This window comes from Desulfotomaculum sp. (genome assembly GCA_003513005.1).
Classification (GTDB): Bacteria; Bacillota; Desulfotomaculia; order Desulfotomaculales; family Nap2-2B; genus 46-80.
Genome location: DOTD01000087.1, coordinates 57,672 through 100,912, shown reverse-complemented (window position 1 = coordinate 100,912; position 43,241 = coordinate 57,672). Strand labels below are relative to the sequence as shown.

General features: G+C 44.9%; 43 protein-coding genes, 1 tRNA gene and 5 pseudogenes (1 of these 49 only partly in view). 19 read left to right on the top strand and 30 right to left on the bottom strand.

What is annotated here, in order from left to right:
• Nucleotides 1–4: 4 nt before the first annotated feature.
• The 9 genes and pseudogenes from DEH07_11475 to DEH07_11435 all read left to right on the top strand — a co-directional run bounded on the left by DEH07_11475 (nt 5) and on the right by DEH07_11435 (nt 7,628).
• Complete coding sequence (locus DEH07_11475) at nt 5–193, top strand: hypothetical protein (protein HBY05103.1); 189 nt, start codon at nt 5–7, stop codon at nt 191–193.
• 18 nt (nt 194–211) lie between these two features.
• On the top strand, nt 212–1,999 hold the full coding sequence (locus tag DEH07_11470; GenBank protein HBY05102.1) for a hypothetical protein: 1,788 nt from the start codon (nt 212–214) through the stop codon (nt 1,997–1,999).
• Between the two features lie 137 nt (nt 2,000–2,136).
• On the top strand, nt 2,137–3,390 hold the full coding sequence (locus DEH07_11465) for an aminoacetone oxidase family FAD-binding enzyme (protein HBY05101.1): 1,254 nt from the start codon (nt 2,137–2,139) through the stop codon (nt 3,388–3,390).
• Between the two features lie 73 nt (nt 3,391–3,463).
• Complete coding sequence (locus DEH07_11460) at nt 3,464–4,852, top strand: 23S rRNA (uracil(1939)-C(5))-methyltransferase RlmD (protein HBY05100.1); 1,389 nt, start codon at nt 3,464–3,466, stop codon at nt 4,850–4,852.
• An 87-nt stretch (nt 4,853–4,939) separates the two neighbouring features.
• Entirely contained in the window at nt 4,940–5,266 is a 327-nt protein-coding gene (locus DEH07_11455) for a hypothetical protein (protein HBY05099.1), read from the top strand.
• 263 nt (nt 5,267–5,529) lie between these two features.
• Nucleotides 5,530–6,123 (top strand): abortive phage infection protein, encoded by a 594-nt coding sequence (locus DEH07_11450; protein ID HBY05098.1) that lies wholly within the window; start codon nt 5,530–5,532, stop codon nt 6,121–6,123.
• Between the two features lie 72 nt (nt 6,124–6,195).
• Nucleotides 6,196–6,835 (top strand): annotated as a pseudogene (locus tag DEH07_11445) (abortive phage infection protein).
• A 14-nt stretch (nt 6,836–6,849) separates the two neighbouring features.
• A pseudogene (locus tag DEH07_11440) lies at nt 6,850–7,471 on the top strand (flavodoxin family protein).
• Nucleotides 7,472–7,547: 76 nt separating this feature from the next.
• Nucleotides 7,548–7,628, top strand: a pseudogene (locus tag DEH07_11435) (type II toxin-antitoxin system RelE/ParE family toxin).
• A gap of 62 nt (nt 7,629–7,690) precedes the next feature.
• Here the strand turns inward: DEH07_11435 and DEH07_11430 are convergent.
• Nucleotides 7,691–9,334, bottom strand: a complete 1,644-nt coding sequence (locus tag DEH07_11430) for an FMN-binding glutamate synthase family protein (GenBank protein HBY05097.1) — start codon at nt 9,332–9,334, stop codon at nt 7,691–7,693.
• 278 nt (nt 9,335–9,612) lie between these two features.
• Here DEH07_11430 and DEH07_11425 point away from each other — a divergent pair, with 278 nt between their 5' ends.
• Both DEH07_11425 and DEH07_11420 read left to right on the top strand, forming a co-directional pair.
• Entirely contained in the window at nt 9,613–9,807 is a 195-nt protein-coding gene (locus tag DEH07_11425; GenBank protein HBY05096.1) for a uracil-DNA glycosylase, read from the top strand.
• A gap of 164 nt (nt 9,808–9,971) precedes the next feature.
• Complete coding sequence (locus DEH07_11420; GenBank protein ID HBY05095.1) at nt 9,972–10,961, top strand: alpha/beta hydrolase; 990 nt, start codon at nt 9,972–9,974, stop codon at nt 10,959–10,961.
• 132 nt (nt 10,962–11,093) lie between these two features.
• Here the strand turns inward: DEH07_11420 and DEH07_11415 are convergent, their stop codons facing one another.
• Nucleotides 11,094–12,047: an excisionase gene (locus DEH07_11415; protein HBY05094.1), complete on the bottom strand. Its 954-nt coding sequence runs from the start codon at nt 12,045–12,047 to the stop codon at nt 11,094–11,096.
• Nucleotides 12,048–12,409: 362 nt separating this feature from the next.
• On the opposite strand from DEH07_11415, the gene modA reads away from it, so the two are divergent.
• Genes modA through DEH07_11400 form a run of 3 tightly spaced genes read left to right on the top strand, consistent with a single transcriptional unit; the run spans nt 12,410 to nt 14,986 of the window.
• On the top strand, nt 12,410–13,213 hold the full coding sequence (gene modA / locus DEH07_11410; GenBank protein HBY05093.1) for a molybdate ABC transporter substrate-binding protein: 804 nt from the start codon (nt 12,410–12,412) through the stop codon (nt 13,211–13,213).
• 52 nt (nt 13,214–13,265) lie between these two features.
• A complete protein-coding gene (modB, locus tag DEH07_11405) occupies nt 13,266–13,922 on the top strand; it encodes a molybdate ABC transporter permease subunit (GenBank protein HBY05092.1) in 657 nt (218 codons plus the stop codon).
• On the top strand, nt 13,922–14,986 hold the full coding sequence (locus tag DEH07_11400; GenBank protein ID HBY05091.1) for an ABC transporter: 1,065 nt from the start codon (nt 13,922–13,924) through the stop codon (nt 14,984–14,986). The genes modB and DEH07_11400 overlap by 1 nt, the downstream gene beginning before the upstream one ends.
• 133 nt (nt 14,987–15,119) lie before the next feature.
• On the opposite strand, the gene DEH07_11395 is transcribed toward DEH07_11400, so the two are convergent.
• From DEH07_11395 to DEH07_11380, 4 genes and pseudogenes are all read right to left on the bottom strand, one after another.
• Complete coding sequence (locus DEH07_11395; protein HBY05090.1) at nt 15,120–15,539, bottom strand: hypothetical protein; 420 nt, start codon at nt 15,537–15,539, stop codon at nt 15,120–15,122.
• A gap of 172 nt (nt 15,540–15,711) precedes the next feature.
• Nucleotides 15,712–16,020, bottom strand: coding sequence for a hypothetical protein (locus tag DEH07_11390; protein HBY05089.1), 309 nt, complete (start codon nt 16,018–16,020; stop codon nt 15,712–15,714).
• Between the two features lie 41 nt (nt 16,021–16,061).
• Nucleotides 16,062–16,352 (bottom strand): annotated as a pseudogene (locus DEH07_11385) (multidrug ABC transporter substrate-binding protein).
• 445 nt (nt 16,353–16,797) lie between these two features.
• Nucleotides 16,798–17,100: pseudogene (locus DEH07_11380) on the bottom strand (DNA-binding response regulator).
• A gap of 545 nt (nt 17,101–17,645) precedes the next feature.
• On the opposite strand from DEH07_11380, the gene DEH07_11375 reads away from it, so the two are divergent.
• The 4 genes from DEH07_11375 (at nt 17,646) to DEH07_11360 (ending at nt 20,066) form a co-directional block, all read left to right on the top strand.
• Nucleotides 17,646–18,134 carry a hypothetical protein gene (locus DEH07_11375; GenBank protein ID HBY05088.1) on the top strand — a complete coding sequence of 163 codons (489 nt, stop codon included), beginning with the start codon at nt 17,646–17,648 and terminating at the stop codon, nt 18,132–18,134.
• Between the two features lie 195 nt (nt 18,135–18,329).
• Complete coding sequence (locus tag DEH07_11370; protein HBY05087.1) at nt 18,330–18,968, top strand: hypothetical protein; 639 nt, start codon at nt 18,330–18,332, stop codon at nt 18,966–18,968.
• Entirely contained in the window at nt 18,952–19,449 is a 498-nt protein-coding gene (locus DEH07_11365) for a hypothetical protein (GenBank protein HBY05086.1), read from the top strand. Before DEH07_11370 ends, DEH07_11365 begins: the two co-directional genes overlap by 17 nt.
• Nucleotides 19,450–19,469: 20 nt before the next feature.
• Nucleotides 19,470–20,066: a hypothetical protein gene (locus DEH07_11360; protein HBY05085.1), complete on the top strand. Its 597-nt coding sequence runs from the start codon at nt 19,470–19,472 to the stop codon at nt 20,064–20,066.
• Here DEH07_11360 and DEH07_11355 read toward each other — a convergent pair.
• The 4 genes from DEH07_11355 to DEH07_11340 form a co-directional block, all read right to left on the bottom strand.
• On the bottom strand, nt 20,055–20,453 hold the full coding sequence (locus DEH07_11355; GenBank protein HBY05084.1) for a type II toxin-antitoxin system mRNA interferase toxin, RelE/StbE family: 399 nt from the start codon (nt 20,451–20,453) through the stop codon (nt 20,055–20,057). The two genes, DEH07_11360 and DEH07_11355, sit on opposite strands and share 12 nt — an antisense overlap.
• Nucleotides 20,434–20,709: a prevent-host-death protein gene (locus DEH07_11350; GenBank protein ID HBY05083.1), complete on the bottom strand. Its 276-nt coding sequence runs from the start codon at nt 20,707–20,709 to the stop codon at nt 20,434–20,436. The genes DEH07_11355 and DEH07_11350 overlap by 20 nt, the downstream gene beginning before the upstream one ends.
• A 236-nt stretch (nt 20,710–20,945) precedes the next feature.
• Nucleotides 20,946–21,040, bottom strand: a tRNA-Ser gene (locus tag DEH07_11345).
• Between the two features lie 6 nt (nt 21,041–21,046).
• The gene (locus DEH07_11340) at nt 21,047–21,490 is read right to left on the bottom strand and encodes a tRNA-specific adenosine deaminase (GenBank protein ID HBY05082.1); all 444 of its coding nucleotides are present in this window, start codon (nt 21,488–21,490) and stop codon (nt 21,047–21,049) included.
• A gap of 264 nt (nt 21,491–21,754) precedes the next feature.
• Between DEH07_11340 and DEH07_11335 the strand changes: the two genes are divergently transcribed.
• Nucleotides 21,755–22,237, top strand: a complete 483-nt coding sequence (locus tag DEH07_11335; protein HBY05081.1) for a DUF456 domain-containing protein — start codon at nt 21,755–21,757, stop codon at nt 22,235–22,237.
• Nucleotides 22,238–22,254: 17 nt separating this feature from the next.
• Here the strand turns inward: DEH07_11335 and DEH07_11330 are convergent, their stop codons facing one another.
• The 20 genes from DEH07_11330 to DEH07_11235 all read right to left on the bottom strand — a co-directional run.
• On the bottom strand, nt 22,255–22,983 hold the full coding sequence (locus DEH07_11330; protein ID HBY05080.1) for an RNA polymerase sporulation sigma factor SigE: 729 nt from the start codon (nt 22,981–22,983) through the stop codon (nt 22,255–22,257).
• A gap of 23 nt (nt 22,984–23,006) precedes the next feature.
• Nucleotides 23,007–23,924 carry a sigma-E processing peptidase SpoIIGA gene (gene spoIIGA / locus DEH07_11325; GenBank protein ID HBY05079.1) on the bottom strand — a complete coding sequence of 306 codons (918 nt, stop codon included), beginning with the start codon at nt 23,922–23,924 and terminating at the stop codon, nt 23,007–23,009.
• Between the two features lie 267 nt (nt 23,925–24,191).
• Complete coding sequence (locus DEH07_11320) at nt 24,192–25,247, bottom strand: cell division protein FtsZ (GenBank protein HBY05078.1); 1,056 nt, start codon at nt 25,245–25,247, stop codon at nt 24,192–24,194.
• A gap of 87 nt (nt 25,248–25,334) precedes the next feature.
• A complete protein-coding gene (locus DEH07_11315) occupies nt 25,335–25,673 on the bottom strand; it encodes a DUF1290 domain-containing protein (protein HBY05077.1) in 339 nt (112 codons plus the stop codon).
• A 29-nt stretch (nt 25,674–25,702) separates the two neighbouring features.
• Nucleotides 25,703–26,374 (bottom strand): hypothetical protein, encoded by a 672-nt coding sequence (locus DEH07_11310; protein HBY05076.1) that lies wholly within the window; start codon nt 26,372–26,374, stop codon nt 25,703–25,705.
• Nucleotides 26,371–27,096, bottom strand: a complete 726-nt coding sequence (locus DEH07_11305; protein HBY05075.1) for a hypothetical protein — start codon at nt 27,094–27,096, stop codon at nt 26,371–26,373. The genes DEH07_11310 and DEH07_11305 overlap by 4 nt, the downstream gene beginning before the upstream one ends.
• Nucleotides 27,097–27,120: 24 nt before the next feature.
• On the bottom strand, nt 27,121–27,855 hold the full coding sequence (locus DEH07_11300; GenBank protein ID HBY05074.1) for a cell division protein FtsQ: 735 nt from the start codon (nt 27,853–27,855) through the stop codon (nt 27,121–27,123).
• Between the two features lie 90 nt (nt 27,856–27,945).
• A complete protein-coding gene (gene murA, locus DEH07_11295) occupies nt 27,946–29,199 on the bottom strand; it encodes a UDP-N-acetylglucosamine 1-carboxyvinyltransferase (protein ID HBY05073.1) in 1,254 nt (417 codons plus the stop codon).
• Nucleotides 29,184–30,062 carry a UDP-N-acetylenolpyruvoylglucosamine reductase gene (locus DEH07_11290; protein ID HBY05072.1) on the bottom strand — a complete coding sequence of 293 codons (879 nt, stop codon included), beginning with the start codon at nt 30,060–30,062 and terminating at the stop codon, nt 29,184–29,186. The genes murA and DEH07_11290 overlap by 16 nt, the downstream gene beginning before the upstream one ends.
• Nucleotides 30,063–30,135: 73 nt before the next feature.
• A complete protein-coding gene (locus DEH07_11285) occupies nt 30,136–31,512 on the bottom strand; it encodes a UDP-N-acetylmuramate--L-alanine ligase (protein ID HBY05071.1) in 1,377 nt (458 codons plus the stop codon).
• A gap of 108 nt (nt 31,513–31,620) precedes the next feature.
• Nucleotides 31,621–32,724 carry an undecaprenyldiphospho-muramoylpentapeptide beta-N-acetylglucosaminyltransferase gene (gene murG / locus DEH07_11280; protein HBY05070.1) on the bottom strand — a complete coding sequence of 368 codons (1,104 nt, stop codon included), beginning with the start codon at nt 32,722–32,724 and terminating at the stop codon, nt 31,621–31,623.
• 63 nt (nt 32,725–32,787) lie between these two features.
• Complete coding sequence (gene ftsW, locus DEH07_11275) at nt 32,788–33,891, bottom strand: putative lipid II flippase FtsW (protein HBY05069.1); 1,104 nt, start codon at nt 33,889–33,891, stop codon at nt 32,788–32,790.
• Nucleotides 33,869–35,260: a UDP-N-acetylmuramoyl-L-alanine--D-glutamate ligase gene (locus DEH07_11270; protein HBY05068.1), complete on the bottom strand. Its 1,392-nt coding sequence runs from the start codon at nt 35,258–35,260 to the stop codon at nt 33,869–33,871. Before DEH07_11270 ends, ftsW begins: the two co-directional genes overlap by 23 nt.
• 22 nt (nt 35,261–35,282) lie before the next feature.
• Nucleotides 35,283–36,281 carry a phospho-N-acetylmuramoyl-pentapeptide-transferase gene (locus DEH07_11265; GenBank protein HBY05067.1) on the bottom strand — a complete coding sequence of 333 codons (999 nt, stop codon included), beginning with the start codon at nt 36,279–36,281 and terminating at the stop codon, nt 35,283–35,285.
• Nucleotides 36,282–36,306: 25 nt separating this feature from the next.
• Nucleotides 36,307–37,686, bottom strand: coding sequence for a UDP-N-acetylmuramoyl-tripeptide--D-alanyl-D-alanine ligase (locus tag DEH07_11260; protein HBY05066.1), 1,380 nt, complete (start codon nt 37,684–37,686; stop codon nt 36,307–36,309).
• Entirely contained in the window at nt 37,664–39,145 is a 1,482-nt protein-coding gene (locus tag DEH07_11255) for a UDP-N-acetylmuramoyl-L-alanyl-D-glutamate--2,6-diaminopimelate ligase (protein ID HBY05065.1), read from the bottom strand. Before DEH07_11255 ends, DEH07_11260 begins: the two co-directional genes overlap by 23 nt.
• A 117-nt stretch (nt 39,146–39,262) precedes the next feature.
• Nucleotides 39,263–41,464, bottom strand: coding sequence for a stage V sporulation protein D (locus DEH07_11250; GenBank protein HBY05064.1), 2,202 nt, complete (start codon nt 41,462–41,464; stop codon nt 39,263–39,265).
• A gap of 75 nt (nt 41,465–41,539) precedes the next feature.
• Complete coding sequence (locus DEH07_11245; protein ID HBY05063.1) at nt 41,540–42,064, bottom strand: hypothetical protein; 525 nt, start codon at nt 42,062–42,064, stop codon at nt 41,540–41,542.
• A gap of 19 nt (nt 42,065–42,083) precedes the next feature.
• Nucleotides 42,084–43,052 (bottom strand): 16S rRNA (cytosine(1402)-N(4))-methyltransferase, encoded by a 969-nt coding sequence (locus DEH07_11240; protein ID HBY05062.1) that lies wholly within the window; start codon nt 43,050–43,052, stop codon nt 42,084–42,086.
• Nucleotides 43,053–43,076: 24 nt separating this feature from the next.
• Nucleotides 43,077–43,241, bottom strand: the final stretch of a protein-coding gene (locus DEH07_11235) for a cell division/cell wall cluster transcriptional repressor MraZ (GenBank protein HBY05061.1). It continues 273 nt past the right edge of the window; only the last 165 of its 438 coding nucleotides appear in the window; its start codon lies off the right edge, out of view; its stop codon occupies nt 43,077–43,079.

Here is a 43,241-nt window from a genome sequence, read left to right as displayed (position 1 = left end):
AGAGATCCATCGCTGTAGTACTAGTGAAACAAGCAAAGCTATCTCTGAGGGTTATTCTGCTTTGCGAGTCACCGGGGAAATGACCTGGATACTGAAAAGCAACCTTGGCGTTGAAAAAATATTTGAATATGAAGCAAAACTGAATATTTTTTTTACAGAACACCCTTGCATCGCGATCTACCAGTATAATTAGAAAGATTTTCCAATACAAATGATTGACGAAATAATCTTAACGCACCATGTTTTAATCTGGGAGAACGAAATATATGAAAACAGGTTTTATATTCCCCCTGAAAAATTCCTCAGTGAGAAACGTCAGCAATACAAGTTTCAGGAATTTTTAAACAACTTAAAGAAAGAAGCCAATTTTCGCAAGAAAGCCGAAAATGAGCTGCGTTTATCAGAAAATAATTTTTCCAAGGTATTTAATTTCAATCCTAACCCCATGGTAATAATTACCTTTAAAGACTTAATCTACATAGACATGAATAAAATTTTTGAAGATACCCTGGGCTATAAAAGAAAGGAAGTTGTAGGGAAGACCATAAATGAAATGCCTTTCCTGCATCCGGAAATACAAAATAAAATCAGAAAGATGATCCTTAGAAAGAAAGCTGTAAAGAATATTGATGTTGAATATCATACAAGATCAGGTGTAAGAATAATTGGATTGTTATCCATAGAAATAGTTCAATTCAAAAACCAGAAATGCATTTTGGCAGTTATCAACGACATCACCAAACTTAAAAGAACAGAAAAGGAACTAAAACAGGAACGTGATATTATCCTGAGCATTCTTGATTCTTCCCCTTATGCAATTACGATATCTGAAATAAATCTTACTATTCTTGACTGTAATACCGAAACACTAAAACAACATAACTATTCATCAAAAAGCGAATTAGTCGGGAAAAATATGCTGGAGCTTATTGATCAAAATGAGCACCAAAAAGCTATGGAAAATGCGGAACTGGTTTTTAAAAACGGTTCAATCAAAAATATTGAACACACTATGTTAACCAAAGATAAAAAAACATTTAAAGCGGAACTGTCCGCAAGTGTGGTAGTGGATACGTCAGGTAAACCGATCTTTTTTATTACTGTCACCAACGACATAACAGAACGCAAACAAATGGAAGAATCGCTGCTCCAAAGCGAAAACAAATACCGGCAACTGGTCGAAAATGCCCAGGAAGGAATTTGGTCCATAGACTCTAATGCGATAACAACTTTTGTAAACCAACGCATGGCTGACATCCTAGGGTACACACCCGGGGAAATGCTGGGTAAATCACTTTTTTATTTCATGGACGAAAAAAACATCAATCATGCAATGATAAACTTTAAACGACGTGCTGAAGGAATTAAGGAACAGCATGATTTTGAATTCCTGCATAAAAACGGGTATCCGGTTTATACAAGCCTGGAAACATCACCTATCCAGGATAAGGAAGGCCGTTTTATCGGCGCTCTGGCCTGTGTGGCTGATATTACAGAAAGGAAAAAGGCTGAAGAAAAGCTGACCTTTTTAAGTTTGCATGACCCCCTCACCGGATTATACAACAAGAATTATTTTGAACAGGAGATAAACCGGCTCCAGGAAGGACGTCATTCTTCGGTCGGCATAATAGTTTGTGATATAGACGGTCTTAAACTTGTCAACGACAGTTTTGGTCATGATCAGGGAGATGAACATATAAAGCTGGCCGCTAACTTAATCAAGGGATCATTTCGGGAAGGCGATGTTATATCCAGAACCGGAGGAAACGAATTTGCAGTTTTTCTGCCGGATAGCGCCAACACAGATGTGGAGCAGGCAGTAACAAGAATAAGAAAAGCAGTAGATGAGTATAACTCCAATGGCAAAGAACCGTTATTGAGTATATCTGTCGGATCTGCCGTGGGTTATCGAATCGCTGAGAAACCAATACAAATAAACGAAATTTATAAAGAAGCCAATAACAATATGTATCACGAAAAACTGCTGAAAAGGCAATAATCCGGTTATTCGGGCAGTTTACAGCTTGTCAAGTTTTATTAAACCAGGCGCTTATTCTAATCAAGTTTTTGCCTGGTTTTTATTTATCAGGAATCCGGCTTATAATAGCTTTATTCAGATTAAAGAGGCGCCTAACAATGTATTATGATTTGATTGCTGTAGGCGGCGGTCCGGCGGGTATGATGGGCGCCGCCGCTGCTGCCCAAAAAGGTTTAAAAGTTGTTTTACTGGAAAAAAACGGCAGGCTTGGCAAAAAGCTGTCTATTACCGGAAACGGCAGGTGCAATTTTACCAATCTTTGCGATCCGGAAAGCTTTATGAACAACATTGTGAGCAACGCAAGATTCCTCTATGCTTCGTTGAACAGATTTGATAGCCATAGTCTGGTTTCATTTTTTAACTCTCTGGACGTTGAAACAAAAGTGGAGGATGATAACCGCGTTTTTCCCGCTTCGGATCGGGCGGAAGAAATAATTCAGGCACTGCAAAACTACTTGCTCAAAAGCAGGGTTGAAATAAGGTTCAACTCAGCCGTTAAAAAAGTGCTTGCCGTTGATAACGGCGTTATCGGCGTTATTACGGATGACAACAACAAAATTGCCGGTGAAAATGTGCTCATCGCCACAGGCGGGTTATCCTACGGGCATACCGGGTCCACAGGGGATGGTTTCAGAATTGCCAGAGAGCTTGGACATTTTGTAGAGCCCCCCCGCCCTGCCCTAGTACCCCTGGTTGCCGGAGAAAAATGGGTCAGGCAGCTGCAGGGACTGTCTCTGTCGCATATCAATGTACAGGCGGTACTGGGAGAAAAGGTTGCAGCCGAACAGACCGGCGAGTTGATTTTTACACACTTCGGGATTTCCGGCCCTGTCATCCTCAAGCTGAGCAGCCTGATCAATAAATGCCACCCCTCTTCTCTTGCTTTAAAAATTGATCTTTTTCCGTCAGTTTCTACAGCGCAGCTTGATGCCCAATTATTAGAAATTTTTAAGAAAAGCCACGGTAAATACTTAAAAAATACTTTAGGCGATCTCGTTCCCCAAAAAATGATACCCTTGATTCGGATGTTCACCGGGATTGACATCCTTAAGCAGGTAGACCAGATTACTAAAGAAGAAAGGGAGAAGCTGGCGGTCAGCTTAAAAGGGATTATTCTCACGATAAAAGGCTCCCGTCCGCTAAACGAAGCCATGGTTACGGCAGGAGGTATTGACACGAACGAAATCAATCCTTCCAGTATGGAATCCAAAATAATCAGGGGATTGTTCTTCGCAGGCGAGGTTATTGACGTGGATGCCCTGACAGGAGGATTTAACTTGCAGATTGCCTTTTCCACCGGATATCTGAGCGGTATCAGTGTAAAAGGTGAGCATGGGCACGTAGGCAGTTAACCTCCTCCCTGATGTAAGATTATTTTCAGAATACGATTTAAAGATTGAAGGCTTAACAGTGTCAGAAAAGAGCATGCCTTTTAAAAAAGCGGAGAAAATCAACCTGCAAATAAACGGACTCAACCATGCCGGTGAGGGCGTTGGCCGGTATTGCGGTATTGCCGTTTTTGTTCCCTTCACAATGCCGGGGGATACCGTATTTGCAGAGGTGGTCGATTTAAAAAAGAATTTTGCACGGGCCAGGCTGCTCCGGATTATCGAGCCCTCCCCCGGCCGGCAGATGCCTGAGTGCTCTCTTTTTTCAACCTGCGGCGGCTGCCAGCTTCAGCATATTGATTATCAAGAACAGCTAAGGCTGAAAACCGGACTTGTAAAAGACAGCCTTTCCCGCATTGCCGGATTAAAGGATGTAAAAGTGCTTGATACGTCCGGCATGAATTACCCCTGGCACTATCGAAATAAAGCCGGCTTTCACGCAGATAAGTCCGGCGGGACATATGAGCTGGGTTTTTATGAAAAAAGCTCCCACACACTGTCCAGGTCAGCTATAAAAGCAAACTATGAAAAGCAGGGCTGTCTGCTGGTGGACAATGATTTAAATAATGCCGCGGCAATTATTTCAGGACTTCTCAATAAACACGCCCCTAAAACATACGGGGTGAAACACAAAAGCCATTTCTTTAACAACGTTGTCCTCCGCAAATCCATACACAGCGGCGAAATTATGGCCGTGCTGTTTACCGGGACGGGACAATGGCCGCAGGAAAAAGCATTTGCCAAAGAGCTCATAACTTTGTGCCCCGGGATTGCCTCCGTAATTCGCTATACCAGCGGAGAACAATCAGGTACGGTTATAGGGAATCAGGTAAGATGCCTGGCCGGAAGCGATTATTTAACCGATCGCCTCGGACATCTTGTTTTCCGCATTTCACCGTTCTCCTTCTTCCAGGTCAACCCGTCGCAGACCTTGACTTTGTACAATAAAGTATTGGAATACGCTTCACTTAACGGTTCAGAGGTTATTATAGACGCATACAGCGGCGTGGGCGCGATTGCATTGTATCTGGCGAAAAGAGCAAAAAAAATCTACGGCTTAGAAGAAAATACTCTTGCGGTAAAGGATGCCCGTATAAACGCAGCTTTAAATAAGATCAGCAATACCGAATTTCTGCCTGGAGAAGCAGAAAAGGCCCTTCCCGCCCTGGCCCAAAAGGGTGTCATCCCCGACATTATCATACTGGACCCACCGCGCAGCGGCTGCAGCCGCAAAGTTCTGGATGAGGTATTGAACATGCAGGCGCCTAAAGTTATTTATGTCTCCTGTGATCCCGGCGCCCTGGCCAGGGATCTGGGCTACCTAAACGGTAACGGATACCTTGTGAAAAAAGTGCAGCCGGTTGACATGTTCCCCTGGACAAGACATGTTGAGACCACAATCCTGTTGCAGAGGCCGAACATCTGATGAATACAAGGTTTGCGGGATTGTAAATGAAAATATGTTTTGACGTGAGAGGATATTTTTAATATCATTATAAATTCATACGCAAATTTGATATTCTTTTCCATGATGAAAAAATACGAGAATGAAGTTATCTTGATTCAAGATCTTGATAGAGCGTTAGACATTTTCGAAAACCATCTATTTGTATGGCATTCTAGTTACAGCCGGGCAATGTCAGTATACTTTATTGATATTACGAGGCTATATATGCTCAAGCTGGTTTTAGCCAATCACAAAATCTCATGGGAAAATCGGGAGGAATTAAAAAAGCGCTTGCTAAGTCTGTTTACAGAAGCCAGACACTATGGTGATTACTGGAAATATGCAGAGAGTGAAGCTGATAATATTTTGGATCTCGAAGTGGATACAGTATAGGTATTGGTTGAGATGGAGTGCGGAAGAACGGAGTTCTAAAGCAAATGAATGCGAAACCACATAGTTCATATTTGACAAGAATTACCCTACCGCCAAAGCCCCGCTAAGCCCTGTCGGGTGAAGTATCATGAGCAACATGCGGATGAAAGCCATGTCTTAATTCAACAATAAAATTGACAATTATGCATATATAATATATAATAGTGTGCATAAATGTTAGTATTATGTGTTAATGTTTGAAATCCGATTTGAGGTGAATACCCATGACTTATGCTGAACAGATACTAAAAATTGCATATATGAACAACGGGACGGTGACTTCAGCACAAGTTACTAAGGCGGGAATCAACCGCCAGCACCTGAAGCTTCTTGCTGATAAAGGACTGCTTGAACGCTCGGAGCGTGGCGTATATATTGTTCCTACTAACTTTGATGATGAGATGTTTAATCTACAAAGCCGCTATAAAAGAGGGGTTTTCTCTCATGAGACAGCCTTGTTCCTGATGGATATGACCGACCGGACGCCAATCAAATATTCCATGACATTTCCGCTGAGCTACAATACATCTATTCTGGAAAAAGAAAATATAAAATATTACCGGGTTAAAGAGGAACTGTATGAGCTTGGGATCATTACCGGGAAATCACCAGGTGGTAATGAGGTCAGGTTTTATGATGCGGAAAGAACGCTGTGCGACATTCTGAAGGGCCGCAGCGGAACTGACATTCAGATTGTGACCGAAGCATTCAAAAGGTATGCCAGGCTTGAGGATAAAGATATTCCTCTGCTTTCAAAATATTCCAAACTGTTTAGGGTTGAGAAGAAGCTTCGCTCATATCTGGAGGTTTTACTGTGAATAACCACAATGCAGCTTAAAGCCATGATCAAAAAAATGGCAAAAAGCAAGAACATATCAGCGCAGATCATATTGCAGAATTATATGCTGGAAAGATTGCTGGAGAGGATATCAGTGTCTCCATATCAATCAAATTTCATCTTGAAGGGCGGCTTTCTGATTGTTGCCATGGTAGGGCCTGAATACCAGAGCTACAATGGACATGGATGCCACAATCAAAGGACTGCCGGTGAACGCTGAAAGCATTTCAAATATATTTGAGGAAATTTGTGCCATAGAAATTAATGACGATGTCATATTTTCGCTCAAACGGGTAGAAGAGATACGGGAAATTGCGGACTACAACGGATTTCGAGTTGCTCTCGAAGCTCTGTACCCGCCTATGGCAGTGCCTCTTAAAATCGACATTACCACCGGGGATAAAATCACACCCAGGGAAGTCACCTACGAATTTAGACTGCTCCTGGAACCCAGGAGTATCAAGGTTCTGGCATACAATCTGGAAACCATCGTTGCAGAGAAACTTGAAACCATCATCTCCAGAGGCGATCAGAACACTCGTCCCAGGGATTATTACGATATCTACGTTATACACCAGCTGCAGTGGAAAAATATTGATCAACCAACTTTAATACTGGCGTTCAAAGAAACCTGCCGAAGCAGAGGGACTTTAAGTATTGCTGACGCAACAAATAATCAAACACTAAATTAACTGGAGGAAGAAAAATGAAAGTAATCCTGGTAAATGGTAGTCCCAATGAAAAAGGTTGTACATATACTGCATTACAGGAAGTCGAAAAAACTTTGCGTGAAAATGGCATTGAAACTGAAATATTCCAAGTCGGCAACAAACCCATCAGCGGTTGTATCGGTTTTTTCACTTGTACGAAAAACGGTAAATGCTTTAGAGATGATACGGTGAACGATTTTTTAGAGAAAGCATCTTCCACGAATGGATTTGTTTTTGGATCGCCGGTACATTTTGCAGCCGCCTCGGTCGCTTTGACTCATTCTTAGACAGGGCGTTTGCCGTCAACGGGTACAGTCCGCCAACGGGGAACTGTTCCAATATAAGCCGGGTGCTACCGTAGTAAGCTGCCGCCGTGGAGGGGCAACTGCCACATTTGACCAAATTAACAAATACTTCACTATCAGCAATATGCCGGTCGTATCTTCACGGTATTGGAATCAGGTACATGGAATGACGCCCGAAGAAGTGGCGAAAGATGCGGAGGGTATGTTTGTAATGCGTACTTTAGGACGAAATATGGCGTGGTTATTACATAGCATCGAAGCCGGAAAAGCAGCCGGGATTACGCAACCCAAACAGGAACAGTTCAAAAGATAAAACCGGAAGTCAATTAATCATCTTGACCTTGAGGAGATCGTCCATGTGACTTCTGAGCCTGTGTTTCTAACGAAAATTGAGGGAGTTTCCTTATGCCCACAAACTTTACCGTACGATAAAGACTTTGGAGGAAGATTACCGGATGCTGCCCGTAAAACCGACAAAAGTTCAAGAGGTCAAGTCAAGGATTCCCCAACTTGCCCTCTTCTTTGCTTTTAATTATAAACTCAAAATCTTCTTTGCTAATTCATCGTTTACTTCGGTCATAAATCTGATACCCGTTTCTTTTTCAGTCTCCCTGTTTGCCGAGAACAGATCATCTCTTGATACTTCGGCAACATTGAATTTTCTTGCACCTGCCATCAATTGCTGTAAGCCTGCCGATAGCTTGTCCGAAAGTGTCCAAACAGCGATTGCGCCAAGTGGAATATTTTTCATTTCATCGGCGCCCACTTTTTTCTTCACATCAAAATATCCTGCAAAGATGTTTTCAGATGTTGCTCCGAATTCTTCGGTAATAGTCTTTGGCAAATCATTCCAGTTACCGTTCAAACGTTCTTTTCTTTCAGGATACAATACACCTTCAATGTTTGAACCCAGGAAGCCCGGTATCATAAGAGCCCTTCCCATGCAAATAAGCTTTGTAAAAGGCGCCCCAAGCGCTAGCGCCTTAAAAATATGATCTTCTCTTGCAAAACCGCCGGCAAACGCCATATCCACTACATCGCATCCTTTTGCTGCCAGCAATTGCGCATATTCATATGACTTTGCATGAAGGTGTATTGAAGGAACACCCCAGTTATCCATCATATGCCACGGACTCATGCCTGTACCTCCGCCTGAGCCGTCAATGGTCAGCAGGTCAAGCTTTGAGTCGGTAGCAAATTTGATAGACATGGCAAGGGCTTCCATACCATAGGAACCTGTCTTAAGGGTTATCCTCTCGTAGCCAAGTCCTCTTAAATATTCTACATGCTTTGTGAAGTCTTCTTTAACCTGATAGAAATTATCAAGGTTCGTATATCCCAACCTTGAGTGACGGGCAAAGGATTTAATAGCTCCGTTGTTAAAGGCTTCCTGAACTTCAGGTTTTGTAGGATCAGGGTCAACAATATATCCTCTTTCTTTCAGGAAAATGGCATAATCAAGGTTGGTGACCTGTATTTCGCCACCGATATCTTTTGCTCCCTGCCCCCATTTAAGCTCAATTATTACCTTGTCACCATATTTTTCAATTAAATACTCAGCAACACCATTACGGGTATCTTCCACATTCATTTGAACAATTATAGCCCCATAACCACCAAAATATTTCAGATAGACGTCTATTCTTCTTTCAAGCTCGGGAGCTTTTACAATTCTGCCATTTTCAATAACTGACTGTTTATCAACCCCAACAACATTTTCTCCTACAACAATGGGAAAGCCGACCAGCGCAGCGCCTATAGCGAAAGACTCCCAGTATTTCGCGGCAATGAATGTTGATCCTAACGCGCCTGTCATGAGTGGAACACTGGATTTGGTCTTAACATTCTTTCCAAATTCTGTTTCAAGGCTTACATTTGGAAATATACAGTCATCTGCACTATTTGAAAGGCCTTCCCCAAGGCCAAAAGCACCGTAATTGTAGCCCTGGATTCTTAGATTGTTATAGCATACACCAATGTGATTTACATTTGAGCTTCCTGCAGTTACGGTACCAAAATCTCTTGGGTAAAGCAGTTTTCTTCCCTTCATGCTGGACATCCACGTTTCACACTTCCCCCTGCAGTCTGCACGGCAAAGCGTACACAGCCCGGATTCCGCAGCATTTCCTCTGTTAACAGTGTTTAGAACGTCGTTGTTTTTTGGATACTCAATCATTTTATTACCTCCCTGTAATATCTTGTATGCAACATTACATACAAATTAAAATAAATTTATACATTATCATAACAAAAGATTTCAAACAAAACAATAACTGCTACTTTTAACTATACTTGTATACAAGGGACCGTATACAATGGCAAAACATGGGGATGTTCTTTTTGTTTACTTTGCTTTTTGATATAATGAAGAAAATGATGGATGTGATGATTAGCAAACAAAAAGAACGTCAGGATGTTATACCTCTATTATAAGCTTGAAAGGATGTTTTAACGATCACAAAGCAGAAAACAGGAAAAGGCATTATACCGTCCGTATCAACATATAAGTTAAGAAACAGCGAGATTTATTATGGTGCAATACGAGTATTCCCATCTTATATCATGACCGGCGGCAACATCCTCATCGAAAAGTCAAAATTCGAAATGGCCGCAGAGGATATAAAAAAGATGTTGGAGCTTATTGGATAGATTGAAGTCATCTTTCCTCCCCTCTTTTGCCGCGTGATCGTTCACCAATTTCATACATAATCTTAAATTTTTAAGGCATATGGTAAGATATACCAGAGGACTATTTAAATAAATATCCAAATAATTACTATAAAAAATAGGTTTGTAATAATCCCGGGAGGTGGATGGCGATTAAAGCCGATAGTGTTTTTGAAGGCGGCGGGGTTAAGGGAATTGGCCTGGTCGGCGCGGTTGCCGGAATAGAAGAAGCAGGCTATGTATTTGAGAATATGGCAGGAACTTCAGCGGGGGCGATTGTAGCCGCATTGCTTGCAGTGGATTACAAAACCGAAGAAATTAAAAACGAACTGCTGAAATTGGATTACAAAAAATTCAAGGATGAGGGATTTCTGGACAAGTTCGGTGTTATCGGAAAGGGCCTGAGTACACTTTTTGAGTATGGAATATATGAGGGTAAATACTTTGAATCCTGGCTCGGCGACTTGCTGGAAGCCAAGGGAAAGACCACTTTTGGCCAGATAAGAACCGATTACACTGAAGAAAAATATATGTACAGGCTGCAGGTAATTGCAACGGACATAACTGACCACAGGCTGCTTGTCCTTCCACAGGACCTTAAGGATTTTGGCCATAATCCTGACCAGTTCAGCATTGCCAAAGCTGTGCGAATGAGTATGAGCATTCCTTTGTTTTTTGAGCCCGTAAAGATTGAGGACAACAGCGGAAAGGTACACATCATTGTAGACGGCGGGGTGTTAAGCAACTATCCGATCTGGCTTATGGACGACGGTACCAGCTCACCGCCATGGCCAACATTTGGTTTTAAGCTGATGGAGCCGAATACGAGGGAAATTAAGAAAGGTGATCCTAAAAATACTATACACAATCCTTTAAGTTATTTAATGGCGCTTGTCGGCACAATGATTGGCGCACATGATAATTTTTATATCTCCAAGTCGAAGGGTGATTATGACAGGACAATAGGAATTCCCACGGTAATTAATATTGACGGCATAGAAAAGGAAATAAAGACAACTTACTTTGACATTACCCAGGAAGAAAGCCTGAAACTATATGATAACGGTAAAAAAACGGCTGAAAATTTCCTTAAGACATGGGATTTTGAAGAGTGGAAGAAAAAGTACAGGCAGTAGCAGTCACTTAGCCCATAGAAGGATGCCCAAGGTATAAAACCAGGCGAATCTGCAAATACAGGGGGACGGTTCTCGCGTATATACTTATGTTTTTATACGCTTTAAGAACCGTCCCCCTGTATTTGATTGGCTTCAGGTGACGATCTTTCCTATTTCGTTAATATTATATCCGCCAATTCCAATTATTTCTGATTTATAATCCGGTGATTTTATTATTTCCATAATGGCACGAAAAGGAGCTTTATTAAAATCCTCTTTTTTGATAATCATTTCATATCTTTCCGCCTGTACAGGTATAAAGTCGATACCTTTTACTGAAAGACCGGCAATTTCATTTCCGATACCTAAATCAGCTTCACCACGGTAAATAGCGCTTGCCACAGCCAGATGAGAAGTACATTCACGATTATAGCCATTTAGGGATGAACCGTAGATACCCAGCAGACGCAGATGTTCATCCAATAAAACTCTCGTTCCGCTTCCTTTTTCCCTGTTTATTATCGTAATATCTTTCCTCTTCAGGTCCTCCCAATCTTTTATATTTCTAGGGTTCCCTTTTGCTACATAAAATCCCTGAGTTCTGTAAGCAAGGTGAATGATAACGCAGGGTATGCCGGGCAGCATTCTTTTTACATAAGGAACATTATACTCTCCCGAATCTCCATCCCATAAATGCGCCGTTGCCACGTGAGCGAAACCATTATACAAAGCAAATAATCCATTATAGCTGCCAACATAGGAACGAAGTGTCCTGATACCGTTCGGGTGATTTTCAAGATACCTGGATAGGATATCAAGAAGGGGATCCTGCCCGCAAATAACCAGGTTGCCGGAAGGCAGATTATCGGCAGTAAGATTCAGTCTCTGAAAATAATCCTCCTTCACAATAGTTGATGCTGAATAGACCTTGCTTTTTGTGCGGTTTTTGTATTCTTCAACGTCTTTTAAATCAACCCGGACTTTTTTCCCAACTTTATAGGCGTTTAACTCTCCTCGCTTGATAAGCTCGTACACGGTATTTTTAGCTATTTTAAGTAAATCTGCCACTTCCTGGGGCGTAAGTGTTTCACTGCCGGTATTTGTCATGAACACCACTTCCGTTTCATAAAGAATTAAAACACAACAAAAAGAAACATCACCCAACAGAATGTATTATATCATAAAATTTTATCCATTTGAACAGAAATAATTATCTTTGCTATAATTTTACTTTATCTTAGTGAAGTATCCGGAAGGACAATACCGGGATCCTGTACTAAACCTTCTGGTCAACAAGTTGGCTGATAATTAAAATTATTAAGTTATGTTATGTAATGATTGATTTGTTTATTAGAGATAATTATAATTATATGTATTAAAACGTGATAGAACATAATACCAGGTCACGTTTTATAAATAAATTCTTTAAAGGAGGCACTTTTGTGGTCAGAATTAGGAATTTTGCGGGGATGGTTCTGTTATTACTTGTCGTGATTTTTGCCTTTTCAGCGTGCAGTAAACAGTTGGCTGAAAAAAGCCAGGAAACTCCTAAAACCCAGGTTACGCTGACTGTTTCAGCGGCGGCAAGCTTGAAAGACGCCATGAATGAAATCAAAGATATCTACGCAAAGGAAGTTCCGGATGTTAATGTTACGTATAACTTCGCTTCCTCTGGCTCTCTTCAGCAGCAAATAGAAAATGGAGCCGATGTCGATGTATTTATTTCTGCGGCAAATAAGCAAATGGATGCTTTGGAGACAAAGGGATTGCTGGAGAATGGAACAAAGAAAACACTTTTGGGAAACAGCCTCGTATTGATTATACCCAAAGACAGTTCCCTGGTCTCCAGCTTTGAAGACTTAACCAAGGATACAGTTAAAAAAATTGGTTTGGGTGAATTTAGAACAGTACCAGCCGGCCAGTATGCCGAAGACTTGTTTACTAATATGAAGATTTTAGATAAAATAACAGCAAAGGCTGTTTACGGCAAATCCGTTAAGGAAGTACTGACCTGGGTAGAAACCGGAAATGTTGATGCCGGTGTTGTTTACCTTACAGACGCAAAAGTATCACAAAAAGTTAAGCAAGTTGCAGTTGCTCCGGAAGAAAGCCATAAGCCGATTGTTTATCCTGCAAGTGTGATCAAATCAAGCAAACATATGGCGGAAGCTAAAGCTTTTATGGATTTTCTGTCAGGTGCCAAAGCAAAAAGTGTATTTGAGAAATACGGGTTTACATTCCTGGCGAATGCCCAAGCTAAACCAGCGGCTTAATTTTGAGGTGGACTTTTAGTTGATTGATGATTTTTCTCCATTATGGATTTCAATGAGATCCTCCGCCTGTGCAACATTGATAACTTTAGTTTTTGGAGTAGCGGCTGCATGGTTTGTAGCCGCTTACTCTAAGAAAACAAAGGGCTTTATTGACAGTATTCTTACTCTTCCTATGATTCTGCCTCCTACAGTTGTAGGTTTTTTCTTATTATTAATCTTTGGGAAGAACGGATTTATCGGAGGATTACTTGAAAAATTCAATATCGAAATAATTTTTTCATGGGCGGCAATCGTAATTGCCGCATCTGTTGTTTCATTCCCGCTTATGTACAGAACCGTCAGAGCCGCTTTTGAACAAATAGATTCAAATATTCTAGACGCTGCCAGAGTGCTCGGAGCAAGCGAATTCAGGCTGTTTTATAAAGTAGCGGTACCCGTAGCATGGCCGGGAATTGCAGCAGGCACAATTCTTAGTTTTGCAAGGAGCCTCGGAGAATTTGGGGCCACTTTAATGGTTGCCGGAAATATACCCGGAAGAACACAAACAATACCTGTGGCAATCTTTTTTGCAGCTGAGAGCGGAGAAATGGATAAGGCATATTTATGGGTAGCGTTGATTTTTATTATTTCACTGATCGTAATGGTCTTGATGAATTATTGGTCAGGCTTTCAGGCCAAGCTGCTTTTTCGTCCCAGGGGGAAACTGTAATGGAACTGTATGTGGAAATAAAGAAGAATCTTCCCGGGTTCGTTTTAGATGTAAAGTTCGAAGGCTCAAAGGAAAGGATTGCGCTTTTGGGAGCTTCCGGGTCGGGTAAAACTATGACCTTAAGATGCGTTGCCGGCCTTGTTAAGCCGGATGAAGGGAAGATTATTGTCAATGGAAAAACATTTTTTGATTCGAAAAAGGGAATTAATATTAAACCAAAACATCGTAAGGTAGGCTTTTTGTTTCAAAATTACGCCCTTTTCCCCCATCTGACAGTGAAAGATAATATTGCTTTTGGTATCAGGGGATTATCTGATCAGGAAAGAAACCTTAGAATAAGCAACTTGCTGGAAAGGTTCGGTCTGACTGGTCTGGAGAACAGGTATCCCCGCTTAATCTCAGGAGGCCAGCAGCAGCGCACGGCGCTGGCCAGAACAATAGCCGCCGAACCAGATATAATCCTGTTAGATGAGCCATTTTCCGCGCTTGATGAACACCTGCGGTCCCATATGGCAAGGGAAATACTGGGAATCTTAAAAGAATTCGGCGGAACGACCCTGTTTGTTACGCATAACATTGAAGAAGCATACCGGATGTGTGAAAAAATAGCAGTTTTATGTTCGGGAGATCTTCACGTTTTTGGAAATAAAAAGGATGTATTCGAAAATCCTCAAACAAGTGAAGCGGCCCGGATTACCGGATGTAAAAATATTGTTGAAGCGGTAAGGGTTGATGATGGATATATTGAAATTCCTTCATGGAACATAAGGCTGAAGACAGATTCGAAGACAAAAGCAGAGAAAGGGTATTATGGTGTGAGGGCGAATCATATCCGGTTAAGCAACGGGGACAACTCCGGCAATGTCTTTAAAGCAAGAATTGTCGGGAATATTGAAACGCAGTTCCGTCAAACGGTATACTTAAAATTTGCGGAAGCGCCAAACGGGAACTCCAACTATCATATTCAGTGGGAAGTCAGTAAGGATATCTGGGATAAGATAAGCAAAGAACAGGGGCTTATAAACATCCGTTTACCCCAGGATAAAATGTATTTTGAAAAATGAATAACACAACATTGTCTTTGGCCAATCTGCGCAATCACTCTGCCCGGAAAAAGCCCTTTATATTGTCCGGACTCCCGAACAATTTCTTCAGAAAAACCTAAATTAAACAGTCAGTCATTCATAATTGCCACTTCTAAGGTTTTTTCCAGGTAAGCGCCGCTTCCGATCCGTCTTTTAAGAATGCGCTCAGCGTCATCATGACGCCCTCTAGTTTCACATGCCTGACTACCTGTGTACCCACCCAGTTTGGCAAAAAACTTACATCAGGACGTACAATCAGATCATTGTCAACTACTTCGTATTTCCCGGCATAAAAGATAACATTTGCGGCGTCAATCTTTTCAGCATCCGTCAAGCGGTTGTCCGAGGCGGATTTAGCCCGGTTTCCCGGTGTCAGGCACACATTCGAGTAGCCTTCGTGACTAATAATATAGTAACCTACCGGCTCACTGCCCATTGGCAAGAATACGCCCCCGTCAGGCCTGCGGACCTCATAGGAAACCAGCTTCCAGGCGCCAATCAGCGAACCGGCATCTATGGCTGCTTTGCTCATTACTCATTGCCCCTCCCTTTTTAGCCCAAATATAAAACTGTTTTGATAAATCTGTTGGCAAGCTAAATTATACCCGCGGTATAAGTCATAATCAATCCATAACACCTTAACTATGACCTGTCAACCTGGGTAGACGGAATGAAAATCAAAATCAGCTAATCCCCTCTTTTCATCAAATCTCACTCTCCGCTCTCCGGCTGAATACCCAGAACCGGCTTCCTATAAAGTTCACTATAATAGCAGCACCTGTCACTATGCATTTGCTAATCCACAGATCAAGGTGATTCAAATCGTGTAAGACAGCCAGCAGGCCGAAAGAGGTTAACAAGGAAAATCCGTTCACGATAACGAAATTTGCCGCTTCCAGGATATTTGCTTTGCGTTCGACACGGAATGTCCACTTCCTGTTAAAAAAGAAGCTGTTTGCGACACCCGCCGAGTAGGAAAGCACCTGAGCAACAAGGTATGGCACACCGAACAAGGTTAAAAGAAAAAAAACGGTAAAGTCAACTGCCTACGTGCTTAATAATCGCCTTTAACTTTTATGGAAATTGCCGTAGACCAGTTTGCAAAATATGAAAAAATCTTTGTTCCGGCGAGGCCGAAAACAATTCCAAATAAAGATCCAGCCAGGCTCAGCAGAACGGCTTCAAAAAGAAATTAGTTAAGTATATCCTGCCTTGTAGCTCCGATAGCCATGCGCAAGCCTATTTCCCGGGTACGCTCCGTCACAGAGACAAGCATGATGTTCATAATACCTATCCCTCCGACTATTAAGGAGATCATGGCCACTCCCGCCAGAAAAAGCGTCAAAGAGGAGATAACAATGCTTATACTGGCCGGCATTCCTCCTCTTGGTTTGCTGTAATCGTCAATGGAGATGATCGTGTCATACATCTGCACATTGCTGACTGTAGTGGCGTTGGGCGCCGCTGAGACGAGTTTCCCTGTAAAGGTTTCCGGGATATGTGTCAACTGTGAACGTTGCTTCCAGTCCTGTTATTACATCGCTGATATCCGCCTCGTTAATCTCAGCTTTCAGCTGCAGTTTAGTGGACGAAAGCAAACCTGAATCTCGCCATTTTCGGGATCAGTATGCTGTACGGCATTTTGAAATAAGTTTAGAACAACCTGTTTCATGCTGTCCGCATCATATTTGTTCCGCTGTGTCTACCATGTTGAACAAAGGAACCAGCGTTTTTCTAATAATGGGCAGAAAGCAAAGCAGCCCGAATAACATGGCGACAAAGGAGAGTAATGGCTTAACCATGTAATCATCTGCTCCAAGCGTCAAACCTTTTACCCGGTCATCCACTTCGTCCCTGGCAGTCAGCATAATTACCGCCACGTTATCCGTTTTTTTAATCAGCTGGCATACTTCAAAACCGTCCATCCCGGGCATCATCACATCAAGTATTACTACATGCGGCTGGAAATCCTTAATCAGGTTGACAGCCGTCATCCCGTCCTGAGCCGACTGCACTTCAAACCCCTCATTTTGCAGGCCAAGCTCCAAAAATACAAGTATGTTCGGCTCATCGTCCACCAACAATATTTTAATTCCCTTTTACGGCTGCATACTTTATCTACCACCCTGTAGTTTTGTAATACCTATATTATCCGGTCCTAAACTGAAATCATACTGAATGAAAACTGAAATATTGTTGAATAACAAGGGAAAAAATCATTCTTTGAAGCAGTTTTTCTATATAGCTTTCTGCTTTTCCTTCTTTAAATCTAAAAGCCGGGCAGATAAAACGTTCAGCAATCCGCTCCACACCGCCGGAGCCATATAATCTTTTGCATTATTGACATCGGCCGGGATAGAACTAAGTGCCTGTGTCCGGATTTCGGACAGCGTACTTATGAGTATGTCGCAAAATATCAGTTCTTGAGCATAGGGACATTTTTTAAGCGGGATAAAAGGGTTTCACCGTGAACTGTGGAAGTGTTTTTTATACGCAAATAATTTTTCAAAGGGACGGAATATCGATATCATAAAAATGCATATCCGAAAAATTTAATGGCAGGCAGGCTTCACTCGCCCAGGCAAAACACCTGGTAATCTAGAAAAGCATTCCCCGAAGAGTGTATATAAGGTATCGTTTGAAAAACGGTAATTTTGAGTTTAAAAATAAACAACAGGAGTTGGCGCTGGTGAATATACAATTACTTAGAAGTATTGAAAATACTTGCGATCCACTGTTAATAGAAATCCTTAAAGAATATTTCGGTGAGATAAACGATGTTATTTCATGGTTTCCCGACCTGGTAGGGTATATAGGAGATGATTACGATTTCTTTGGAAAGCCGGTAAAAAGAGGACGCACGGGTTATTTCTGGTTTCTCACAGAAAAACTTTTAATACAAGCAAGCGCCGAAAAAGAATCAATATCCGTAAAAGTCTTCAATCTGGATAAGATTGTCAGTGTCAGTTGTGATTACAATATTATCAAAGCAGGACTTAGAGTAGATATAACATGTATAGTAATCGCTTTTGCTGACGGGCAAAGTGTTAAAATTGAAAGCAGGCATGGATATAATCAACTTATAGAAGAATTTTACATAGCACTGGTTAATAAGATCGATCACTGAGTTTATAATTAAGTGCTGCCCAAATTCTTTCTGCGCATCACCATGTATGACCAACACTCTATTGCGGAGTATATTGGGGAAATACCGGTTTAAATCCTGAATACCCAGCTTCTGTGATAAAACTTCTTCTTATGCCTTCTTCTTACCTCAAATATCGCATCAACCGCTGCAACAGCTTCCGAAGATCAAATATCTGTGAAAACGCAGTTTAAAGATATTGCAGAAAATGACCCTTTACAGCCTTTCATCCGTTACTTAACTGAAAGAGGTATCATCAGTGGATTCCCGGACGGGACTTTTCGCCCCGGTGTAAATGTCACCCGCGTCCAGGCGGCGAAGGCTGTGGTTTTAGCCAAAGGACTGCAGCCGTTAAAGAATATATCTCCGTCATTCAAAGACGTAAATTCAAAGCACTGGGCTTTCGGGGAAATTGAAGCTGCAGTGAAGGCAGGATTTTTCAAAGGATATCCCGACGGCACTTTCAACCCTGATAAAAAAATCAGCCGGGCTGAAGCGGTGTCTCTTTTCATCAGGCTTGCGGGAGGCGCCCTTGCCGAGAATGATCTTACTATAAAAGACGTTGATTCCGGCAACTGGGCTTATAAGATTATAGCCACGGCTATCCAGGCCGGCCTTGTTGAGTTGGACAAAGACCAGCTTTTTCACCCCGATTTATCCCTGCGCCGCGACGAACTGGCCAGGGGCATCACAGGTGTTTTGACCCTTGGCCCCGAAACAAGCCCGGCCCAGTTATTTGGAACACTTAACGTAAAAAAAGGGGAAAGTAACCCTTTAAAAAGGAAGAATATACGGCGCATTGGCAAGCAAGTATGAGAAAGAGGATTCAGCAGGGCAAGACAATAGTGGCTTCAAGATTTTCTCTGACACAACTCCAGCAGAAACACTCCTGGCTTCTTCTGAAATACCTTCCGATTTGGGAAATAGTCTTTTCGCTCTTCAAGACAACACCACCGCCCAGGGACAGAAAGCGCCGTGGTGGCTCAAGCCCAATACATCCAGGCAGCGTGTGGTCATCAACATGCCCTGGGGTGTTGCCGGCATCCGGGGAACCTTCTGGATGATTGACATAACAACTGCGAAAGAGACCATCTCCCTGCTTATCGGTAACTCTATAATAACCGCAGCCCAAAAGGCAATTTCTATTACCGGTGACCAGATACGGTTATCTCCCAGGACGGCGCACCGCCCATCTTCCCCCGCCCCCCTGACTCCGGAACTCAAAAAGCTCTGGGCACAAGTTCAGGAATGGGTAAAAGAGCGTGCGCAGGTACGCCAACAGCAAAGTCCGGAGTAGGAAGCGGCGGCGGGAGCTCTGTGCCAGCCGCACCGGTTATTACCGGCATTACCGCCGCGGACACCGGTGGCAACACCGGCCTGGGAAACGGCGATACATTAACAATCGCCTTCAATGTGGATACCAGCCAGCCGGATGTATTAACAAAAACTGCAGTGGATAATCTGATCGACTTCGGCGGCAAATCCTTCGGCACTGAATACAGCGGCATCTGGAGCAATGCAAAGACCCTGGTTCTGACTGTCAGCGACGCTGTTTACGCAACCCTTGCTGTAGGTGACACCCTGGCTATTAAATCAACCGGCAACTTAAAAACAGCCAACGGCCGATCCTCGGCCAGCGCAAGCAGCCATATTATAGGCGGTACTTTCGATGAATCAGCCGTTATAGTACACTTTAATGACACCAACCTGGAAGCAGCCGTACGGGGCACCCTGGACAAGCCCACTGGAGACATTACTAGCACGGATATGGAAGGGTTGACAAGCCTTATTGCTCGTTTCAGTGAAATTCAGGATTTAACTGGTCTTGAATACGCCACCAACCTGCAACAACTTGTTCTTAATAGTAACCAGATCAATGGAACCCCCGCGTGTACTAACTGCCTACTCGATTAAAGTAATCATACACGAGACCCTGCTCTTTGGTGAATCTTGGAGAGTCTCTCCTTTACATACAAGAAATGTCTTCATCGACGTTATAATAAAAAAATTATAGTCTCTTTTTCCGCTTATATTACGCCGTATTTCAACGGTCCCGTTGTTCAGCGGAACATAAAACACCAAGTAACTATCGACTATCAGAACACGGTATCCTTGCTGGGTTAGTCTTCGATTTTTGGGTATTGCGCCGATCAGCGGGAAGTCTTCAAGTTGTAAAATGCTACACTCAATTTCTTCAGCCAATTTAAGTGCGGCGGTAGGGTTGTCATTTGCGATATAATCAACAATTTGGACCAAATCCTGTTCTGCCGCTGCAGTAATATTAATTAGATGTTTTGGCATGAATACGGCTCCTTAAGTCTGCTATAACATCGCGGAACGGTCGGCGCTTTCCGGCGCGGCTTTGTTCTTCCGCCTCGTCAAGTCTCTCATAAAGTTCTAATAAAGCCCGCTGTTCCTCATAAAGCTGCTGGCTCATAATGACTAAATGACCGTTGCCATTCTTGGTAATAAATACCGGTTTTTTCTCTTTTATGCATATTTCCTCAATTTCAGGAGTCTTGTTCCGCAGGTCGGAAACAGGACGAATTATTGGCATATTGTACACCTCGCTTATTAAACATATCATTATTATATCATGTTTCTGATAATATCAATAGGAAAACTACGGGAGCTTCCTCGCTTGCTACGTTAAAAAAATTTTGTCTCTTTTCCCGCTATGGCAATTTGAACCTTAAGCTAACACTTTCCCCTGCTTTGCCAGTTTGCCAAAAACACAAAAAAACCAAGAGGTTCCTCCTTGAAAGGTGATACATCTTGGTTCTGTTGTGTTTTTGGCGGAGAGAGAGGGATTTGAACCCCCGAGACGGGTACTAACCGCCTACTCGATTTCGAGTCGAGCGCCTTCAGCCAAACTCGGCCATCTCTCCATAAGATTATTTTTCTTCTTTTTTTCTCAGCTGCTGGAAAAACATCTGTATGATGGCTTTGCATTCTTCCTCAAGCACTCCGGAAACAACTTTTACCTGGTGATTAAATCTTGTATCCCGGACTATATCGATTAAAGAATCAACAGCCCCCGCCTTGGGATCTTTAACACCGTAGATAAGGTTTTCCACCCGGAACATTAAAAGCGCCCCTGCGCACATGGGGCATGGCTCAACGGTTGTGTATATTGAAGACCCGCTTAAGCGCCAATCTTTCTGCAAAGCCGCCGCCTGCCTAAGAGCGATGATTTCGGCGTGGGCGGATCCGTCCTGTATTGTTTCGCGAAGATTATGCCCCCGCCCGATAATTACATCATTCAGGACAACAACAGCCCCTACGGGCACTTCACCAAGCAGAAAAGCTTTCTCGGCTTCGGCCAGGGCCTGTCTCATATACAAAATATGCTTTTGTGCAGCATTGTCTTGATCATCCATCATAACCGGAATTTAATTTTAACACAGGCAATATTACTTATCAAGGTGTAACTATGCAGTAAAACCCGTCAGGCAAGGCGTTGGCGCCGCTTACTCCGGCGGTTTAATGCCGCTTGCCGCACAGCGCGGTCCGCTAGCGGTACTGCAAAGACGATCTGGATTTATATAATAGAATAGGTTATTATTTACTTAACTAAAAAAATATGACGAAGGGGATTGAATATGCATGTAATCGGGTTAATCCTGGCAATAATTCTTTTTGTCATCGGCCTGGCCGGGACTATTCTTCCTGTTCTGCCCGGCGCGCCGATAATTTTTTTGGGAATGATTGTTTACGGACTGTTTACAGGCTTTTCTGATCTCACCTGGGGATTTTTCATCTGGCAGGCGCTGTTTACAGTTTTAACATTCACTGTTGATTACATCGCCAGCATGTGGGGTACACGCCGCTACGGGGGATCAAAAACTGCGCTCTGGGGAAGCGTAATCGGGATGATTATCGCAATACCGGTTTTAGGACCTGCGGGGATAATCCTGGGACCTTTCCTGGGCGCATTTTTAGGCGAACTGCTGGTCAGCAGGACACCAGAGCAGGCTTTGCGGACAGGTGTGGGATCCTTGATAGGGCTAATCGGCGGATCAGCGCTGAAGATAGCCGTTGAATTAACAATGATCATCTGGTTTTTAGTGATCATTTGGCGGTAAAACTGTAAAAGTTCAAATTATTCCAGGCGGTGGATTTCTCTCTGCAGCCTTTTAATGATCCTCTTTTCCAGCCGTGAAATATACGACTGTGAAATGCCAAGCATATCCGCAACTTCTTTTTGAGTTTTTTCAACCCCGTTGGCCAGCCCGAAACGAAGTTCCATGATCATCCTCTCCCGCCTGCCCAGTTTCTGCAATGCAAGGTGGAGAAGCTTACGGTCAACTTCTTCCTCAATATATTTATAGATGATATCGTTTTCAGTTCCCAGCACATCTGAAAGAAGCAGTTCGTTGCCGTCCCAGTCCGTGTTAAGAGGTTCGTCAAACGAGACCTCGGAACGTGTTTTACTGTTTCTGCGAAGGTACATGAGGATCTCATTTTCAATACAGCGGGAGGCATAGGTGGCAAGTTTGATTTTTTTAGCGGGATCAAACGAGTTGACCGCCTTAATCAGGCCTATGGTTCCTATGGAAACCAGGTCCTCGACGCCAACTCCCGTATTTTCAAATTTGCGCGCAATATAGACTACAAGGCGCAGGTTTCTTTCAATCAGAACAGTCCGTACGGCCGAATCGCCCGCTTCCAATTTGTCGATCAGATAACATTCTTCATCAATTGAAAGGGGGGGCGGCAGGGCCTCGCTACTGCCCACGTAAAATATTTTAGGACAATAACCGAGCCGGCTGAATATCCGCAATAATAGAACCCGAAAAACCAGCTTCACTCGCCAGATTTTTAAAGCCATGGCTGCAACCCTCCAAACTTTCCTTATGCCGCTTCCAGCAAACCCGGATGAAGCAGGGCATGATAGGCGGAACCTGAATTCAGGCGGCCGCGGGAGATTCCTATAACCACCCTGTCAACAAACACCTTTCCGCCATTCTGGTCTATCTCCACTTCATCGGGACGAATACCGACAAGGAGTCCATGTTCCATGCCGAGTGAATGAAAAGGGATTACCCTGAAACGCGCCGCCCATGATGTTCCTTCCAAAGCAGCCAGCAAGGATGTGTAATCAAGCTCCTTTTTCTCGAAAAACACTTTCACGACGGATGGCAGGATAACTTTTATGGCTGAGTATTCCACAACGATTACAGGTTCCCCGGTAAGAGGGTCCATCAGGCTGTTGCCTGTATCTACCAGCGCGTTTACTTTTACGTTCCGCCCGTAAATGCTGATTCCAAGGGGTACCTGAAAACGGTTCAGGCCGCCTTTCTTTCTAAAAAACCAGCCGCCTGTGACGTACACAGCCCAGAAAAAACACAAAGCCAGCAGGACCACAGCCCAAAAATACCTGCCGATTACAGATGTAATCCTTTCCGCTTCACCCGCTATTACCGGACTTGAATGCAGAAGATAGGTAAAGCCTAAGACCATGCCGCCAAGGCTGAAAGAGGCAAGGTAAAAAAAACAAAAACAGCCTCCCAGAACACGCCATGACAAAGGAGCGAAAGCAATCAGGACCATAACCAGTGACATTAATACCTTTGCAGGAAGGTTATAAAGCCAGCCGGCTGATGAAAAAAAAGAAAGCAGAGAGTAGACGCTTCCGACACCTGCAGCAAGAAGAAGCCTTGGGAAGCGCGGGCTAACCTGACCTAACCGCCCCGCAGCCCACAAGATTACATAGTTCATGATTAAGTTGCCGATCAAAACCTGGTCAACATAAACCACGTAACCCGCCAATAAAACTTCCCCCCAGACAGGTTTTAATAACCCCTACCATGATATGGCCGTTTTACTATCATTATGACAAATATGCAAAAACCAACATGATGCTTAAAAAATTAAAACCCTGCATCAATTATACAATGGCAGGGTTAGTAAACATTGTCAGTTATTGGCTATCTGGCAAATAATTTTCTATCTTTATCCGACAAAAATCTTTTTCTTTTATTTCTTTTATTTCTTTTATTTCTTTTATTTCTTTTATTTAAAGACGATAATCGAGTGTCAGCGCTTCCGGCGAAGAAATGCGGGTATATCAAGTTCTTCGTGACTGCTTAAGGGTTTCAGGCCAACTTCCGTCTTCGGACGCTCCTTTTTAATGAACGGTTTTTGATCAAAACCTGTTGCAATGACGGTAACTCTGACCATTTCTTCCATCATTTCATCAATAACGGCGCCGAAAATTATGTTAGCCTCCTGGTCTGCAGCCTGAGAAATAATCTCCGCAGCCTCGTTAACTTCGAAGAGGCCCAAACCGGTCCCGCCCGTGATATTCAGCAGGACTCCCCTTGCTCCTTCAATAGACGTCTCCAGCAGGGGGCTGGAAATAGCGATTTTTGCCGCTTCCGTAGCCCGGCTTTCACCGCTGGCTATTCCAATGCCCATCAAGGCTGAACCGGTATCTTTCATAATCGTTTTTACGTCGGCAAAGTCCAGATTAATCAAGCCGGGCACAGCGATTAAATCCGATATTCCCTGGACTCCCTGCCGCAGAACATCGTCAGCTATGCGAAACGCTTCCTGCATTGAGGTATGTTTGTCAATAACCTGAAGCAGGCGGTCATTAGGAATTGTAATCAGCGTGTCGACTTTCTCACGGAGGTTCTGAATACCCGTTTCGGACTGGTTCATTCTCCTGCGGCCTTCAAATGTAAACGGTTTGGTTACCACGCCGACTGTCAGCGCGCCTATTTCTTTGGCAATCTCCGCCACTATCGGAGCAGCGCCGGTACCGGTGCCTCCTCCCATACCCGCTGTCACAAAAACCATATCAGCGCCCTTTAAAGCCTGGAAGATATCATCTCTGCTTTCTTCCGCCGCTTTGTTGCCAATCTCGGGAATGCCTCCTGAACCTAAGCCTTTGGTCAGCTTTGCTCCAATCTGTATTTTATTGTTGCTCTGGACAAGTTGCAGCGCCTGAGCATCAGTATTTACGGCAATAAATTCCACACCTCTTAAGCCGGCTACAATCATCCGGTTTATTGCATTATTTCCCCCCCCACCGACACCAATTACCTTTATGCTGGCGAATTGGTCCATATTCAGCTCTAAGTCAAGCATGGGTTTCCCCCCTTTTAAAATCTTAGTCAATTGAATAAATAATAAAATTCAACAAAAAGGGTTATTATCCTCTTTGAACCAGGGAAATTATTTCTTTAAAAGGTGACGTCTGATAATAGCAAGGTTTTGAAACAGACGGACACCAAATGCGACAACTGCGGCAAGGTATAAGTCGATACCAAGCCTTTCACCGACAAAAGCCAATCCCGCAGCCAGTAAAGCGTTGCTGAAAAATCCGCTGATAAATACTGCAAGATCAAAAGTGTCTTCCATAGCGGCCCGGATGCCCCCAAAAACCGAGTCCAAAGCCGCAAGCACTGCGACGGACATATACTTGGCATAGGCTACGGGAAAAAACAAAGGAACATATAATCCCAGGATAACTCCCAGAAGCAAGCCAAGCAAGGCCCAAATACTTACCCACATGTATAATGACGCTCCTTCTTCAACATGGCTCAGGAATGACTGCCATTGTATGCCGGTATGGTCAGGTCTTCACTGGTTTGAATATCCACAGCCGCCCCGAGTTCCCTTAAATATTCAACAACCCCGCCTGAAATATCCATCGCTGCTCTTAATCGTTCAGGATCACCTATTGCCAGGATGTAATAAGGCGGCACAACCCGGGTAAGGTTAACGTTAATGAAAGGCGCCGCGTATCTTATTTCCGTAGTTGCCACGATGCGCTGTCCGTTAATGGAAAGCGCCTCCGCACCTGCAATACGCAATTCATTAACAACTCTTAGAAGGTCTTCATCCCGGAGCGTAAAAAGAGTTGGCGTTTCAGCCTCTGATGACGTCCGGGGATTATCCAGCGTAATTTCAATACCTGGGCCGGTTATCTTAACTAAACCGGCGGCTACTTTTGCGTTATCCAATTCTCCTTTTAACGCCGAGAGAGCTTCCTTTTGACCCTTATTAGCCTGCGCCAATTTGCTGTCTAAATCCTTGATTTCTTTCCTCAAGTTAGCTTTTTCCGTTTCAAGCCTCCGGTATTCTATAGTCAGTTCCTGATCCCTGCCGGCGGGAACGCCCTGGGCTGCCCGGTTTATTGTCCGAATTTGAAAAGTGACCATTAATCCGACAATCAGAGCGACAAGGAAAATAAAGAAGTAGGTTTTTCTCATGTATTATTACTCTCCCTGTTAAAAACCGGCCTGGCATAATCGAATCTTAAACTGCCGGTATAAGCGGGTATAGTTACTTCCGATACCTTCTTCACCGAGACCTGTATACTCCAGAATTGAAGCTGTTCAATTATTCCCCCGCGCATCTGCAAAGATTTTATCATATTATCCGGGTCACCCACGGCGGAAATAATAAACGGCGGTGTTAACCGGTAAAATTTGTTGGTCAGAATTGTCGGGCCGACGCAGCGGATTTCGCTGTCGGCAAGCTGCCGCTGTCCATTTATCGACAAAGCACGTGCGCCGGCGGCCTTAAGCTCGTTTATAACTTTCAGGACATCCTCATCGTGAAGTACGTACAAATTAGGATTTTCGCCTGGCTGCACGATTTTGTTGCTGTCGTTTAAGGTAACCTCCACACCCGGGCCTTTTACCTCGATCAGACCGGCTTGCATACGCGCGCCGTTCAATTCATCTTTTAAAGTGCTAAGCTGGGCTCCGGTCATCGCCTTATCGAGTTCGGCCCTTAGCTTCTCCGCGCGGCTTTGCAAAACATCCCGCTCTTCCCTGGATTTATCAACCTGGCTGACTAAAGTCTGAGACTGGTAGAGAGATGAATTATGTCCGGTATTTTTGGTCAGCCGGAATTGGTAGCTGAACATGAAACCGGCAATTAAGCCTATGATAATTAGAACCAACCGGTATTTTTTTAGCTGAAACATTCCGGCTTACCTTCCTTTCTACTACTACTTGATTACAGGACAGTCCGCAGATGAAAGATCTATATAATCTATTTCCCTGTCTTCAAGCTTGTCCAGAACCTGTCCGAGAACATCCCCCTTGCGGGAAATGTTATCGGGAAAACCCATCCGGCATCGAATCCCGTCAAGTGTGTAGATGGTTATTTTCTTATTTTTGTCCACATTTATTTCCGATAAGGTACCGCTTAATCCCTGTGGAAGGCTTTTAACAACATCCAGGGCAACTGTCAGAAACTGGTTCTGAATAGCCTGGCCTTCCGACGGAACGTGTACACTAAAGCCTGTCACTACCGGGAGATCCGCTTCGCTAATTTTGCCTTTCCTGCAATATACACCTTCTTCATCAATCAGAATGAAATTTGGGGCGGTAAATAAAAAAGCCACCGGTTCGCGTTCCACTATAGAGATGAGCACACCCGATGGCAACTCGCGTTTTACTTCGGCTTCCCGTATCATAGGAAGTTTTTTTATTCTTGAAGATGCGGCAGTCAGGTCCACTTTAAAAATATTCTTATGCAAGTCAATAGCCGCCAGGGATTTTATCTTTTCGGTGGTATAAAATATATTTCCCTTCACTTCTACTTTTTGTATCTCAAAAAAAGAAGAACAAATGAGTATATAAACTACCAGAAGCAAAAGTAAGATAAAAAAAATACTGCCGCCAAGGTTAGGCTTGACAGTTTTTTTGACCTCCACCCGATAGGTGACCAAAAAGTCCACTTCCCAGATGCTATAAATATTATAACCTGTAATGATAATTATTTTATAATAGCTTTTTCTTTTTATTATATATCCATAGCTTAAAATGGGCTAGCTTTTAATACGTATAATCCGGGCTCCCAGACTGTTCAGCTTTTGCTCAAGCCGTTCATACCCGCGATCGATGTGTTCAACTCCCTCTATGACTGACCCGTTGTCCGCAGCCATCGCCGCTAAAACAAGGGCTGCCCCTGCCCGTAAATCGGTAACTTCCACCGGTGCGCCGCTTAGTTTCTGAACCCCCTTAACAATCGCTGTCTGTCCTTCCACCCTTATTTCGGCGCCCATTCTTCTTAATTCACTGACGTGCTTATACCTGTGCTCAAAAACAGTCTCCGTAATAACACTGGTATTATCAGCCAGTGTAAGCAAGGCCATCATCTGCGGCTGCAAGTCTGTTGAGAAACCCGGATAGGACATTGTTTTTATATCCACCGACTTTATTCTGCCGTTACCGGTAACTCTTATGCTGTCATCCCCTTCTTCAACTTTCACACCTGCTTCTTTCAACTTGGCGGTCAAAGCTTCCAAATGCTCAGGAATGATGTTCTCCAGGACTACTTCCCCACCGGTTATGGCGGCGGCAATCATATATGTGCCGGCTTCTATGCGATCGGGAAGTATTTGATATTCACCGGAATGAAGTTCATTAACTCCTTCAATTTTGATCGTACCTGTTCCGGCGCCCTTTATCCTTGCTCCAAGAGAGTTGAGGAAATTTTGGAGATCCACGATTTCAGGCTCACGGGCGGCATTCCTGATGATAGTATTTCCTGCTGCCAAGACAGCAGCCATGATAATGTTTTCAGTAGCCCCCACACTGGGAAAATCAAGGTGTATTTCAGCGCCGGTCAACCGGTCAGCCGAAGCTGTGATAAAACCGTACTTTTCACTTACTTCCGCCCCTAATGCGCACAAACCTTTCAGGTGCAGGTCCATCGGACGTGAGCCAATATCACATCCTCCGGGCCGGGAAATTTTTGCTTTATGGAAGCGCCCTACTAAAGCCCCCAACACAAGATTGGATGCACGCATCCGCCTTGTCAGTTCTTCTTCAACTTCCATTAAATTAACGCTTCTTGCATCAACAGTTACAGTTGTCCCATTTCTTTGAACAACCGCCCCAAGTGAAGTTAAAACACTGCAGATCGTAGCCACGTCCTGTAAGCTGGGCGTATCCTTTATGATGCACTGGCCGTTGCATAAAAGACTTGCCGCTAGAATTGGAAGGGCTGCATTTTTACTGCCGCTGATCTTTACCGACCCTCTTAAGCTTTTTCCACCGGAGATTACAAACCTTTCCACATTATGTCACCCCCCCCCACCTGGTCCTCGCCTAAAACCTTCACCTCAAGAGTCAGTTCTATTGCAAAACGTTGAACAACCAGTTCCTTAACTTTTTCGATCAAATCCAGAACCTCTCGTGCGGTAGCCTTACCAAGGTTAACGATGAAATTGGAATGTACTGTGGAAACCATCGCGTCCCCGACACGCAATCCCTTTCCGCCCGCCTGATCAATAAGAAGGCCTGCGTAACTGCCCGGCGGATTCTTGAAAACGCTGCCTGCGGACGCGGAAGTGATCGGTTGAGTATTCTTACGCCTTTCCAGTATTTCTTTGATCCTCTTCTCAATATCCTTTTTTTCTCTGTTTATGCCAAGGCAGCAGGCTTCAAGAACGATCAGGGAGGCGCCCTGCAAATTGCTCATCCGGTAGCCGAAACCAAACTCCTCAGAAGTCCTCCTGAATGTCTTGCCGGACTGATCCATAAGCAATGCATATTCCAGCACATCACAGATAGCGGCGCCGTTAACTCCGGCGTTCATTACAACCGCTCCGCCCACTGTTCCCGGAATACCCGCTAAAAATTCAAATCCGCCAATGCCTTTGCTTAACGCCGCATTTACAAGGCTAACGAGTTTTGCGCCGCCCCCGGCTGTTATTTTATTGTTTTCTACTGTAACCTTTGAAAACCTAGCGCCAATTTTAAGAACAACTCCGCGAATACCTCCGTCACAGACTAAAATATTCGAACCGTTACCGATTACTGTCAAAGGCAGGTTATGCTTTTGAACCAGATCCAATGTCACACGGAGGCTTTCCATACTGTCAGGTTCAACCAGAACGTCTGCAGGACCGCCTATTCTCCAGGTGGTATGAAGTTTCATCGGCTCGTCAAGCCACACCTGACCCGGCAGCGAATCATGGATGAACTGGTAAATTGGCTGACCATCCACTGCTCTAATTCCCCTTTAATCTGTTTGCAAGTTCAATCCCGGCGTTATATATGTCCCCCGCTCCAAGAGTCATCACCAAATCACCCGGCTGTACAATTTCCAGCAGGTAATTCACGACGTCCATCAAAGCTGGGCAGTAGATTACCTGCTTCCCCGTATTCTTTTCAACGGCTTCGATAATTAAGCCGGCTGTAACACCGGGAAGCTTCTTTTCCCCGGCGCCGTATATTTCACTTATTAAAACAAGATCAGCGTCTCCAAATACTTCCCCAAAACGCTCTTTTAGAAGGGCGGTCCGCGTATAACGGTGAGGCTGGAACACTGCAATCAACCGCTGCCCGTGAACCTGCCGGGCAGCCTTCAAGGTTGCGGCGATTTCGGTTGGGTGATGGGCATAATCGTCGATTATTTTAACGCCCTTTGCGTCGCCAATCACTTCAAAACGCCTGCCCACGCCCCCAAATGAACGCAATGCGTCTGCAATCCCCTCAAAATCCAGGCCCAGCCAACAGCCCAACGCAACAACAGCTAGAGCGTTGAAGAGGTTGTGTTTCCCGGGCAAAGAAAGTTCCAGGCGCCCCAAATACTCCTCGCGGCAGTATACTTCGGCGCTGGAACTTTGCGCGTTTAAAGAAACGTCCCTCAAGGTATAATCGGCCTTGCCGTCAAAGCCATAGGTAACCAGGGGAGTCTTCAGACTTCCGATTATTTCAGATATATAAGGGTCATCAAGGCATACAACGGCGATACCCTGTTCAGGAATCTTGTTCAGGAAAGTGCTGAAGGCAGCCTTCATGCTGTCTATGGAACCGTAGTAATTCAGGTGATCATCCTCGATATTGGTAACAATAACGGCAAGCGGATCAAGTTTTAAAAAAGAACCGTCACTTTCATCGCTTTCGGCCACAAGGTATTCGCCCGATCCCAGTTTTGCATTGGCGCCCAAATCGTTTAATTCTCCCCCGACAACTATCGTCGGATTCAGGCCGTTGTTTTCCAGGACCATTGCCAGCATTGAGCTCGTGGTGGTTTTTCCGTGAGCGCCGGCAACCGCCAGGCCTTTCTTCCTGCACATAAGCCAGGCAAGCAGGTCCGCCCGGTGGATAACCGGCACACCCCTTTTACCTGCTTCAAGCAATTCCGGATTTTCCTCATTAATAGCAGAAGAGATGACAACCAGTCCGGTGTCTTTGATGTTTTCTTTGCGGTGGCCGATATAGCATGTTCCACCCAATGCTTCGATCCTTTGTGTAACTGCGGTACTGGCAAGATCCGAGCCGGTTACCTGGTATCCCATTTCAAGCAGGATTTTGGCCAACCCGCTCATACCAGTACCTCCAATACCTATAAAATGTACCTGTCTTGGCAAAAATTCTTGCAACGGCTATCAACTCCTTCATCTAAACCAAGACACCTTTATTTTATGCCGCTTTGTAAAAAGGTGTTCTATTGTATCTGCCCGGGCATGTCCAATTAAAATGGATGGCGCTTAAATAATAAAAGCTATGCATTCCAGTATTTTTTCAAGCGCCTCAGGATGGCCGAGTCTTTTGCTGGCCAGTGACATTTCCTCTAACTGTACGGAATCGGCAAGTAAACTATCAATTTGTTCCGCTAATATTTTACCTGTCAGATAGCTGTCCTTGATCACTATCGCGGCGCCGGATTTCTCTAAAGAAAGGGCGTTTAATTCCTGATGGTTGCCGCTGGCGTACGGGTAAGGAATTAAAACCGCCGGTTTCCCGACTGCTGTGATTTCGGCAAGCGTTGCCGCCCCAGCCCTGCAAACAATCAAATCAGCCGCCGCCAGCGCAAGGTGCATCTCATGAAGGTAAGGTTTAACAGTATTATTACCATAATCCGGATCGACAAAACACTGCTTTAAGCCGAGTATGAAATCGTCATATTGCGCAGGTCCGGTAATATGTAAAAAATGCAGATCGGACTTATCCCTGAAATATTTAATCACTTCAGGCATTGCTTTATTAATACTTTTCGCTCCCTGACTGCCCCCGAAAGACAGGACCAGGGAGCCGTTATGAGGTAAATTTAACTTCCCGCGCGCTTTTTGCTTTTCACAATCACCAAATTCAGCGCGTACAGGCAAGCCGGTCAGGATGACTTTTACATGTTTCGGAAGACGGCCGGCTGTTTCCGGAAACGTTATTGCAACCGTTTTTACAACATAGGACAGAAGACGGTTGGTTATTCCGGGCAAAGCGTTCTGTTCATGAATTAAGGTAGGTATGCCGCATATGGCCGCAGCCAGAACAACTGGACCGCAAACATAACCTCCGGTACCAATCACTGCCTTGGGCTTAAAATCGGCTAGAATACGCAGCGCCTTGGCAAAACCCAGCGACGCCCGCCAGACAGTAAAAACGTTATCCAGTGTCAGCCGGCGTTTAAAACCGGTTATCCGGATAGGCTCAAAGCTTAATCCGGCGCCTGGGGCTAAGTCCGCTTCCAGGCCCTTAGAGCTGCCTATATATAATATTTCCGCTCCGGGATACTTTTCTTTTAGGCCGCCGGCAATGGCCAGGGCGGGATAAACGTGTCCCCCCGTGCCGCCCCCGGTTATAACAAAACGCATCAACCATCCCTGCTTTTCATACTTTGAAACAATTAAAGTCAGTCAACTGCCGGACTAGTTCTATCATTTGTTAACGCTAAAACGTGATATATTCAACAGGATTCCCATTGAGGCCAGTGAAAAAACCAGTGAACTGCCCCCAAAGCTTATAAAAGGCAGGGTTATACCGGTAATCGGCAAAGAACTGGTAACAACCCCGATATTGATTATAACCTGTACGGCAATACCGGAAATGATACCCGTGGCCAATAATGCGCCGAATGAGTCCGGAGCTGTTACGGCTGCCCTGAAACCTCTCCAGATAAGAATGATGAACAAAAGAATGACTAAACCCGCTCCGATAAATCCAAGCTCCTCACCGATAATTGCGAAGATAAAATCTGTATGCCTCTCGGGTACCCAGAGATACTTGGCGTGGCCTCTGCCCAAACCGGTACCCAAAAGGCCTCCCGAACCGAGTGACATAAGTGAATTCAAAATGTGCCACCCCGTTCCCTGCGGATCTTTTTCAGGATCTAAAAATGCCAAAAAACGTTTCAGGCGGTAAGGTTCCTTCCAGATGGCGCCTCCCAGCGCCACTGCTCCAAAAAGCCCTATAACAGCCAGGTCTTTCATTCTTGCGCCGGCGGCAAAAAGCATAATAAAAATTGTGCCGACAACAGTTACCGCTGTGCCAAGATCAGGTTCCAAAAGAATCAGGCCGCCTGACAAAGCCGCCAGAAGCAAAAAGGGCAGGATTCCAATAAAGGAATTTTTAACTCTTTCAAGCTGCCTGGATAAACCGAAAGCAGTAAAAACCACCAGGCAGAGCTTGACAAACTCTGCAGGCTGAAAGCTAAGCGGGCCCAGGTTCAACCACCTTTGAGCCCCTTGTCTGACAACGCCGACATGAGGAATCAGCACAACTGCCAGAAGCGCAAGGCCTGCGATAAGCAGCAGGCTGGCCCATCGTTTTAGGCGCCAGTAATCGTAGTTCATAAAAGCAAACATAGCCGCAAGGCCGATTATTGCCCAGATGAGCTGCTTTCTAAAAAAGTAAAAGGTATCGTTAAACGGAGGAAGTGTCGCATACCACAGACTTGAGCTGAAAACCATTACAATACCAAGACCGAGCAGGATTAAAAGAACTAAAAGAAGGATAAAATCAGGTGATCTTCTGGTCCTCATTATTGCGGCGTACCTCCTTTAACTCCATTACAGCCTGCTTGAATAAGTCGCCCCGTTCCTCATAGTTTCTAAACATATCCCAACTGGCGCAAGCAGGAGACAGTAAAACAACATCTCCCCGGCGGGCTATCCGGCTGGCTGTCCTTACCGCCTCCGGAAGGGTTCCGGCCAGATATACTTCCGGCCCTCCCCGATTCTCCACCGCCTTCTTAATATCACCGGCGCTTTCTCCGATCAAAACTACTGCCCTTGCCTTTTCCTTGATCAGGACGGACAGTTCGTTAAAGCTGTTGCCTTTATTTCTTCCGCCGGCTATCAGTACGATTGGTTTGCTATAGGATTGGAGCGCTTTCATAGTCGCATCAGGATTTGTGCCTTTGGAATCATTGATATAAGAGATACCGTCAATTTCCGCTGCAAACTCCAGCCTGTGGGCTGCTCCTTTAAATTCACTGAGAACCCGGGCCAGTACATCTACGGTGATCCCGCGTGCCCAGCAGCAAGCGGCGGCAGCCATAGCGTTCTCCAAATTATGCGGCCCGGGAATTACTAACTCACTTACCGGCAAAACAGGGTGGGATTTTTCAGCCCACCGGATGACGATCCAATTATCCTGGACAAATACCCCCCTTGTTAACTTATGAAGACGGCTGAAAAATATTACTGACCCGGGACAAATGGAAGCAAGATTCTTTGTCAGCGGGTCATCAAAATTTAAAACAGTGTAATCTTGTGCGGTCTGGTTGCCAAAAATTTTTGTTTTGGCTGCCGTATAGCCTTCCATATCAACATGGCGGTCAAAATGATCCGGCGTAATGTTTAAAATAGCCCCCACCTGAGGTTTAAAGGAAACTGTTGTCTCCAATTGAAAACTGCTTACCTCGGCTACGATAACATCACCGGCAGAATATTTCTCAACTTCACCAATCAGGGGCAGCCCTATATTGCCCGCAACGAGTGTGCGGTATCCCGCTGCTTTGAAAATTTCCCCTGTTAAAGTAGTTGTTGTTGTTTTTCCGTTTGTGCCTGTAATTGCAATTATGGGTGAACCGGCGAATTGATAGGCCAGCTCCAGTTCACCAATCACAGGTATTCCGAGTTCTTCTGCCTTAGCTATGGGCAAAATCTTCAGGGGGACACCCGGACTTGGCACAACCATCCCATAGCTTCCCGGATCGATGGACGGATAAGACCCAAGCGTTAATTTAATCCCCTCGTTAAGAGAAGCTTCCAGGCCTGCTTCGAATTCCTGTCGGCTTTTTATATCAGCAAGCTCAACTTGCGCCACTTTTTGGGACAGAAAATTGCTTGCTGCTATACCGCTTCTGCCTGCTCCGATGACGAGTATTTTTTGACCTTCTAATCGCAAATTAAAAACCTTCCTTTTAAAACTATCCTATTAGCTTGTAAAAACCCGCCAGGCCGGCTGCAATAAAGACAAGAGTCGCCAGCCAGAAAGTAAGCACAACTTTTCTTTCGCTCCAGTTGCAAAGTTCAAAATGGTGGTGCAGGGGACTCATCCGAAAAATCCTTCTGCCGAACAATTGAAAAGATATTACTTGTAAAATAACCGATAGGGTTTCCAATACAAAAACACCGCCGATAATCAATAAAAAAAATTCGCTCCTTGTTGCAATGGCTGCCGCTCCCAGGCAGGCTCCCAGGGCAAGTGAACCGGTATCACCCATAAAAACCGAGGCTGGATGCCGGTTGAAAAATAAAAAGCCCAGGCAGCCTCCTGCTACAGCAGCCATGATTACGGCAACCCCGTGTTTGCCCAGATCCTGTGAAACAAACATGTAGGCTAAAGAGACCAGCACAGTAGCGCCGGCTGCCAGACCGTCCAGACCGTCGGTAAGGTTGACCGCATTGGCTGTACCAATAATAACAATAACACCTATGATATAAAATAAAATAACTCCCGGCTCCCAGCTTAAACCACCGGGTATAAAAAAACCTGAGAACGGTACAATAAAATCCGTGCCTCGTCCAAGCGCCGAAATACAAAGAGAGCAAAACAGGAAACTGAATAATACTTGTCCCAATAGTTTTTCTCTGGCCCTTAAACCCAGCGGCCTTTTCATATATACTTTAATAAAATCGTCTAAAAATCCGATTAGACCGAAGGCTAGGGAAATACCTAGAACCATCAAGCCTTCAGTGGACCGGCCAGCCAATAAAAGCCCGGAAACCGTTATCCCCGCCAGGAAGATTATCCCCCCCATAGTGGGAGTGCCGCTTTTTTGCAGATGACGGGCCGGGCCGTCGCTGCGTACATTTTGGCCGAGCTTTAATTTGCGCAGCAGGGGGATAACCAGCGGACCAAGCAGAATGGCAACAACTAACGAGATTAAGAATGAATTTAAATTTATAATCCAGCCTGAATCCATCATTTTATTCCTGATTCTAAAATATTTAATGGTCCGCAGATAATGCCTGGATAATTTCTTCCATACGCATCCCCCGGGAACCTTTTACAAGAACTACATCACCGGCTAAAAGGAGTTGTTCAAGCTTTCTATATCCTTCAGCGTTTGAATCACAAATAAAAATACGGCTGCCGGGCATACCGCTTTTTTCTGCCCCAAGAGCCATTTGACGGGCAAGCTGCCCAACAGTAATCAGGTAGTCCACGCCTGTTGAAGCTATGCTTTCCCCTAACTGATCATGAAAAAGATCAGCTTTTTCCCCCAGTTCGAGCATGTCGCCAAGAACAGCAATTCTGCGTTTATCATCCGCAATTTCTGCCAGTACCTCCAGCGCCGCTCTTACCGACGAAGGGTTGGCATTATATGTGTCGTTAATAATCGTGACACCCTTTAGATCAATCATTTCCAAACGCGAGCCGCTTAAGGCGATACGGGCCAAACCCTGTACAATCTCGTCCGTGGTGAAGCCCAGTTCCAAGGCAGTCCCGATAACTGAAAGGGCATTTAAAACGTTGTGCAGACCCGGCAAAGGCAGAAATACGTTAAAACTGCGGCCTTCCGTCTCAACGGTAAAAGCGCTTCCCTCTCCGGATATCCTGATATCACGGGCATATATATCCAAATTGGAAGAAGTGCCGAAAAAGATTACTTTGCCGCGGCAGCGCGCAGCCTGCTTGTAAATATGGGGGCTCTGCGCATTCAAGACTGCAAATCCGTTGGCAGGTATATTTTCAAGCAGTTCCCCTTTTGCCTGGGCAATCTTTTCTACAGAACCCAGAAGTTCAAGATGAGCTTCGCCTATATTGGTAATTATTGCCGCATTCGGCAGCGCAAGGCGGCATAAAAAATCAATCTCACCAAGCCCCCGCATGGCCATTTCAGTTACAAGAGCCTCGTGAGATTCATCAAGTTTTAGTAATGTTAACGGTAAACCTATTTCATTGTTCTGATTGCCGGTCGTTTTTAATGTATTGAATTTCACAGAAAGGATCCCCGCCATAAGGTCCTTGGTAGTCGTCTTGCCGGAACTTCCGGTAACAGCTACTACAGGTATGTTAAAAGCGCTCCGGTTATATCGGGCAAGGTTTTGAAGGGCAGCAAGGGTATCCGGTACCAGAAAAACATCAACACCGGGGGGAAGATCGGGAACCATCCTTTCCAGAACCAGCCCGGATGCTCCCGAAAGCACGGCCTGATCAGCAAAATCATGCGCATCATAGTTCTTGCCGCGAACCGCAAAAAACAATTGTCCGTTTTTGATTCGCCTGGAATCTATTGAAATCCCACTATAGCAGTTTTCGGGGTTGCCCTGTAAAAAGTCCGCCCCAGTAGCCCGGCTGATTTCAGCAGCTTTGATTTTTTTCAAGAACCTTGATTACCTCCTCACGGTCATCAAAGGGAAATTTCCGGTTGCCGATAATCTGATAATTTTCATGGCCTTTCCCCGCAATAACAACCACATCGCCTGCGGATGCCCGGCCCAGCGCATAGGCTATTGCCTTCCTCCGATCAGGTATGGTTGCATAATCTGCTCCGCTGATTCCGTTCATGCCCGCCTGGACATCAGCGATTATATTCAGGGGATCTTCAGTACGCGGGTTGTCAGAAGTAACAACCGCAAGATCGCAGAGACGGGCGGCTATTTCGCCCATCAACGGCCTTTTGCCCCGGTCGCGGTCACCTCCGCAGCCAAATACAGAAATAAGTTTCCCTGAAGTAATTTCCCTGGCCGTTTTAAGAACTTTCTCAAGGCCGTCAGGCGTGTGCGCATAATCTACTATAACCGTATAGTCCTGGCCCCTGTCAACCTTCTCAAATCGCCCCCGGACTCCGGAAACAGACTGCAGGGATTCAATCATCGCTTCCAGCGGCAGTCCGTCCGCTCCTCCCGCCGCAAGAGCGGCAAGGGCGTTGTAAACATTGAACAGACCCGTTATTTTTAAGGATACCTTTGATACGCCCCAGGGTGTAACAACTAAAAATGATACCCCCTTTGATGTTACTTCTATACCGGTAGCCCTAACCATTGCTTTTTCCCCAAGGCCATAGGTGATTACGTCTACCTTGCTGGCAGCTAAAATTTCCCCGGCCCCCGGATCATCACAATTAACTATGGCATACCTTTGTTCGCTTTTATCCTCCGAGTTGAGCATTTTAAAGAGAATTGCCTTTGTCCGCAGGTAATCGTCCATATCCTGGTGAAAATCCAGGTGGTCCTGGCTTATATTTGTAAACAGGGCAGTTTTAAACCGGCACCCCACAACCCTTCTCAAGGCAAGGGCATGGGAACTGACTTCCATAAACGCAGTTTTAACTCCTTGTTCAACCATCCTGGAAAAGAGCTGCTGCAGATCAAGCGACTCGGGTGTAGTTTTGTCCACCGGCAGTTCCAAATCACCAACCCAGTTTGAAATAGTGCCGATGATCCCTGTTTTATCCCCTGCAGACCTGTAGATAGCCGCCAGAAGGTGGGTGGTAGTGGTTTTACCGTTAGTTCCGGTAACTCCGATTAGTTTCAGTTTGTGTGTCGGATTCCCGTAAAATTTTGCTGAAAGCAGAGCCAGGGCGCTGCGTGTATCCGGAACCCGGACCCAGGCTATGTTTTCGGGAATGTTCACGGGCTTTTGGATTACAACGGCACAGGCTCCGTTCTTGATAGCTTTCTCGATAAACAAATGCCCGTCTGTTTTAAAACCTTCAATGGCAAAAAATAAAAAACCCTGCCCAACTGACCGGGAATCGTAGGCCATACCCCAAATCGGAACTTGTAAGTTTTTTGAACTGGCCAGGATCTTCTGATTTCCTATTAATTCATTGAACAACAAAGGTGAAATCTCCTGTTTCTTCTCGGTTTATCCTATCATCAGCTCTAGTACAATTCAATAACCTTTATTTGCCATTGGTATTATTGACAGAATAAGGATATTAATATCACTTGCTCTTTAAGGCCTTTCAATAAATGTATTACCGCCTATACTTTCAGATGCGGCAGGCGCTTCTTCAGGCTGTTCCTCAAAGGTTATCAAGCCCGGAGGCGCAAAATTAACCCTCACCGTAGAACCCCGCTTCACTTTTTTCCCCGGCAGTTGTTCTTGCGATTCAACAATTCCCGTACCTTTAAATTCCAGGTTTAAATCAAGGTTTCTAAGCAGTTCCGCAACTTCACCCATAGTCAAGCCTTTTAAGTTGGGCATGGTTACATAACCGGCGCCGCCGCTTTCCTCCAGGGGTTTTAAGTTTAAGACGACCTTGACGCCGTTATAAACCTCCACACCCGGAGCAGGCATCTGCCCGTAAATGATATTTCCCCGGCCGTTCAACTGGTAAGTAAGACCGCTGCCGGAAAGCATCTTTATACCTTCGTTAACGGGATAATTGATTACATTGGGCGCCTTGACCTTAATGCGCGGTTCCTCATAAATAAAGGGATTGGGCGGCTTCTTGATATCGGGCGTTTCAGGGACACGTAAATAGTGCAAAGAATCGCGTACTACAGCTTGAAAAACAGGAGCGGCTACTTGGGAGCCGTAATAAATACCTCCCTGCGGTTCGGCAACCATCACCAAACAAGCCAGACGGGGCTTGTCGGAAGGAGCAAATCCTGCAAAAGAAGACACATACCTGCCTGAAACATAACCGCCGTTTTCACCTACTACCTGAGCCGTGCCTGTTTTGCCGGCAACCCGGTAACCGTCAATGAAGGCATTTTTTCCGGTGCCTTTTGTGACGACGTGCTCTAAAAGCTCACGTACCTGACGGGCCTCCTCCTCCGTAACAACACGTCTGATCACTTCCGGCTTGAAGCCTTTAGCAAGATTCCCGGAACTATTCCGGATTTCCCTGACTACCTGCGGACGCAACAGGGCGCCGCCATTTGCTATGGCCGCTACAGCGGAGACAAGCTGAATGGGTGTTACCGCAATTGACTGCCCAATTGCCATAGTCGCGACATTCAAATTTGTAGCATCCTTTTCAGGAATTAACAGACCTGTTTCTTCTCCCGGCAGATTGATGCCGGTAGGTTCTCCAAAACCAAAGTCATTAATATACTTGTAAAAATTTTTGACACCCAGGCGCAGTCCGAGTTCAACAAATCCGACATTACAGGAATTTGCAGCCACTTCCTCAAATGTCTGGCTGCCGTGCCCGCCGTCGAGCCAGCAATTGATTATCCGGTCGGCAACCCTTACATAGCCGGGACAGAAGAAAGGATCGGTGCGCTTAACAACTTCAGCGCCGAATCCAGCCGCCATTGTAACGATCTTAAAAGTTGAACCGGGTTCATAATTATACCAAATAGCAGGGTTTCTGTCCCAAATATAGGCTGGTGTTATTTCCCATTTATTTGAATTGAATGTAGGCCGGTTGCCAATGGCCAAAATTTCACCCGTCCCGGGATCCATTACAACTATTACCGCCAGTTTCGGTTGGTATCTCAGAACAATTTTATCAAGTTCACGCTCTACGAACTGCTGGATTGTTTCATCGATGGTCAGGACCAGGCTGGAGCCCTGTTTGGGCGGCAGGTACTTGTGCAAGGGTTCCGGTACATCCTGACCGATGGCATCCTGTTCGACAATTATGCGTCCGGTGGTACCTTTTAATTGGTCATCATAGCTTTTCTCAATTCCGGTCAGGCCCTGGTTGTCAATACCGGTAAAACCCAAAAGATGCGGCGCAATAGTCTGCAGTGGATAGAAACGCTTACTCTCCTCCAGTAAAAAAACACCACTTAGATTCAAACTTTTTATTTTTTGCGCTGTCTTCAAGTCAAGTTTGCGCCCAAGCCATTCAAAACAGGAAGGACGGGTAAGCACACGGTAAAGAAACGGAACGTCTTCTTTCAGAACAGGGGAAAGTGTTTCAGCAGTTTTCTGAGGTTCCCTGATCAAACTGGGGATAGCATAGACAGAATCGACACTTACGCTGCTGACCAATATTCTGCCGTTGCGGTCATATATATTGCCCCGCTTGGCCTCAACGGGAATATCCCGCATGCGGACCTCAAGGGCTTTGTTCTCCAGGTCTTTGCCCCAGACAAATTGAATCCAGGATAAACGACCGACCAGGCAGAACAGAGCCAAACCCGATAAGAGCAGGACAATAGTCAGCCTTTTACGGATAAGCACAGTATTTGGCGCCATCAGGACCTCCGGTTTTAGTGGTCAGGCGCCGCTTCCATATGAAACCGTCAGCTTGAATCAGGTTTCTTAAACCGGTTATGACGCCTGGCGTCTAAGATTTGTGTCAGACTTATTAGCCACCAAATTTACCAGTGCCTGAATCACCCAATTATTATTTATATCCGCTGCGTCAGCCAGGGATTTCTTTTCCGCCGGAGGAGACGTTTCGTTTGTAAGTGTTGCCTTTTCAGCCGGTTCTGTCTGGATAATTACCAATTTATTCAAATCCGGCCTGACCATGCCCAGCTTTGTAGTAGCTACCATTTCGATCTTGTCTAAAGATGAAAACCGCTCCAGTTCTTCAGATAAATCTTTTACCTGCATATCCAGGCTGGCTGTCTGCATCCGGAGCTTGTATATCTGGTAGCCTGTATTCACCATCTGAGCATATAGAAAAACAACAAATATTCCTGCTATGAAAACCGATAATACGAGACCGACGATAACCAGTTTCTGTCTTCTTGACAGAAACTCATTCCGGCTTTGCCGGGCGGGCTTATTTAGTCTTTCGGGCAAACTGGTATATTTGGATTGTTCTTGTACCGCTACCAATCTATTCATCTTCCTTTTGCTTTAGAACTTACACAATCTTTTCCGCCACCCGCAGCTTCGCGCTACGCGAACGCGGATTTTGCTCGAGTTCAACATTTGTTGGCGTGATGGGTGAAGGCCTTATAATTCGCAGGCAGGCCTTTTTTTCACAAATGCAGTAGGGAAAATCAGGCGGGCAGGTACAGGCTGATGATATTTCCTTGAATGTCTCTTTGACAATGCGATCTTCCAGGGAATGAAAGGAAATAACGCAAATACGTCCCCCGGTTTTCAAGAAAGGAACTGCCTCCCGTAAAGACTTGCCCAGTTTGTCCAGTTCCTGGTTGACAGCAATACGCAGGGCCTGAAAAGTGCGTTTTGCCGGGTGCGGGCCGCGGCGGCGGCTGCGTGCCGGAATTGCTTTTTTGATAATATTGACCAGTTCTCCGGTGGTCTGTATTGTCTTATATTTTCGCTCCTGAACTATAAACGCAGCAATTCTTTTGGCCCAGGATTCCTCACCATATCGCCGGATCAGATCTGCCAACTCGGTTTCCGAAAGTTCATTCACCAGTTCTCCGGCACTGATAGAATCCCCGGGATCCATACGCATATCCAGAGGGCCGTCAAACTGGTAACTGAAACCGCGTTCCGGGTTGTCCAGTTGGGCTAAACTTACTCCCAGGTCGAACAGGATACCATCTACAGAAGTAATTCCGAGCTGATTGAGCACCTGCGGCAAAAAAACAAAATCACTCTTTACCAACGTTATCCTGTCTTGATATTCTTCAAGGCATTGTCTTGCATAATCAAGCGCAAAGGGGTCCCTGTCCAATCCTGTCAAATGGCCGTCAGGGGAGGTGAGTTCCAGAATTTTGCGGCTGTGCCCCCCGCCGCCGACCGTACAATCCACATAAGAACCGCCGGCTTTTAACATCAATGAAGAGATAACTTCTTCTATCATTACCGGCGTGTGGAATAACTTTTTTTGATCACCTTCTTTATCAGGATCTGCCATCTGATTTACCGCTCACCACATCTGTCAGACAACAATACCAAAACCCCCGATTTTCTCAGCTATTTGTTCAACCAAATCAGCATTTCCGCTGTTATATTTTTCCCAATTATCTCTTGACCAGATTTCAACCCGTGAGGATACTCCAATAATAACGGCTTCTTTCTCTAGAGCCGCATGTTTTCTGAGATT

Bases quoted from the DNA above. Each gene is read 5' to 3' on its own strand.
- DEH07_11470 (HBY05102.1), top strand. From the start codon at position 212: ATGATTGACGAAATAATCTTAACGCACCATGTTTTAATCTGGGAGAAC.
- DEH07_11465 (HBY05101.1), top strand. From the start codon at position 2,137: ATGTATTATGATTTGATTGCTGTAGGCGGCGGTCCGGCGGGTATGATG.
- DEH07_11460 (HBY05100.1), top strand. From the start codon at position 3,464: ATGCCTTTTAAAAAAGCGGAGAAAATCAACCTGCAAATAAACGGACTC.
- DEH07_11450 (HBY05098.1), top strand. From the start codon at position 5,530: ATGACTTATGCTGAACAGATACTAAAAATTGCATATATGAACAACGGG.
- DEH07_11430 (HBY05097.1), bottom strand. From the start codon at position 9,334: ATGATTGAGTATCCAAAAAACAACGACGTTCTAAACACTGTTAACAGA.
- DEH07_11420 (HBY05095.1), top strand. From the start codon at position 9,972: ATGGCGATTAAAGCCGATAGTGTTTTTGAAGGCGGCGGGGTTAAGGGA.
- DEH07_11415 (HBY05094.1), bottom strand. From the start codon at position 12,047: ATGACAAATACCGGCAGTGAAACACTTACGCCCCAGGAAGTGGCAGAT.
- modA (HBY05093.1), top strand. From the start codon at position 12,410: ATGGTTCTGTTATTACTTGTCGTGATTTTTGCCTTTTCAGCGTGCAGT.
- modB (HBY05092.1), top strand. From the start codon at position 13,266: ATGAGATCCTCCGCCTGTGCAACATTGATAACTTTAGTTTTTGGAGTA.
- DEH07_11400 (HBY05091.1), top strand. From the start codon at position 13,922: ATGGAACTGTATGTGGAAATAAAGAAGAATCTTCCCGGGTTCGTTTTA.
- DEH07_11395 (HBY05090.1), bottom strand. From the start codon at position 15,539: ATGAGCAAAGCAGCCATAGATGCCGGTTCGCTGATTGGCGCCTGGAAG.
- DEH07_11355 (HBY05084.1), bottom strand. From the start codon at position 20,453: ATGCCAAAACATCTAATTAATATTACTGCAGCGGCAGAACAGGATTTG.
- DEH07_11350 (HBY05083.1), bottom strand. From the start codon at position 20,709: ATGCCAATAATTCGTCCTGTTTCCGACCTGCGGAACAAGACTCCTGAA.
- DEH07_11340 (HBY05082.1), bottom strand. From the start codon at position 21,490: ATGAGACAGGCCCTGGCCGAAGCCGAGAAAGCTTTTCTGCTTGGTGAA.
- DEH07_11335 (HBY05081.1), top strand. From the start codon at position 21,755: ATGCATGTAATCGGGTTAATCCTGGCAATAATTCTTTTTGTCATCGGC.
- DEH07_11330 (HBY05080.1), bottom strand. From the start codon at position 22,983: ATGGCTTTAAAAATCTGGCGAGTGAAGCTGGTTTTTCGGGTTCTATTA.
- DEH07_11320 (HBY05078.1), bottom strand. From the start codon at position 25,247: ATGCTTGACTTAGAGCTGAATATGGACCAATTCGCCAGCATAAAGGTA.
- DEH07_11315 (HBY05077.1), bottom strand. From the start codon at position 25,673: ATGTGGGTAAGTATTTGGGCCTTGCTTGGCTTGCTTCTGGGAGTTATC.
- DEH07_11310 (HBY05076.1), bottom strand. From the start codon at position 26,374: ATGAGAAAAACCTACTTCTTTATTTTCCTTGTCGCTCTGATTGTCGGA.
- DEH07_11305 (HBY05075.1), bottom strand. From the start codon at position 27,096: ATGTTTCAGCTAAAAAAATACCGGTTGGTTCTAATTATCATAGGCTTA.
- DEH07_11290 (HBY05072.1), bottom strand. From the start codon at position 30,062: ATGAAACTTCATACCACCTGGAGAATAGGCGGTCCTGCAGACGTTCTG.
- murG (HBY05070.1), bottom strand. From the start codon at position 32,724: ATGCGTTTTGTTATAACCGGGGGCGGCACGGGGGGACACGTTTATCCC.
- ftsW (HBY05069.1), bottom strand. From the start codon at position 33,891: ATGAGGACCAGAAGATCACCTGATTTTATCCTTCTTTTAGTTCTTTTA.
- DEH07_11265 (HBY05067.1), bottom strand. From the start codon at position 36,281: ATGGATTCAGGCTGGATTATAAATTTAAATTCATTCTTAATCTCGTTA.
- DEH07_11250 (HBY05064.1), bottom strand. From the start codon at position 41,464: ATGGCGCCAAATACTGTGCTTATCCGTAAAAGGCTGACTATTGTCCTG.
- DEH07_11245 (HBY05063.1), bottom strand. From the start codon at position 42,064: ATGAATAGATTGGTAGCGGTACAAGAACAATCCAAATATACCAGTTTG.
- DEH07_11240 (HBY05062.1), bottom strand. From the start codon at position 43,052: ATGGCAGATCCTGATAAAGAAGGTGATCAAAAAAAGTTATTCCACACG.